This is a genomic window from Alteromonas abrolhosensis (assembly GCF_001953635.1).
Lineage (GTDB): Bacteria > Pseudomonadota > Gammaproteobacteria > Enterobacterales > Alteromonadaceae > Alteromonas > Alteromonas abrolhosensis.
In genome coordinates this window covers 1-57,671 of the sequence record NZ_MEJH01000017.1, presented here as the reverse complement: position 1 = coordinate 57,671, position 57,671 = coordinate 1, and the positions used below count along the sequence as shown (strand labels likewise).

Sequence of the window (57,671 nt, the reverse complement as noted above, 5' to 3'; positions counted from 1 at the left end):
AACATAGCTTCAATCTGAGGAAGCCAGTTTTGATTGCGCTTAGTAAACACATCGTCGAACGAAGCAGGAGATTCGCGTTTGAAAGTGGCTACGACTAGCTCATCAATCTTTTTAGTATCACCCTCTCTCCATGCCTTTATGGTACTTTTAAGCATGTCTTTTAATTCGGGTAGCGTCTCTAGCGTTTCTGAGATAAGGCGGTCTTCTTCACCAGCACCCATATTGGCTAGCATATTAATCTGAAAATCCAGTGACTCCAGGTATTCACTATTTTTTCCGTCGCGCGCAGCAAGCTGCATAAAATAGGCATCAACACCTTGCCCTGCCAACTGCGAACGCTGAGCTTCCATAGCAACAAGCATTGAAGCAACCATACCCGGCTTAAATTGAGCTAACTGATCAGCGGTTGCGCCAAAGTTACTCAGGTAAGCATTAAGCGCTTCGTAGGTTTCTTCTGATACATCGTCTTTAAGGGTTTTGCCTTCAGCGTAAGCTAGCCCAGCCATCATTTTTCGCTGACCTTCTATATCTGCTGGGTCTGGCATTTTTACTTCAAATACCAAGGTGTCACTTTTTTCATAGGTTTGTGTGAACTTAGCAGGCAACGGAAATTCAGAGATGGGTAAAATATGTATTGTACCGCCTACATAAACTGCATCATCGCCTTTAGATACTTTCCAAACCGAAGTTTGGTCGTGCTCAACATTTTCTGCGTACGCTGTAGTTGTAACAGCGAAACCAAGTGCCATTATCCATTTACGAACGGTAACTCTCTTCATCACGTATATCCTTGTTGATTACTTATATTATTAAGATGTCTGAAAATACTTCGATTAAACGCTTTTAAATCTTGCTCCGTTCGCTATAGAGGCGTAGTGAACATGATTAATTTTTCTCAATCATAGCAGAAGCATTTTGAATGGAGGACTGATCTTCAATACAGATTTTATTACTTTGTGTCACCTCATGACTTACACTAGATGTTAGAAAACGGGTCAAGCGACAAGAAAAGCACCGCCTTATTTTTCTAATTCGAACCCAAAAGGCTATACACTTTTCAAGGTTGATTCCGTACACACTAGAAAAATCGAAAACATAAAACTGCAAAGAATAATGCCAAACCCAAAACTCCCCAATCTACCCACGGTAAGTGACGCTTTTAAGCAAGCTAATGAGCGCTTTCCTACTGCTTCTGTCGAAGAGGTCAAGCAAACAGTACCTGTAGATGCTGCTAGTTGGCGGGAGCTTGTACAGCAACGAAATGCGCAGCAAAAGAAAAAAATAAAGAAGATGCGTAAACAGCTAGATGTCTCTGTAGAATTACTAGATATTGCAGGGGTTACGGTGCGTAAACTCACCCCGAAAGTTCTGTCGCCGCACTTTGCAAATCACGTTTATTTAGACGTGCACGGGGGCGCCTACGTATTTTTCGGAGGCTTATCGAGCATAGAAGAAGGTTTATTAATTGCTTCACGGCTGGGTATAGTTGTATTTAGTGTAGATTATTCTATGCCACCAAACGCACCTTCGCCCGCCGCATTAAACGATTTACAAGCTGTCTACCTTTCACTTTTAGCTGATCCGGAAGGTCGTCGTATTTTAATAGGCGGGACATCCGCCGGTGCCGGGCTGGTTCTTGCGCTAGTACAGTCACTCGTAAAAAAGAACATAAACCTTCCCAGTGCTATTTATACGGGTACACCATGGGTAGATTTAACTCAGGCAGGGGATAGTCGACAAGTAAACGAGGGAGCAGATCGCGTGCTTGTTACTTACGAGGGGTTATTGCAATCAGCAGCGTCACTTTATGCCGGTGATACGGAATTATCTCACCCAAGTGTTTCTCCCATATACGGCGAATTTTTTACATTTCCACCTGTTTTTATCGTATCAGGAACACGTGATTTGTTTTTAAGTGATGCGGTTCGTCTGCATAGAAAAATTCGCGACTTCAACGGCACGAGCAAACTCGAGATTGTTGAAGGCATGTCTCACGCAGAATACCTCATTGCCTACGAAACGCCAGAATCCTATATGACTTATAACGAACTTCGAACTTTCTTTTTGCAGCATCTCTAGCTGAACCTCACCAGCCCATACAAGAATAAATCAACCTTTTATTCATCGAATGAAAGCATTTGGTAGCTTTTGCCTGTTAACCAGACAAGCAAAAATCAGCCGCTCAATGGCACGTGAATGTCAGTATTGCGTAAATATGAAAAAGAATATGCAAATAATAATAATTTGCATTAAGTTTAAAGTCTCTGTATTTTACTCCGTGCCAAAATTCAACTCGGTACATTTAGGCATTTAATCACACACTTAAAAGCACTAAAGGGACTTCCTTTTCATGACGAAAATGAATACAAAGAAAAGCGCACTTGCGCTGACGATTACAGCAGCAATACCTTTTGGAACCGCACTTGCTCAGCAAGAGAATACAGCAATTCACGAATTAGAAACTACCAAGGTTCAAGCAACCGAAGAAGCGGGTTATAAAGTCGATGAAAGCTCTTCAGTAAAACTCACCCAACCGATTGCGAATACCCCTCGCTCGATCAATGTTATTTCAGAACGTCTTCTTGAAGATCAGGGGATTACCAATTTAAATGACGCGCTTCGAAATGTTGCCGGCGTATCAACCTTTGGTGGTGGTGAAGGTGGTGGTGGCGTCGTGTCTGCCAGTGACAAGGTTACCATTCGTGGTTTCGATGCACGCTCAAATATCTATGTAGACGGTATTCGCGATATTGCCGGTTACAGCCGCGATACTTTTAATTACGAAGCCGTAGAGGTCATTAAGGGCGGCAGCGGTTCTTTAGATGGTCGCTCTACTGGTGGTGGTAGCGTTAACCTGGCGACCAAGCGTGCGCGACTGGAAGATTTTGGTGCAGTATCAGGTCGCTATGACTCTTTTGAAAACGCGCGTGTAACATTAGATTACAACAAGGCGCTTTCTGAAAATGTTGCTGGCCGTTTAAATCTCTTATACAGCGACGGTGGCGACTTCTTTGACAACGGTGTTGAGGAGTATCAAACCACTGGTGTAGCGGGCTCTTTACTCTACAAAGTGAGTGAAGCAACCGATATTAATTTTGATGCATTTGTGATGGAACAGGATAACGTTCCAGTGCTGGGTCTTCCTTTCTTAACGTCTACAGCAGCAGAAGCTACAGGCCAGCCTGAAGGCCCGATTGATTCGGGGCTATGGGATGAGTATTACAGCGTACCAGGTCGTGACTTCGAAGAAGTGTCGACGCAAATGTACACCTTAGTTATCAACCACAAAGTCAATGATGTGGTAACACTTCGTAGCCAAACCCGTTTTGGTAGCAACGAAAAAGAGTCTGTAATTGGCCGTCCATGGTGGAATTCAGATGAAGAAGCTAATCTATTGAACGCTGAGCGCTTGCAAGCATTAGATGAAGAGACCGACTTATTTGTATCACAGCTAGACGCCATACTTTCGCTGGAATCAGGTGCCTTAAAACACCGTGTTGTGCTGGGTGCAGAAATAGCTGAAGAAGAGCGTACGAGCTTTGGTGTGACAGCAAATTACACCTATGTGGATGCGCAAGGTAATGTCCTGGAAGCACCAACCATTAACCCTTTCGACTTGCAAAATAACGTGTTTGTTACAGGCGGAACAACGCGCAGCGGTAGTGATACTTCAGGTGAAGCGAGCACGGTAGCCTTATATCTTCTAGATACCATTAAAGTAGGTGAGCACCTTCAAGTAGACATCAACGCGCGTTATGACGATTTTGATATTTCTGGTTCTGCGTGTAGCCGACGTAACGGATGCTTCGATGGCTTAGATGCGCAAGATAGTTACTTCAGCTACGGTGCAGCGGTTAGCTATATGCCAACTGAGAACGGCAGTATTTACCTTAGTCGTAGTAACTCCAAGCAGCCTCCTGGCGTAGCGTTAGCGCTATCAACAAACGCTGCACAGAATGGGGTAAGGCCTGAAAATGCGGTAACTACTGAACTTGGTGTTAAGTGGCAGTTCTTTAACAACCAACTGCTTGTGAGCGGTGCGGTATTTGAAACAACAAAAGACGTGGTCGATTCACAAAATATCGAAGACGGTATGACAGTGTATTCGTTAGCGGGTGAACAAGAGTCTAAGGGCTATGAAGTCAGCGTTACAGGTATGCTTACTGATTCACTGTCAATCTCGGCAAACTATGCGAGCTTAGATACTGAGGTTACGCAGGACACCACTGCTGAGTCTATCGGTAACGGTCTACAAGCGTCGCCAGATGATACGGCGAACATTTGGGTAAATTATGCTGCAATGGATAATAAACTGAATGTGGGTGGTGGTATCTATTACAATTCTGGTGAAACCTACTGGCGCAGAAACACGGCTTATTTCACAGTCGATTCTTACACGACGCTTTTCCTAATGGCGTCTTATCAAGTTACTGAAGACCTGAAACTTCAGTTAAACGTTGATAACTTAACAGATGAAGAATATGTGGTGGATTACAGCGCTAAAGGGCACTTCCGCCCGGGGAACCCACGAAGTGTAGCTGTTTTTGCTAACTATACTTTCTAATTAAGTATTCGCTATCATAAAACCAGCCTTAGGTAACAAGACCTCTGGCTGGTTTTTTATATTCACTCGCTTTGCCACAATGGGAACAACATGCTGGTTAGAATTGAGAACTTCCTCACCAAACAAGAAGTCGCTGATGCTGTGTCGCTTCTTGAGAAAGCCGATTGGATTGATGGCGCTGTAACAGCGGGGCATTTGGCGCTGCATGCAAAGAAAAACCTTCAGTTACCAGAAGATTCTCCCACGGCACGCCAGCTAGGGGATTTCATTTTGAGCTTAATGGGTCAGTCGCAGCACATATTAGCGGCAGGGCTACCTAATAAAATATACCCTCCCATGTTCAACTGCTATCAGAGCGAAGGAGAATTTGGCGATCATATCGATAATACCATTAGGCGGGTGGCAGGAACTGCTGTAAAGGTTCGTACGGATATCTCGATGACGGTTTTTCTCAGTGAGCCCGAAGAATACGAAGGGGGAGAGCTCGTGATCCAAGATACTTATGGAGAGCAGCGTGTGAAATTCGCGGCGGGCGATATGGTAATGTACCCATCAACCAGTTTACATAGAGTGACACCTGTTACAAAGGGCCGTCGACTCGCATCCTTTTTTTGGATGCAAAGTTTAGTGAGAAGTGCTGAACAACGCCGTATTCTGTACGACTTAGATATGAGTATTCAGGCACTTAGCGCCGAGACTCCAAATAACGCTGAAATTGTCAGGCTTTCGGGTGTGTATCACAATCTGTTAAGACAGTGGAGTGAAACCTAAGCTTGTAAATCTGCAAGTAATGCGCGAATCGCGCAGTGAAATTATCTAAGAAATTGACTAAGTTGCTGGCCATAAACAGTGCTTATTAATGTTTTCTATAGCGTCAACCCCGCAAAGTGCCATCGTCATTTCAAGTTCGTCTCGTAAAAGGCGAATAGTGTGAGCAACACCTAATGCGCCCGCCGTGGCTAATCCGTACATCAAAGGCCGGCCAATAAGCACGGCGTTGGCACCCAGTGCAATGAGCTTCACCACATCAGCGCCTCTGCGCACACCGCTGTCAGCCAGTACCATCATTTCATCACCAACCGTTTGGCGAATAACAGGAAGCATCTCTACCGGTGAGGGCACGCTGTCCAAAGCGCGACCGCCGTGATTCGACACAACGATACCCGCTACGCCAAGTTCCGCTGCTTTTTGAGCGTCCAACGGGTTAAGAATACCTTTCAATACAATGGGCAATGACGTGTTTTGCTGGATAAAAGCTATATCGTCCCAAGTAGGAGCCTGTGCCATAAGCCCCTGAAACACTACGCTCTTGCCTTCTCCAGGATGTACCAAGGGAGAGGGCGAATCTATATTGACGGCACGTACATTGGGTGGAAGCGAAAATTCCGCCCTTTGCTCACGATTGCGCAAGCCATTAATGGGTGCATCGATGGTAATTACCAATGCTGAAAACTGAAAGTGTTCTGCTTTTTGTATGAGTTCTAAAGTTTGTGGACGGGTAGGTTGAACATAGAGTTGAAACCAGCGAGGGCTCTGAACCTGACTTGATACCTCCTCAAAGGAGCGACTGGCTAACGTGCTCATTATCCACAAGCCACCTTGAGCTTGTGTTGCCAGCGCGGTCGCTATTTCGCCATCGGGGTGCGCCAGTGCCTGATATGCAACGGGGCCGGAAATAATTGGATGCTCAAACTGCTGCCCTAACAACGTAGTTTTTGTTCCACCCTTAGCGACGTCACACAAAGTGCGAGGAAGCAAACATAAGTCGTCTAGTTTTTCACGGTTTCTTTTCATCGACAGTTCGTCAGCAGAACCGCCGGAAATATAAGCCCAGGATTGGGTTGTAAGTCTCTCACGAGCCAAACTCTCGTAGTCAGACAACGCAGCAAGGGTCGGTGGGATGGCATTCAATGGTGTTTTAAGCATATTCGTCAGGTTTATGTAAAGAAAGTAAAAAGCCTTTCAATATTAATTAAATTGCAAATGATAATAATTGTTATTAAGATGCAGGGCGATTTGAGCATGATTAGCCGCTTCTTGCAAACAAGAAGAGAAATAAAGCAATAAATAAACCCTATGACAGATAAGGGCACGCATATTTCTACGGATAGTCTCATTTTTGGGCGTTCTTTCTTGGAATAACAATAATCACACCAGCAGCCCTAACTCAAATACATAGCGCTTTATTTCCATCTGGTTTAATCACCATTTGAAAAGACAAGCCGCGCATAACAAGACACAACATATTGAAAAGGTTAGCTATTAGCTGGCTAGCACTCAACTCATTAAGGATTATCAAATGCCTGTAACTGGTAAGCGCATTATTTTGTTAGGAACCCTGTTTCCCATGCTGTCAGCGGGTGTGCTGGCGCAAAGTGAAGAGATAGAAACACTCGATACCACTGTCGTGCAATCTGCATCAGAAGAGCTCAAACAAGCACAAGGCGTGTCTATCATCACCGAAGAAGATTTCAAACGTCGCCCTGTTACCAATGATATCGCTGAAATCGTAAGAACCATGCCAGGTATCAACCTTACTGGTAACTCAAGTTCTGGTCAGTACGGCAACAAGCGCCAAATCGACATTCGCGGAATGGGCCCAGAGAACACGCTTATTCTAATTGACGGCAAGCCAGTGTTGTCACGAAATTCTGTAAAAATGGGTCGTTCAGGCGAGCGAAACACACAAGGTGACAGCAACTGGGTTCCTGCAGAAGCTATTGAAAGTATTGAAGTCATCCGTGGCCCAGCAGCGGCTCGCTATGGTTCTGGCGCATCAGGTGGTGTTATCAATATCATCACTAAATCTCCTGATGAAGCTTCTACCTCTATAACCGCTCAGACCGAGCTTTCTTCAAATAAATACGAAGGCGACAACCGTCGTTTTAACCTAGTAACAAGTGCACCGTTATCTGAGCGTTTCTCACACCGCACTATTGTTAACTACAACGAACAAGACGCTGACGACCCACGCGTGAATCTAGATTCAACAGACGTAACAACGGGTCGCGGAGGTACATCCAAAAATGTAGGGGCAGGGCGTGAAGGTGTTGAAAACATCGACGTGCGTACCTTGGTTCGATTCGACCAAGACGATATTAATCGCTGGGATTTTGAAGCAGCCTATAGCCGCCAAGGTAACCGCTATGCTGGTGACAACGCATTTCAGGGCGTAAGCTACCCTGTTGACGAAAACGGCAACGTTATTATTCCTGAACCAGAAGACCTGGCAGAAACTGATGCTCAGAGCCTAATTGGTGAAGAAACGCTGGTGATGCACCGTCGTACGTTCGGCGTTACTCACAATGGTGAGTACGATTTCGGCGATTCATTTAGCTACGTTCAATACGAAAGCACGTCTAACAGCCGTTTAGGTGAAGGTGCTGCCGGTGGAACTGAAGGGCGTATTAATAGCCTTGAAATGACCACCATCAAATTAGAGAACATTACTGCAAAGACCGAGTGGAATGTGCCTTTAACGTTAGGCGGCTTCAATCAAACCGCAACGTTTGGTGCGGAATACCGTAAAGAGACCCTAGATGATTCTGTTAGCAACCAGCTTACGTTGAATGTAGTGGATGACGGCACTATTCCTGGTGTAGAAACTGACCCGGCAAATCGTCCATCTGAAACCGACGCCACGTTGGTAGGTGTGTATGTTGAAGACAACATCATGCTAACAGATTCAATCACGCTTACGCCCGGACTGCGCTTCGACGATCACAGTAAAGCAGGTACAAACCTTAGCCCGAGCTTGAACGCGTCATGGCAGGCATCGCCTAACATTGTGGTTCAAGGTGGTATTAGCCGTGCTTTTAAAGCACCAAATCTCTATCAATTAAACCCTAACTACGTGTACTACACACGAGGTAATGGTTGCCCAGTTGACTTCTCTAACCTAGGTGGCGGGTGTCACATTCTAGGAAACCCTGACCTAGAGCACGAAACCTCAGTAAACAAAGAAATTGGTGTTAACTACACCAACGAAGAGGGTTTGAACGCGGGTATTACTTACTTCCACAACGACTATAAAGACAAAATTGGCACCGGTAATGTACCGCCAGAGTATGTGTTACCTGGCGAAGAAGGTGGCGAGGCAAACGTTCAGGTATTCCAGTGGTTTAACGTTCCTGAAGCGGTTATTTCTGGCCTTGAAGGTAACTTGTTGTTCCCTGTAACCAGCACTATTGAGTGGTCGACCAACTTTACCGTGATGCTTGAGTCAGAGGATAAATCTACTGGCCAGCCATTATCTATCGTTCCTGACTACACAGTGAACTCGCTAATAAGCTGGCAAGCCACCGATGCACTTGAGCTTGTGCTTAGCGCTCAACACTATGGTGAAACAGATAGCCCTACGGCCAGCGTTAATTCGGGCGCCGTTATCGAAGCCGATGATCGCGAAGCCTATACCATCACCAACATTAACGCCATTTACGCGTTCGACGAAAACTTGAGCTTCAACGTGTCGGTTAAGAACTTGTTCAACGAAAGCGTTAAGCGTGAAGGTACGCAAGCGTCTAACGCAGGAGCTAATACCTTTAATGAACCAGAAAGAAGCTTCTTGTTGTCTGCTACTTACCAGTTCTAATACTTAGCAAGCAGTAACAAGACACTAAAAATGCCGGCCTCGATAGTGATATCGACGTGCCGGCAATCTCATTAATTCAGCTAAGAGATGTAAGGGATTTGAATGAAAGTTAAAAGAAGTGCAGTGCTCTCTTTTGTACTGGTATCACTTGCCGTGGCTTCATCAGGTATTGTGATGGCAGCGACAAAAGCCAGCGATATTGATGGGCTCACTGAAAAGTGGATTAGCATTGAGCGCCAGACGCAAAAGCTAGAAAACGAGTGGCGCGAATCAGAGCCTGCATTGCGTCAGCGCATTCAATTGCTTAAAGCTGAACGTACTCAGCTGCAGAGTATGATTGACGAAAGTAAAGCTGCAACCACCGACGTGGAAGCTCAGCGAGAAGCACTTCTTTCTGAGCAAAGTGAGCTTGAAGCACAACAGGGCGGGGTAGAGCGAGCCTTAGCAGGAGTCATCGGGCAAGTCGATAGCCTTTACTCGTCGTTGCCAGAGATTATTCGCCAGACGTGGGATAAAGAACAAGCCGAATTAGCGGCTGACGCCGACACGTCAAATAAGCTTCAGGTTACCCTTGCAAAACTTTCATCCCTTCAACAATTTAATAGCAAGCTTCTGGTTAACGAAACCGTAATGCGTGCTCCCGATGACAAAGATGTATTAGTTAAGCAGTTCTTTGTTGGCAGCAGCTATGCGTGGTTTACCAACGCCGATGGTCAATATCAGGGTGTCGGTCGCGTTCGAAACGGGGAATGGCAGTGGCAATTTAGTGACAACGTAGATAGCGAAGCGGTGGCCCTTGCCGTTGCTATTTTCGAGAAGAAGCATGAGCCCGATTTTGTTTCTTTACCACTTACGCTGGCTCAAGGAGAAGGCGAATGAAATGCTTATCTCACGTTCTCACAACATTTAACCCAATGTTGAAATCCTCTTTCATTGCAGCATGCGTTGCTTTGTGTGCAGCTGTGGTTTGTGTACCGGCAGTGGCAGCGCCTGAAGATAGCATGCTGGCCAATATTAAAGAGGCAAAAGCGCGCCTGGAACGCACCGAAAGCAAAATTAGTAAAGAGCGTGTAGCGCTGGCTAATGAATTGCGTGCGCTTGAACAGCAGGTAATGAAACTGCGCAATGAAACCACGGTCGCCCGCCGTAAAATGGACGAAAGAACCCTTAGTCTTTCCCAGTTAGAAAATCGCCTATCGAGCTGGAGCGAGCAACAAGAGTTCCAACAAAATTTGTTGAGCCGTTTCCTGCTTCAAACCGGTGTAGACAGTCTGTCGTTAAGCGAAATGAGCTTGTCTGACAAAGTCCAGAAAGTGGGTGAAAAAGCGAAAGAGTTTGCGAATCAACAAACCCCTAATTTCAGTGCAGGAAAGGTTGTACTGGCGAATGGCGAAGTGACCCAAGCAAAAGTGCTTACTCTTGGTTCGGTGACGTGGTATTTGGCGCAAGCACAAAACGTTGCGGGTACGGCAGAGCGTAAGCAAGACCTGTTTACCTCTACGTCCACTTTTTCAGATACGGATACCGAAAGCCTTGCAAGCTTGGCAAGCAGCGGCAATGGCAGCATTAAAATAGATCCTACCCTTGGCCGCGCAGCTACACGCGAGCAAGCGTCAGAAGGGGTAATTGAACATGTTGTGAAAGGCGGAGTGTGGGTGATCCCTATCGTGTTGTTTGCCCTTCTCGCTACGCTTATCGCACTGTTTAAAGTTATTCAGCTATGGCGCTTACCGAAGGTTAAGCAAGTAGCATCAGGCAAAGCTCTGGTGAACATGGTGGGCAGTTCAGGTGTGGGCTTCTTTGATGGCATGCAGCGCGAGCTGTATGACATAACTAAGCGTGCAAGCACGCCAACTGAACGCGACGATGAGCTGTTTTCTGCACTCCAGCAAGACAAAATCAAGCTAGAAAAATACAACGGCACCATTGCTGTAACTGCTGCCGTTGCACCCTTACTAGGTCTTCTAGGTACGGTAAGCGGCATGATTGAAACCTTTAGAATGATGACGGCATTTGGCTCAAGCGACCCCGAAGTTATTTCTGGCGGGATCGCTAAAGCCTTGGTTACGACAGAGTTAGGCTTAGTTGTGGCCATACCGGCATTAATTCTAAATGCCGTACTCTCTCGCAAAGCACGACACTACTACGAAGAGCTCGAAAGTTTCGCGCTTGTACTTAGCAATGACGAGCCAGACATTGCTAAGAAAACCGACCAAAAGAGTGATGGTCAACAGCAAGCGAGCGCAAGCTAATGATTGAACAGCTAGTGGGGAATGCATTGTGTTGGTTAATGCTGCTGGTGGCATGGTTTGCTTACCAGCAAATCTTTGTGTTGTTTACTACACGCAAAGAGATAGCCCAAGTGCGTGATGGAGAGAAAGAGCTAACAAAGCGAGAAATGGTTCCTGCCGTTCTGGTTAGTGCTCTTCCCTTGATGGGCCTGCTAGGCACAATTGCAGGCCTACAAGTGAGTTTCACCGGAATGATGTCGTTAGGTGTCGATAGTCAAGTCGTCACTGGTGGCATTGCCGATGCACTTTTTACCACTCAGCTTGGCTTAACCTTGGCTATTCCTGGCTGGCTTTTGTTGATGTTTGTTAATGGTGCGGTAAAGCGCGCCGTAGCAAGGGAGGCGTAAACATGGCAAGTCGATTACAGCGACGCCTTGAAAACCAGCAAGCGCAAGGCATTGATATGTCTCCGCTACTAGACGTGGTTTTTATACTTTTAATTTTCTTTATCGTTTCAACAGTGTTCGTAAAAGAAACTGGGGTTGAGGTAGATAAACCACAGGCGATATCAGCACAAAAGCTCGATCAAATGGCCATTATGCTGGCAATTACCCGAACCGGTGAAGTGGTGTATGACAGTGCCAATATCGGCGTGAGCGGTGTGCGCTCTACCGTTGAGCAATTGTTGATGAAAGAACAACGCCCAGTAGTCATTCAGGTAGATAAAGCCGTTCGCTCTGAATTGTTGGTAGAAGTCATAGATGAAGCCAAACTGGCGGGTGCCGACACGGTAAATATCGCCACTTTGAAGCCATAGCGAACGAGGCAAAATTCAATGAAATACAATCTTCAACCTTCTCTACTTAGCGGTGCGGTGCTCGTTGGTGCACTTGGCGTTATGTGGCTAGGGCACTTTTTGTCTAATCTGCAGCCCGACACTATGGTTGTGCGCAAGTTGGACATTGCGGTAACGCCTCCACCTCCGCCGCCCCCGAAAACGCAAAATGTAGTAGAAGAAACTGAACTTGTTATGCAGGTAGAGGGCAGTGGCGCAGCCATGACCATGGCGGATTTAAGTGTTGAGCCAGATATACAAGTGCCAAAGCCCGACATGCCAAACGTCAAAGTGACCCAAACCCAATGGGATATGCCTGATATTGAATTGGACGCCTTTGGGCTAAGCGAACTGGATTCAAAGCCTACCTTGCTGACTCCGGTCAAAATACGTTTCCCCAAGCGACTCAAAAAGCAAGGTATCAAGCGGGTGATTGTAAAGCTCGACGTCATTATTGACGAACACGGTAACGTAAAGCTGATGGATATTGTCGAGAACCCGCATCACGAGCTCAATAAAGAAATAATGCGTTTTGTTAAAGCCAGCAAATTTACATCGCCCTACAAAGAAGATGAAGCGGTGAAGGCGCGTTTTATTTGGCCCGTAGTTATAGAGGCCTAATAGAAGCTTAATAGAGGCTTGGTTTAGCGCAGTAAAGCGAAATAGAAGCTAAAGAATTTAGAGGTTGATTGAGACAATGTTAAAGAAAATTACAGCCGTAACTGTCCTCAGCTGTGTAGTGAGCGCGCTGGCTTTTGTTAAGCCGGTAAGTGCAAAAATAACGGTGGAATTGGAAGAACCCGATTGGCAGTTTGTCCTGCGTCAGCACCATAGAGATGATCATCGTGAACGTATATCCCGTGAAGAAGGTGAGTTTATCGGGCGCATTCAGGCCGACTTGCAAGCAGGCAATTATTCAAACGTTGCCAGCGCATTTGCAACCCAGGATATTTCTCAATTTAGTCCACGTTTGCGTGAGCTTTACGGACAAGTGCTATTGAATGAGAAAAACTACGCACTTGCCGAAAAAGTGCTGTTGGACGTTATAGACGCTATGCCAAATCTTCCATCGGCGCACAGAAGTTTGAGCATGGCGTATTTAATGACAGATAAATTGGCCAAAGCACGCACTCATTTAACTAAAAGCGTAGAACTAGGTATTCAAGATGCCCAACTATTCGGGCAGCTAGCCTATACCAATGTTCAGCTTGGAAAACCTGTCACCGCTATTGGTGCTTATCAAAATGCGTTGATGCTCGAACCTGAAAACAAGCAATGGTATCAAGGCTTATTGTTCGCGCTTATTGAAAGTAATGCACTTGCACAAGCTGAAAGCTTGCTAGGCGAAATGTTGGTAGATGATGAAAGTAATCAGCAGCTTTGGCTCCAACGGGGACAAATAGCGTTAAAGCAGGGTGACATGGTAAAGGCGCTGAGCAGCTTAGAGACTGCCCTTTCTTTGGGTGACCGCTCGCTGTCGAACTTGATTTCAGTGGCCAAATTGCACGTTTCTGACGGCAGTCCGCGGCGCGCAGCAGACATACTGGCTACCCATGCGAAGACTTTCATTACCGACAAAGATGGGGAAGGCTTCGACGCTTACTCTAAAATAGCGGCTTATTTAGCGGCCAATGAACAATGGTCTGATTTAAGTAAATTAACGCAAGCTGCCGACAATAACGTGAAAAATCTGACGGCCTCTCAAGCAGCTACGCTTAATGTACTTAAAGCTCAGTTGGCTATGGGCAAAGGGCAAAGCAAAACGGCAATTTCCCTGTTAACCAAAGCCATTGCTGACGCCCCTGACAATGGTGAGGCGCTGTTGTCTCTTGCTTCACTTTATCGTCAACAGAACAACGTCGAACGTGCCAAAATGACCTATCTACGAGCTGAGTCACTCGCCGACGTTAAACAGCGCGCCATGCTAGGACGTGCGCAAATTGCCATAGATCAGCGTCAGTACCAAGATGCACTTACGCTATTACGACAGGTATACAAATCGTACCCATCCCGTTCTGATTTACTTGGCAACATCCAGTCACTGGAAAACCTAGTGAAGAACACAATATGAAGAGCCAAATGGTAAACCGCGTCACTATAAGTCGCGAACGATTGGATGTCGCACTTAGAACGCTGATTGCTGTGGCACTGGGTTACGCTTTTTCAGCGTGGCTAAGCAGCGCCATTGCCAATTTTATAGGGGCTGAAGGACGAGAGCACGAAGCGCTGGTAAGAATGCTGTTCTTTTGTATTTACTGCACCTTCATTCTTTTTACGTTCATCTTCGATACGGCCAAAAAGGCGACCATCGTAATGACGACGCTCTCGGCGTTAGCTTTGTGTCTCTATTCAATCAGTACAGGGCTTTAGCATGAAAGGGTATGTCAGAAAGTCTATGACGTGGCTCCATACTTGGAGCTCGATACTTGTTGGTTGGTTACTCTTCGCGATTTTTTTTACCGGTACGCTGTCGTTTTTTAGAACCGAAATAACCTATTGGATGCAGCCAGAACAACACGCCGCAGTACCCAGCGAAAAGGCGCTAGAGCACGGTTTACGTTATCTTGCGATCTATGCGCCCAATGCAAGTGAATGGCAACTCTCACTACCAGATGCGCGCTCGAACACCCTCGACTTGTCGTGGCGCGACGCCAATGCAGGTAACGAGCGTCGTCGAGGTCCACGGGTTATGTTGAATCCGTCCACGGGTGAAGAGATAAAAGTAAGAGAAACGGCCGGTGGCAACTTCCTTTATCGCTTTCATTTCGAGTTATACGGCATAGACAGAACCGTTGGACGCTGGATAGTAGGCGCAGTCAGTATGATGATGTTTGTTGCTATTATCAGCGGCGTCATCATGCACAGAAAAATCTTTGCCGATTTCTTTATGTTCAGGCCAAAGAAGAAGCTGCTGAGCTGGATAGATGGGCACGCCATAAGTGCGGTATTAGCACTACCATTTCATATCATGATCACCTTTTCTGGTTTGATTCTATTAGGCGCCACGCTATTGCCTTTTAACAGCGAGGAGCGCGTGCGGCACCGTCCTCAAGGTACAGAAGTACGCCAGAATGCGCAGCAGCAAAATCTAGCTTCACCAGACATTAATGCCTTGTTGGCCTTACCCATCTCTTCGATGATTGCTCACGCTGAGAGCACATGGCAGGTGCCGGTTGAAAGCCTATCTATTACTCACCCGGGTAAAGCTAACGCTCAGTTTACGCTAAGTGGGAACAATCGAACGCAGTTAAGTGCGGGGCGTGGGGGAAGTAGTGCGCTGGTATTTAACGCACAAGGCGAAGTCATAAACGAGCGCCCAGCGTCAGTGGCCGCTAACGCCAGCCAGGCGACGTATAACTATTTGGATATGTTACATCAAGCGCGCTTCGCCGATACCCTCACTCGCTGGTTACTATTTTTTGCCGGTATTCTGGGCACCATTATGGTGGGAACGGGCTCTGTTTTGTGGGTAGTGAAACGGGCAAAGCAACAACTTGGAGAGTTTGGTTTTGAATTGGTCAGGGGCAGCAACATAGGCAGCATTGCAGGGTTAATGTGTGCGACCGGCGGCTACTTTTGGGTAAACAGGCTACTTCCTGCTGATCTAACGTCTCGAAGCTTATGGGAAATTAAGATGTTTTTCGCAATATGGCTGGTGTGTGTGGTTACAGGGTTTATTTGGCGAGACAAAAAAGGGTGGGTAATTCAACTTGGCTTTGCAGCAGTGTTGTTTGCGCTTGTGCCTTTGCTTGACCACCTCACCTCAGCAACAGACCTAGATTTTGCGGTTGCAAATGGTGATAGCTTGAGAGTGAGTTTTGACCTTATATGCATAACACTTGCGGCAGTACTCGGCTATGCTGCTTACCACGTCACAAAAGCCAAAGCCGTGAAAGCAAAACGGGTAAACAGCGCACCGTCACCAAAGCGAAAAGACAAAGCTCGCCAAGACAAACTACAAGGTAAAAACAGCGAGGCATTAATATGAGTATCGTTGTGGATGTGGTGTTCGCATTTTTGCTTACGTATTTGAGTTTCTTACTACTCTCGCTTGGCAATAAGAAGCATGCCGGTATCACCCGACTAACCAGCACACCTTCACCATTACTTTTAATTGTGCTTCATAGTTTGGCGTATTTGCTTATGGCAATAAGTCTCATGAACTGCATAGACGTGTGGAAAACCGAAATTGGCGTTGTGGTGTGGATTGGTTTTTTACAGCTTACAAGCGTGCTGGTTTCTGCAACGTTTACCTATTTACCTACCCTTTATAAAGCGCTGTGCAATTACCTGTTACTTGCGGCTTTTTGGGGGCCTCGTTTGCATAAAAAATAAAGCAATGCTTAAAGGTTGTTGTGCAAAAAATACAATAATGAGAATAAATCTCATTTACATTGAAAAGGTTGGAAATATCTGTATTATCTAGCCCGTTGAAATTAGTCAATATCACCGAGTAGTACAGAGAGTTAGCAACGAAATTATGAGTTTTTCTTTAGGCGGCATTCGCCAATGGCATTGGATTAGTGGCGCAGTATGTCTGATAGGAATGATGTTATTTGCTCTAACCGGGATTACGCTAAATCACGCTGCAGATATTCCTGCCAACAGAACTGTAACGTCAGCTGAATCAAGCTTACCACCGTTGGCTGTCGAACAATTGCTTTCTCTAGATACGGGGGACGTAGCTATACCAAGCGAACTCGTCGCATTTATGCAGTCGCAAGAGGGCATTTCACTACCTTCATCGGTGACGGGAGAGTGGGATGGTATTGAATTTTATGCTGCGTGGCCCGGGCCCGGTGCTGATAGTTGGATAGCAGTAGATGCTGAACTTGGCACAGTGACTTATGAAAACGTTGATAGAGGATGGATATCTTATTTCAATGATCTGCATAAAGGGCGGAACACGGGAAATGCCTGGCGCTGGTTTATCGATATCTTTGCTGTTGCCTGCATTATTTTTAGTGTAACTGGGCTGCAGTTATTAATGCGTCACTCGAAAACGCGCGCGTCTACCTGGCCCATTACTATGCTCGGCGTACTTATCCCGTTTGTCATTATTTTACTGTTTGTGCACTAGCGCGACGCTACTGGCACTTAGCTACACAATTTTAAGGAGTGTTTACATGAAAATGCGAAAAAGCGCAGTGATCGCATCAACGTTATTGAGTATGACATTTGCCTCTGGCGCTATTCACGCGGCAAGCCAAGCCAAACTGGACGTGGCCTTACCGCAACTTGATGTGGCTGAATATCACAAACCTTATCTTGCCGTGTGGATTGAAGACAGTAAACGCAAGGCTACTCAAGTCGCCGTATGGTACGACGTTGAAATGCGTGAAGACAAAGGGAAAGAGTGGCTTAAAGACTTGCGCCAATGGTGGCGTCGTGGTGGGCGAAGCCTTGATTTGCCGTATGACGGACTTACCAGTGCAACAAAAGGCCCAGGCGATTACAGCCTTGATTCGCAGCTAAATAAAGCGTTAGCAGAACTGCCAGAGGGCGATTACACGCTTCGCGTTGAGGCATCACGAGAAGTAGGCGGAAGAGAAGTACTGTCTCTGCCATTTTCTTTACCGCTATCTGCTGCGTCACTACCGGTAGAGGTGAAAGGAAATTCAGAACTTGGGCGTGTAGTACTGCGTCTGGAAGACTAATCTGCGGAGGCGCTAATTCAACGCTCACTCTGTAAAGATCCAATAAGAGGACATTATGAAAAAACTATCAGTAAAAGCTTCTGCCATTGCGCTAGCAGCAACACTTGCCGTGTCATTTTCAGCCAGTGCGCATCGCGCGTGGTTACTACCAAGCTCTACCGTATTATCAGGTGAAGAAGCGTACGTAACGTTTGATGCCGCTATTTCTAATACTATTTTTCACCCTGACCATTTCGCAATGAACGCCAGTAACTTAGTGGTTCAATCGCCAGACGGCGAAGCTGTTGAAGTGGAAAATATGGCGCGCGGAAAGTATCGGACCACGTTTGATTTGAAACTAGATAAAGAAGGTACATACAAACTTGCCTCTGCCAGCAGCGGTATTCGCGCTTTTTGGCGAGATGAAGAAGGCAAGCGTAAGATGTGGCCGGGCCGTGGTGAAGAATATAAGCCTGAAGAGTTTGCTACCGCCGTACCAAAAGAAGCAAAAGACCTTCGCGTAGTGCAAAGCTCTCGACGTGTAGAGACCTATGTCACTCTTGGCGCGCCATCGAGTAAAGTATTTACGCCTGAAAATGTGGGCTTAGAACTAGTGCCAGTGACTCACCCTAATGATTTATTCGCAACCGAAACGGCAACGTTCAAGTTACTTATTGACGGTGAGCCTGCGGTTGGCGCCGAGGTGGAAGTTGTGCGCGGTGGTATGCGCTACAGAAATGATCAGGAAACGATTAAAGTCACGTCTGACAAAAATGGTCAGATTGAAATTACATGGCCGCAAGCCGGAATGTATTTTGTAGAAATTGGTTATGAAGACGATAAAGCGCAAAAGCCAGCAACGTCTCGTAACGGTAGCTACTCAGGCACATTTGAAGTACTTCCACTGTAATAGCCTTGAGCAGCTAGGGGCTGTAATCGTTCTTTAAAGATTAGGGAATAACAGCCTCTTAAGCCTTCAGCTATTCCAATAGAGCAGTATAAAAGATAAGCACATGACAGAAACACACCGTCTACTCATAGCACTATTAAGCATTGGCCTGTATTTGCTGTGGGTAGCGGTGTTATTTTTTAAGCATAAAAAGCAAAACAACTATGCGGTATCAGGCGAGGAGACCCTTGTCGTATACGCAAGTCAAACTGGTACGGCTGAAAAAATTGCCCGCGCGAAGGCCGCTGCGCTATCACAGCAAGAGCAAACGTCGGTAGTGTCCATGGCATCTTTGAAACTCAACACGTTAAGTAGTGTGTCGAAAGTCATTTTTGTTGTGAGTACCTACGGTGAAGGCGAGCCCCCTGATGCGGGCAGAACCTTTAGTAAAGCGCTAAAAAAGGCGTCGTCGAATCAATCTGATTACCTGTCCCATCTATCTTTTGAAGTGGTGGGATTAGGCGATAAGCAATACGCCGCGTTTTGCCAATTCGCAGTCACGTTGTTCGATAATATCAGTGCACTAGGCGCACGTGCGCTTTCTCCGCTAACGACACTGGATTCAGGGAAAGGTGAGCATTTGTCTTTGCTTGGTGCCTTGCCACAGGATGAGCAGCACCCCACCCATGCTTTCACACTGAAAAATCGGGTTCAATTAAATGAAGTAAAGTCGGCCTCAGGCGAGGTTTCAAACCAACCCTCCAACCACTCCGAGAGCAAAGCCTCAACCTCGCCTGGCTTATTCGGCTTGTCGTTGAACGTTGACCATTCTAATCAGACACAAGAATTACATGAACAATGGGAAGCGGGTGACGTGTTGGAAGTACTTATTCCTCAGCAAGCAGGGGAACCAATAGTTAGCCGAAGTTACACCATTGCGTCGGTACCACAAGAGCACGACGTAAAGCTTGTAGTTCGACAGCTGGCTAAAGACAACGGCCAACTCGGGATAGGTTCAGGCTTACTTACCCGTTCCTTGCCTCTGTCTCAATCAGTACAGGCCTACATTCGTAAAAATACCAGCGCGATTATTGCAGACACAATGTGCCCATTGCTTTTGATTGCGGCGGGTAGCGGCATTGCGGGGGTACGAGCACAGCTTGCAAAACGCGCACTGCTCGAGAACGCAGGGCCAGTATGGATATTTTTTGGCGAGCGTAATCCTGCGCAAGATGACGTGCTAGATAAAACGCTATCGCCTTTTCAGAATAGTGACTGTATTTTTAAAAAGTCAGTTATTTTCTCCCGTCAAGAAAACGGAGGCTATGTTCAACAGCGCCTCGTAGAGCAACGAGATGAGGTCAAATCCTTCTTAGGCGACACCGGACAAGTATACGTATGTGGGCATTTTGAGGGAATGGGCCAAGGCGTTGATAAAGCGTTGCGGTCTATACTTGAGGAACAAGCATACAATGCGCTAGCTGATGAAGGGCGTTATCATCGCGACCTTTATTAAGACAATTTAATAAAAGCGATATTTGTTTAGTTAAGCGACGTAACGATAAAGAGAGAAGTAGCTATACAGAGAGTGAAAAGACCCCCCTTGCACTCGATTGGAATAGCGCATAGCTTCTCGCTCAACGACATAACAGCATCGCACAATAGAAAACTGGTTATACATTGAACGTTATGGCTTTTCGAGCGTGCGTTTCCAATAAAATCTCCATTCAGTGAAGCTAATTCTTATTCTTTACGTTAGACTTTAGTCTAATGCGCAAGGCCCTTGCCTCGGCGCATGTTTAAATACGCGCAACAGTACGTTGGGCATACCTCAAACAGGTAATCTCTTACTCAGGTATGACCTTTCTTCACCGCTAATTGGTGTAGTGTTTGAACTGAAAAAAAGATAATCCACGGGCTAGGAGCTGCTGACCTTTGTTGTACGTTTAAGCCAAAATTCGTACACCAAAGATTAACAGGCCCTAGAAACCTATTGGTAAAACAAATTAGGACGACAGTATGCAGTCTATTGCCATTGTAATACTGGGCATCATCGGAATGTTGCTCGGTTGGTTCGTGTATTCTAAATTTATCGCGAGCCGAATTTTTAAGTTGGATGATAGTTTTGTAACACCAGCTCACACGATGAAAGATGGGGTGGATTATGTTCCCACCAATAAAGTCGTGTTGTGGGGGCACCATTTCACTTCCGTAGCGGGTGCTGCGCCAATTGTAGGCCCAGCCATCGCCGTTTATTGGGGTTGGGTTCCAGCAGTGCTTTGGGTTGTATTTGGTACCATTTTATTCGCTGGTGTACATGATATGGGTGCCCTATGGGCGAGTGCGCGTCACAAAGGTAAGTCTATGGGCGCGTTGTCAGAAACCGTTATCGGAAAACGCTCTCGTTCACTGTTTATGATAGTGATCTTCCTAGTGCTCCTAATGGTTAACGCGGTATTCGGCGTGGTTATCGCTAACTCGTTTGTATCCCAACCAAATGCCGTATTCCCTGCCTGGATGGCAATTGCAGTAGCGCTGGTAATAGGTCAATTACTAAAACGTAATTTCAGCCTTATACCTCTGTGCATAGTAGGTATTATTGTTTTATATGCATCTGTATATGCAGGTAGCTATATCCCACTTAGCCTACCGGAAACCATGTTTGGCTTAGCTGATAAAGCCAACTGGATCATTATCCTATTCGTTTACGCCGCTATAGCATCATTGCTTCCGGTATGGATGTTATTGCAGCCACGTGATTTTATTAACGGTATGCAGCTACTTGTTGGCTTGTTCCTACTTTACGGTGCGGTATTCTTTGCTATGCCAGATATCACGGCTCCAGCATTCAACGCCCAAACAGCCGTCGACTCGCCAAGCCTTATTCCTTTATTATTCGTGACTATTGCCTGCGGTGCAGTTTCTGGCTTCCACGGAATTGTATCTTCAGGTACCAGCTCTAAGCAGCTTGATAAAGAGACAGACGCACGCTTCGTAGGCTACCTAGGTGCAATAGGTGAAGGCTCACTAGCGCTTATCACAATCGTTGCTGTGAGTGGCGTGGCGTTTGCCGCATCGCCAGAAGAGTGGCACGAAGTATATAGCCACTTAGGCGCGGGCAGCGTAGGTGCATTTATCACAGGCGGAGCAAACTTGATTCAGCAAGGTTGGGGACTGCCAGTAGATTTCTCTTCAACAATTCTAGCGGTAATGGTTGTACTATTTGCCGGTACCACCATGGACTCAGGTGTGCGTCTACAGCGCTATATTATTCAGGAGTGGGGCGATATTTACTCTATCGGTGCACTTAAGAACGGTGTGGTTGCAACACTTGTTGCTGTTGGATGCTGCTTACTATTGGCCTTCGGTGCCGGTGGCGCGTCGGGAAGCGGCGGCATGATCATCTGGCCTCTATTCGGCTCAACTAACCAAATCCTAGCCAGTTTAACACTGTTAGTTATCTCAGTTATGTTGATCAAGTTAGGTCGACCAGCTAAGTACACGCTAATCCCTATGGTATTTGTACTGGTGATGGCATTCTTTGCAGGTCTTATTAAGCTTAAAGAGTACTATGTTGAAGGTAACTACCTGCTAGTGTTCTTAGATGCGGTAGTACTCATTGTATCCGTGCTCGTAATGCTTGAAGCTTTCTCAGTAGTGTCGAAGCTTAAAAGAGAATCGGCGCATAAAGAGCAGCTTGAAAAGTAAGTAATACGCTTAGCGTTTTTTCATGGTTGACCTCGTGGTTTAAAATCACACTTACGAGACAGTCAACATTTGGCCAGTGCATTTGTACTGGCCATTTTTCTTTCCGCTCAAGTAACTTCCCCTCCTGCTTGTCCTCTTAATCAATATTGTTGATTTTCTGTCATACCGCATATCTGTTATTATAATTAGCGTTTTAAAACATCGTTATTCTTGTTGTTGAAGGTACTGCTTAGAAAAGTCTTCTAGAACAAAATAACCTGCGAGGCGTTGTGTCAGATATCATTTTACTTGGACAAAATTTCCTAGCGCTTTTTATTGAATCGGCGCCCTGGCTACTTCTAGGTTTGCTGGTGGCAGGTATCATGCATGAATTGGTACCCGTTTCGTTTTTAGAAAAGCACATGGGCAGCTCATCGTTCGGTTCAATTAGCAAAGCTGCCATAATTGGTGCGCCCTTACCTCTGTGTTCTTGTGGCGTTATCCCTGCGGCTTTAGGACTTAGGCGCAGCGGCGCGTCGAAGTCATCGACCATCTCATTTTTGGTTTCTACCCCTGAAACTGGCGTGGACAGCGTCTCAGTATCTTATGCATTGCTCGGCCCCCTCTATGCTATTGTCAGACCCGTTGCGGCTATTTTAAGCGCCATTTATGCGGGCTTAATGGTACGCTTTTTCACAGAATCAGATGAGAAAAAAGAAGCGCAGCTAGGTCAAGCCGAAGCGATGCAGTCGTCATCTTGTTGTGGGTCCAAGCCTGAACCTAAGCCAGAGCCTAAAGCTCAGGTCGCGTCTTCTTGTTGTGGTGGTGAAAAGAAAGCGGTCCATAACCATGTCAGCGAGGAAGCATTACCAGCCAAGTCTCAACCTTCGAAAATCGCAAACGTGCTTGCTTACGCTAGTGGAAAGTTACTTGAAGATATTGTGGTTTGGTTATTAGTGGGTTTAGCACTAGCAGCTGCCATTAAGACTTGGGTGCCCACAGACTTTCTTACCCAATGGGGAGATGGTGTTATTGCCATGCTTGTTATGGCGATCATCGGTATTCCCATGTACATATGCGCTACCGCTTCCACGCCGTTGGCTGTAGGTTTTCTTGCGGCAGGGTTATCACCTGGTGCTATTCTGGTGTTTCTGATGGCAGGTCCAGCCACTAACGTCTCAACCATGGGTATGATAAAGCAAGAAATGGGTACACGAACATTAGTGCTCTATCTGTTCAGTGTGATATCTGCAAGCATAGGTTTCGGCTACTTACTTAACTACTTAGTGGCATCATTTTCTCTATCGTCAATGATTAAAACCCAAAGTCACGTTCATGAACATGGTGCAGATGTTCAAGTAATTTACGCGCTTTGTGCGATTGTCTTGGCGGGGTTAATGTTAAGGCTAGGTGTGAAGAAGCTGCAGCAAAACCGTCATAACCACGAACAACACTCGGCGTGTTGCGGGTAATCGTTACGTTTACGTTTCCCTCTCATTAACTAAGCGCTCAAATGATATACACTGAGCGCTTGTATATCCCGCTCTATTATCCATAATAGTCGCTTAACTAATTAAAAATAAAATGCGTTTAAACCTACAAGGACGCTTGGAATAATTACATGCTTTTACTTATTGTGTACGTCTTCATCGCACTGGGCTTTTCTTTTTTGTGCTCCATTGCAGAGGCTGTAATTCTAAGTGTTTCATCTGCTTACATCTCTGTATTAGAGAAAGAGGGCAAAGCTAGTGGTGCACTGTTGCGTGAACAAACGGATAACATTAACACACCGTTATCGGCAATTTTGACCCTTAATACGATAGCCCACACAATGGGCGCAGCAGGTGCTGGGGCTCAAGCCGCGGCAGTATTTGGCGACGCTTATTTAGGTATCATTTCAGCGATACTTACCCTGCTCATTCTGATTTTCTCTGAGATTATTCCTAAAACCCTTGGCGCAACCTATTGGCGAGCACTAGCGCCGGTAACGGCATATTTTCTTAAATATCTTTCAATCGTACTTATGCCGTTTGTGAAAATGTCTGAATTAATGACAAAGGGTTTTAAAGAAGACAGCCCCCTTCGCGGATTAAGTCGAAGCGAACTGCATGCTATGGCAGAGTTGTCAGGGCAAGAGGGGCAGCTAGCCAATCATGAGGCCGCCTTCTTACAGAGCCTGTTGAGCCTGCATGAACTTAAAGTGAAAGATGCTATCACTCATCGCACGGCGCTATTTAAGGTGTCGGAATCGATGACGGTAGAAGGTTTTTTTCACAAACACGCTAACATTGAGTTTTCCCGTATTCCTGTCTTTGAAGACAGTGATTCTGAAAACATAACAGGTTTTGTTATGCGTTCAGATCTATTGGTGGCACAAGCTCGGGGTAATACCGATAAGCCATTATCTGAATATGCCAAAGACATGGTTACCGTGTTGAATACTATGCCTTTATCCGTCACATTCGAGCACTTTATTAATAAGCATGTACATATGCTGTTGGTGGTTGATGAGTACGGTGGCCTAGAAGGCGTTCTCACCTTGGAAGACTTGTTGGAACGCTTACTAGGTGTAGATATCGTCGATGAGAAAGATACAACGGTGAGTATGCGACGACTGGCTAAGATGATGATGAAACGAAAAGAGCAGATGATGATTAAAAACGTACCAGATGCTTCACTTGAGAATTCCTCGAAAAAATCCTAGCCTTACATTTTGAGGTCAGCTTGATATTCAAGCAAACCACTACTAAAAACGTAAATGTTAAGATAATTATTTAGCTTTAATTACGGATGATAAATATGAAAAGAACTCAATGGAACAAAGCAAATATAGATAGCAATGTATTGCAGCCAACCCGTCTCCCCTTAAGCAAATTAGCGTTTGTTTTCGCCACTTTGTGTACTTCAGTAATTAGCGGAAATGCGTTAGCGCAGGAGTTGAGTATTCCCTGCGACGAAGTCGAGAAAAAGGCACTGGAAGAGGCAAAAGAGAACGAAGTAACGCGCATCACCGCTTTTCAACCTGCCATGCCCATTGAGAGAGCTAACCCTCGATATCCTGCACAAGCCGCCAGAAAAGGCCAAGAGGGCTGGGTGAGAATGAGTTATGTTGTCGACGAAGAAGGGAGAGTTAAAGACCCTGTAGTGGATGACTTCTTCGGCAATAGTGCGTTCAAGAAAAGTGCATTAAGCGCGGTTAAAAAATGGAAGTTCGAACCTGCAGTCAAAGACGGCGAGCCTACTCAGCAATGCCATCAAAGTGTGCAAATGGATTTTGTTTTAGGTGGGCGTACTGGCGCATCGCGAAAATTTGTCAGCGCTTACAAAGACGCGGATGCACTTTTTCAAGCTGGTGATATAGACGCTGCGGAAGCGGCATTAAGCGAGCTCAAAGACTGGGATACTTTAAATCGCTACGAAAATACCTGGCTGCTCAACTTGGATTCGCAGATTGCAAATAAGTTGGGTGATGTTGAAAGAGAAGTGCAAAGTATCGGACGTATACTTTCCAGCAATGGCAGCAAGCGCGATAAAAATATGGTGTTCGATGAAAACTATGTTGCCTATTCATTGCAGCGAAAAATAATCTTGGATAGCCAACGAGGGCTCTTTGCCGACGCGCTATCATCATTCAGCAAACTTAAAGAAATGGATGATCAGCAAACACGTATTGAGGAGATAACACCAATTATCGAACAAATCGAAACGGCTATTGCATCGAATCAAAACTTAGAAGTGCCCGTTACTATTGGTGAAAATGGCAACTGGTTCCATACATTAGTGCGAAGCCAATTTGCATTTAATGATATTAACGGCGACTTAGACACGGTGGAAGTGCGTTGCGAATCACACCGTGAGAAATTTACGGTTGCAGAGGGGCATGTCTGGAAAATACCTGAAAGTTGGGGGCAATGTCGTGTACTGGTTAAAGGCGATGATGCAACCAAGTTTAATTTGATTGAAGTTGCACAAAGTTAAACGCTAACGCAGCATTTCAGCATCGTATACCCCTTAGCGAAAGCTGGCGTTCTACCTTTTGGCCTTTATTTTTGCCATTATTGATAATAAAGGCTAAGCAAGGTAGAACGCTGTTAGAATGCCTATCTAGGTGTAAGAGCCTCTAAGTATTCAGCCAAGTTCATCACACGTTAACTCTAGGTTTAGCGAATAGGTTGTTTCACCCAACTACATTAACGGAAAGCGTGCACTAACAACTACGCCCGTTCCATCTTTTCTATCAGCTAACGATAACTGGCCTTTGTGGAAGGTCATTATGATATTGGCAATGTAAAGCCCTAGCCCCAAGTGCGGTGAAGAGGCATTTTGCACATCGTTTTCTTTTCTCACCGAGACCATAGACTGGAGTAGCTGAGACTTCATTCCTTCAGGAAGGAGCGGCCCGGTATTGCTGATAGTTAACTCAGTTTGCTTGTCTTTAACCGTGATACTGACCTGAATCTCACTTTCTTTTTCACTGAAATCTACGGCGTTAGCGATAATTTTATCGAACATTTGCGCAGTAAGTTCGGGTGAGCCAAGTATACGTGCGCTATCAGCATTGTGGGTAAAACTAAAGCGTCGATGGCTGTAGGCATGCTCGTAACCAGCAATACACCCAGATATCACCTTAACTAAGTCGAATGGCTCTAAATCTTCTTGCTGAATGGCCTGCTCTAATCGGGTGGCTTCACTCATACTATTTAAGATGGTGCTTAGGCGGTTCACTCCTGATTGGGCCCTCTCAACAAAAACGGCTTGTTGGTCGGCATCATTAACCTGAGTCAGCATATCCAATGACGACTTCACCACGGCAATGGGCGTTCTAAGTTCGTGAGACAAGCGGGACGCCATGTTTTCTAAATAGGAGTTGTACTGCTGTAACCGCGAAAGCACATCCGCAAATGAACGGGATAAATCACCAATTTCATCACGTTGATTGGATACCGGCAGGGTTCCAATGATTTTGCCATTATCATCAATCACAGCTTCGGTGTTATCGCGAAGGGAGCGAATGCGGTTTGAAATTCGCGTCGCGAACAGCAGTAATCCTAATGTACCTATGGTCATCACTGCCAAAATAACGTGAAAGAGCTGTTCTAACGCCCGGTTCCGTAACGTACGAATACCGTTAGTGGTTTGCTCTACAACAACCGCACCCATTACGTTGCCTTCAATAAAAATAGGGTAGGCAGCGGAAAGCACTATGGCTTTGTTATCGGGTGACAAGCGCCATAGTGAATCGGGTTGGCCATTCAGCGCCGTGCCTAAATCCTGCCCTACCAATGCATAAGCATCGTCTAGCTCGTCAATAAAGTCGGCAGGTGGCCGCGTAAGAATCTGATAATAAAGTGGAAGTAACCACTCACTTTCTATCCAATGCCAAATTGCATTTGAAGAGGTTTCTTTTTCATCTACTTCAATGCCCGTTGCTGATTGAATATCACCAGCGCGTGCGAGTACCCGTTTGTGTTTATCTACGACCCACACCCGGGAATCGGCATATTTTAAACCTGCCAGAATGCGCTCAATTTCAGGGGATGGAGTGATAACAGTACCTAATTCAGCGAGCTCTTTGGTATTCGCCGTACCTAACGCGTACTGCTTCAATCGACTTGCCTTGTCGTCTACATCGACAATTGAAAATGCCAAGCCGCCTGTGGTCAAAGATAGCGGAAAGCGCAGTTCAATGTTGTAGCCTGTGGCTGTCTCTTGCCATCGGCCCTGAATAGAGAGCGCGTTCTCTATTGCCCGTGTGGTCGTTGTGTTGTCTGCGAGTTTGTACGCATTTACCCAGCCACTTTCATAAGGAGCAACAACATATCTTGCTAATTCACCCTGTGGGGTTTCCATGCCCACAAGCAGGTGGTCGCCTGTTTCTACGCTTAAACTATTGGGTTGCCGCCACAGCAGCACGTCATCACTGACTTCAAACATGGCATACAGAAATTGACCGTAGCGCCCCACCATATGCTTAAACGACAAGCTGGTGGGTTCACCCGCATAGCCATTGTAATACTCAATAACTTCGCTACTGCCATACTCACTCATTAACTCACTGACTTGCTGCCAGTCATTGAGTTCACCATCCAGTCGAATGGGGGATGGGATAGGAGGCGCGTAAAGATCTGTGCCAGGACGTACGTCTTGAAGATACGCAGACTGGCTATCAAATAAAGCGGGACGCTCATGAAGCGCAGTGGCAACGGCTCGCGCCGTGCCAATCATGGTTTGTTCCTGACCGTTTCGCAGATACTGCTCAAGCTCCCACACGTAGTTATAACCTAAGTAGGGGATGGTGAATAAGAACAGCGACAGCACCATAAGCTGAAGGCGTATTGAAAAGCGAAATCCCATGTTTTTAGTCGGTTGCCCTTATCTTTTGATCAGATGAAACGCGGACTTAGTCGAAAGCCAGCTACAGTTGCCAGCGATATCCCATGCCGTACACGGTGTCGATATGATCGAAGTTTGGGTCAAGCTGCACAAACTTTTTACGCATGCGTTTGATATGCGAGGTAATGGTGGTGTCGTCTACTACCATTCTGGACTCATCCATTAGCTGTTGGCGGCTTTTCACATGACCTGGGCGCTTAATGAGCGCATGCAGCATCCAAAACTCTGTCACCGTTAATAGAACGGGCTGGTTCTGCCAGCTTACCGTCATTCTGGACACGTCTACTTTTAAGTCGCCAACTTTTAGTTCATCTTTTTGCTCTGTTGGGGCGGCAAGTAAATCTGTACGTCTGAACAAGGCGGCAATTCGCGCAAGCAAGTGGGCCATGCTGATATCTTTGGTCAGGTAATCGTCCGCGCCCATTCTAAGGCCGCTGATAGTATCTACATCGTTATCTCGTGCAGTAAAAAAGATGATAGGCAGGGTTTGGGACAGGCCTCGTAGTTGCTGGCACAGCATAAAGCCCCCTTCTATTTCATCTTTCAGACCAATATCGATAATGGCTAAGTCGGGTAAGGTGTGGTTAAACGCTTCAGCAGCTGACGGTCTGTCCTCATAGGCATTTACGCTATAACCTTGCGCTTTCAGCGCCATAATGTAATTTTCGCGAATGGCCGCGTCATCTTCCACTAATGCAATTGTCTTTGGCATACATTAACCCGCAAATATAATTCTGATAGAGCGCACACTATACCTATGAATGGCAGCTGTTGCCTAAGTTCGGCATAAAATCCTCAAGCCTGCCTCATTTACGCCATATTTGAGAGTGGCCATCGTGAAATTTTAGCTGGTATAACATTGAGAAACGCGACTTTGAATAAGGCTCTGCGCGTTCCTCTACATGCTGATTGTACAGGCATTTTAAATCACCACCACATTTCCACAATTGCGCGCTTTTTTTGCCATGTATACCGCGTTTAATAGAAGTTGTCTGTCGAGTTCAGTGTAAAGCTTTTAAGTGCACCAAACGAGCATGGCAGGTTGTACTGTTTCTCCATCTTTTTTTGAAAGTTAAGCGTGAAACAGTGCCGTGGAAGCGGTAAGGCTGAACTTCTACGTAAAAGTCTCAATTGGCTTATAGCTACCCTTTGCGCTGCGTGCTACCCCAACGGTACGCAGCGCTTTTTTATTAGGGTTGAAAAAAGGTGTTTCCGCTCTCACTTAGTAAATCAGTTATGCGAAAGCTTAAACTGTTTTAAGCAACCACTAAACGCGAGTGTATTCATTTAATAGCATGAACTGGGTTACACTTCGTTTGCTATACATTGTTAGCTCAAGATAGCTACATCTCACTCAAGTTGGTTAGGGCGTGCTGACCTTTGGTGTGCATCAAAGGTCAATACGTCTTAGTGGTCACACTCTCACTACGGGCAAATCATGAAAGCGTTGGACATTAAAGGGTTAACCAAAACCTACAAAGGTGGCGTACAGGCATTAAAAGGCGTCGACCTCACAGTAGAAGAAGGGGACTTCTTCGCATTACTCGGCCCAAATGGCGCGGGTAAATCTACCACTATTGGTATTATCAGCTCACTCGTTAACCAAACCAACGGCAGCGTTTCAGTGTTTGGTTATGACCTCACAACGCAAAAAGAGCAAGCAAAAGCCTGCATTGGACTGGTGCCACAAGAGTTCAACTTCAACCAGTTTGAAACCGTACTGCAAATTGTATTGAATCAGGCGGGTTACTACGGTGTGCCGCGCAGTATTGCAAAAGAGCGCGCTAAAAAATACCTAGCCCAGTTAGATCTGTGGGAAAAACGGGACGCCCGCGCGCGTGAGCTATCTGGCGGTATGAAGCGCAGGTTGATGATAGCTCGAGCACTCATGCATGAGCCGAAATTGCTTATTCTAGATGAGCCAACCGCGGGTGTAGATATTGAAATTCGTCGCTCAATGTGGGGCTTCTTGGAAGAGATTAACCGTCAGGGGATTACCATCATACTCACTACCCACTACCTAGAAGAAGCCGAAATGCTGTGTCGCAATATCGCCATTATTAACAAGGGCACCATTGTCGAGAACACCAGCATGAAAGCTTTGCTTTCTAAGTTAAGTCTGGAAACCTTTGTATTGGATATCAAAATTCCAGATGGGGTGTCGACGACAGATAATCTGCTAACGGGCTTTGAACACCGTTTGATTGACGACCATACACTTGAAGTTGACGTTGAGAAAACGGAAGGGTTGAACCCTGTTTTCACGCAGCTAAGTGAAAAGGGTATTCAAGTGATGAGCATGCGCAATAAATCAAATCGCCTTGAAGAGCTATTTGTGCGTTTAGTTGAATCAGCGAAGCAAGCTGGCTAAACCCACAATAGGTAAAGGTGACAATATGAAAACTGAAAGTACACAAATGAACACAGAACAAAACGTGGGTTGGTTTAAGCAAAACTATGTGGCGCTTACCACCATTTGGATAAAAGAATGCACGCGCTTTTTGCGCATATGGGTACAAACCCTTGTGCCGCCAGCTATTACAATGAGCTTGTACTTCGTTATATTCGGTAGCCTTATTGGTAATCGTATTGGCGAAATGGGCGGTTTTACTTACATGGAGTTTATTGTGCCCGGTCTTATTATGATGTCGGTGATCACAAACTCCTACGCCAACGTGTCGTCTTCATTTTTTAGTGCTAAATTTCAGCGCAATATTGAAGAGCTGTTGGTGTCACCAGTACCCACCTCGGTCATCATTCTTGGGTATGTTGGCGGCGGCGTAGCCCGGGCTATCCTGATAGGCATTATCGTTACCTTGGTGTCGCTGTTTTTCGTTGATGTGCAAATCCATCACCTCGGCATTATTGCGCTCACTTTGCTGCTTACCTCTACCTTGTTCGCAACAGCAGGCTTAATTAATGCGGTGTTTGCGAAAACTTTTGATGATATTAGCGTAGTGCCCACGTTCGTACTAACGCCTTTAACCTACTTGGGTGGCGTATTCTATTCGTTGTCGCTTTTGCCTGAATTCTGGCAGTGGGTGAGCAAAGCGAATCCGGTTGTGTATATGGTTAACGGATTTCGTTATGGGTTCTTAGGGGTCTCTGACGTAAACGTGACCTTATCGCTCACATTGCTGGTAGGCTTCAATGCGCTGTTATTCAGCGTAGCGTACTACCTACTTAAAACAGGTAAAGGTATTCGTAGCTGATGGCAAGTGGTAACTCAAGAGAAATCACCACCTCGCAGGTAGGTATTCACGACAAGTTAGACGACTTAGTGAAGAAGTATCAAGCAAGTGAAAATAAGCGACCGATTAGCGATCATACACAAACAGCTTTTGACGAAGTGAGTGCGTGGCTTGATAACGGTAATGGTTTTAACGGTGAGGTTATTCTAGATTCTTGCTGTGGTGTTGGCGAAAGTACGGCGAATATTGCAAGAGCAAACCCCGATGCGCGTGTTATCGGTATTGATAAGTCGGCGCTGCGAGTGGATAAACACGAGCATTACAGCGCACAGCAAGACAACTATCGGGTTATTCGTGCAGATGTGAACGACTTTTGGCGCTTAGTAAAGCAGTCTAATTGGAACGTGACTCAGCACTTTCTGCTGTATCCCAACCCCTATCCTAAAAAAACGCAGGTTCAAAAGCGCTGGCACGGTAGTGCGGCCATGGTGGACCTGATGGCGATCACTCCAAATATTGAAGTGCGTAGCAACTGGCTTATTTATCTAATGGAATTTGCGCAAGCGGCTAAACATTACGGCATGGTATCTGATTTATCTGAAGTCACTGGCGATAACCATATGACGCCGTTTGAGCGAAAGTACAGAGGTAGCGGTCAATCGTGCTGGCAGCTAAACTGTCGTAGTGAAGAAAGCTGATTCAACTTTATCAGCTAGAACCACTGATAACTAATGATAGCGGGGCGAGATGAACATCTCGCCCCGTTTGCTTTAGTTCTGGGGTAGATACCCGTTAATGGCGCGCAGTGGCACTTCGTACATTCGCCATGGGCGGACTAAACACATATCCCTGTGCATAACGAATGGGCAGTCGCTTCACTCTTTCTAAATGCGCCTCATCCTCAACGTGCTCGGCAATAGTGCTAACGCCATGTCTTTCACATAGCGACAGTAGATAGTCTACATATTCCCTCACCGCTTCTTGTTCGTCGTAGTGTTTGATTAGCCCGCCTGCAAGCTTAATCCCTCGAACCGGCAAGTTCATTAGCGCACGTATATTGCCTGGGCATGACCCAACGTTGTCGATGAAAACGCCCAGTCCCACATGCATACTTTTTTCGATAAATGCGGTAAGGCTTTTCGGATTGGATAGGGCAGTAGAAGCACTCACTTCTATACTTACACGCTCCGGCGTGGGATAGCTTGCTAAATGGGTGATGAGGGTATTAGTAAGCTCTACATTGTGAAGGTCATTGGCAGTTATATTGATGTTCCAAGGGATATTAACGTCGTGAAAATAGCTGGCACATTGCACAAACATGCTCGCTGCAAGTGTATTTACGTGTTGTTCGCGCTCTATAAGGTAGAGAAACTCGCTAGGTAAAAAAGTCTTATCACCTCGGGTTATCAAGCGTGCCAGGCACTCGTAGCGCCATACTCCTTGGCTTTGTAAGTCAACGATGGGTTGAAAATAAGGCACGATATCATCGATAGAGAAATCCTCGGAAATTTCACGAATGGGCATAGAAAGACCCCCTTGCTTTGAAGCAGTACTTTATCGTAGCGATGAATGCTTGAATGTGAGTTCAATGGCTACTTAGGCTCGCAATTAGAAGATGGACAACCAATACGAGAGACTCGTGTTGGTACTATTCATAAATTAAATATAGTAGAGACTGATAAAATTTGCGGTACAAAATTCGCGGGAATTTGCTTAATTACGTGTACAGAATTGGTTGTCTCACGGGATTGGGGCATGTAATAAAACGTTAATAGTAGCTTAAATGCCGTGCGCTAACCCTTGGCGAGCATTGCAATCTGATGTAAAGTGCGACACCCTGAAAGTATTGTGATAAGTTTTCAGGTTTGGCAACGAATGGACCGCGTCAACGCGCATTAGCCCAGCCGATGTACCGTTAAGGGATATGTTGGATAAATAGCTGCACCAGTCACAAAGTAATTGTGTCGAATGCTAGTTGGCTAAAAGGAAAAGTAAGTGTCAGGCCGGTGTCCTACAAAACCGCCTGTTGATTTCGCCCAATAAATGTAAGCGAAATGTGTGATTGTTTTAAGTATGAGGTGTGTTGAGTGGGTGAAGCGCAAGTTAGTTTAGAGCACCTGTTTAGGGTCTTTACCAAGCCTGAACACAAAGACTCAAAGCTGGCTCAAATAGAGCAGCATTTATCTGACAATATCTTAGATTTTTTGTCGCAGCACGTAGTGACAAAGAAGACGTCGTTAGAAGAAATTGAAAAAGACTTTTCAGACTCAAAGGTGCCTGAATCACCTGAGTTCGTGTCTACTCACGCTGAAAGCTTGTTAGATAAGCTCGTTGCGCATTCTGTTAATACTTATTCTCCTACCTTTATCGGTCACATGACCTCTGCGTTGCCTTATTTTCATCTGCCGCTTTCTAAGTTAATGGTAGGGCTTAATCAGAACCTGGTTAAGATAGAAACCTCTAAAGCCTTTACGCCGCTTGAACGTCAAGTGCTGGGTATGATGCACAACCTTGTGTACGACCAGCCTCAGGACTTTTATGATGAGCACCTACACAGTGCCGCGCATTCTTTAGGCGCTTTCTGCTCGGGCGGAACCATTGCCAATATCACTGCCTTATGGGTGGCGCGTAACAAACTGCTTGGCCCACAAAAAGGGTTTTCAGGCGTGGCTAAAGCGGGTCTTGCCGCAGCCTATCGCCACTACAATATTAATAATTTAGGCGTGATGTGCAGCAAGCGCGGCCATTACTCGCTCTCAAAGGCTGTGGACGTATTGGGGTTAGGTCGTGAGCAGTTATTAACTGTGCCTGCGCCGAAACAAACCCTCGACCCAGCGAAAGCCCTTCGCATTGGTAAACGTTATCAAGAGGAAGGTAATAAGCTTCTGGCAATTGTTGGGGTAGGCGGAACTACTGAAACGGGGCACGTAGACCCGCTGGATGAGCTTGCTGACGTAGCCAAAGAATTAGGCTGCTGGTTCCATGTAGACGCAGCCTGGGGCGGCGCTACGCTATTCTCAGCGCGCTATCGCGACAGACTAAAAGGTATTGAGCGCGCAGACTCAGTGACTATTGATGCACACAAGCAAATGTACGTGCCTATGGGCGCGGGAATGGCGCTTTTCAAAGACCCACAAAATGCCAATGCGGTAAGGCATCATGCCCAGTATATACTGCGTGCAGGCTCTAAAGATTTAGGTGCTACCACGCTTGAAGGCTCCCGCAACGGTATGGCCATGATGGTGTACTCGGCGCTACATATATTCGGTCGTAAAGGTTACGAGCTACTTATCGATCGCAGTATCGATAAAGCCAAAGACTTTGCGCAGATGATTGATAAGGCCCAAGACTTCGAGTTGACCACAACACCTATTCTCTCTTTGTTGACCTATCGCGTATGCCCCGCTGAGGTGCAGGAAAAGCTGAAGCATGTGAATGCTAAAACCCGCAACGCCATTAACGAGAAAATTGATGCCCTAGTTGTTGCGGTACAAAAGCAGCAGCGTGAGGCTGGTAAGTCATTTGTATCTCGTACTCGCTTGGAAGCGCCGGATTACCCTTCCCAGTGCATTACTGTATTTCGCGTGGTGTTAGCGAATCCGCTTACCAGCCATAACGATTTGGCCGCGATTTTAGCTGAACAGCACTTAATTGCGAAAGAGACTCAGGCATGGAAAGAGCTAATGGATTTTGTTCGCGAAACAGAAACCGTTGCTTCTTAACAGCGGACTTTAACAGCTACATATAAAAAAACGCCCGATACAGGCTCTGTTTAAGAGCATTGCATCGGGCGTTTTCTATTGTAGTTCGAGACTATCCGCGAGGATTGGTATTACGCTTAATCTCGCGTAATCTGCATATTATCAATTAAGCGCGTCTTGCCCATAAACATAGCAACCAGCAGAACTAATTCTTTGTCGCTATCGTTAGCTGGTTCAAACGTGGCGGCGTTAACTACCTGACAGTAGTCCTTCTTAAAGCCTTTCGCTTCAAGGTTACTGACCATGGTATTTTCAAGCTCAACAAAGTCGGTGTTACCGCTTTCTATACCCGCTTTTAAGCGCTGCATTTCTGCAAAAATAGCACTCGCGGTCGCTTTTTCAGTGTCTGTGAGATAGCCATTTCTAGAGCTCATTGCCAGACCTGACGTCTCGCGCTCAGTAGGCACGCCGTGGACTTTCACTGCCATTGATAAATCGCGAGCTAAAGCGCGAATAACTTGTAGCTGCTGGAAGTCTTTTTCACCAAAAAACGCATCGTCTGGCTGTACCATGTTGAAAAGCTTGGTCACCACGGTAGCTACGCCGCGAAAGTGGCCTGGGCGACTCGCGCCACAATGAGAGCCTGAAATGCCGGGTACTTCAACGAAAGTCTGCGCGTCCAGTCCCGCCGGATACATTTCCGCAACGCTTGGTAAAAACACCGCGTCTGCACCCACTGAAGTCAGCTTAGCTTTATCTTCTTCGATAGTGCGTGGATAGGCGTCTAAATCTTCGTTCGCGCCAAACTGCATAGGGTTAACAAAAATGCTAACTACCACTTTGTCGTTATGCGCTTTCGCCTTTTTAACTAGTTTGAGATGACCATCGTGCAGGTTGCCCATAGTGGGTACAAAACCTACGGTTTCACCATTGCGTTTCCATGCATTCACCGTGCTGCGCAATACTGAAATGCTATCAACCACCTTCATAATTTACCTCGTTACTCGAAGCTGTGTTCAGCCGATGGGAACGCACCGCTTTGCACATCTTCAATATATTTTGATACGGCTTTGCGCATATCGCCGGTTTCTAGAAGGTAGTTCTTTGAAAACTTCGGCATGTAGTTCGCGCTGATGCCAAACATGTCGTGCATCACCAGAATTTGACCGTCGGTATCTTTGCCTGCGCCTATACCGATTACCGGTATGGTTAGGGCTTCGCTAACCGCTCTGCCTAGCGATGAAGGCACGCACTCAAGCACCAATAACTGAATACCGGCTTCTTCCAGCGCTTTTGCTTCGCTAAGCAGTTTTTCAGCCTGGCTCGCTTCGCGGCCTTGTACTTTAAAACCACCGAAAACGTGCACTGACTGAGGCGTTAAGCCTAAATGGCCACACACAGGTACGCCACGCAGGTTTAAGCCTTTGATGGTGTCGCACAACCAGCTTCCACCTTCCATCTTAACCATACTTGCACCTGCAGCCATAAGCTTTGCTGCATTGGCGTAGGTTTGCTCAGGAGTGGCGTAAGACATAAACGGCATATCGGCTAATACGAAGGCGCGTTCAGTGCCGCGACGCACACTTTTCGTGTGGTAGGCAATGTCATCAATGGTTACCGGTAGGGTGTCGTCTTCACCTTGAAGAACCATGCCTAAAGAGTCGCCGATAAGAAGGGCGTCTACGCCTTGTTCGTCGAACATTTTGGCGAAGCTGGCGTCGTAAGCGGTTAAAGAGGTGATCTTTTCCCCGGCCTGCTTTTTCTTTAGCAAGCCCGATACAGTTACTTTCTTCATGACATGTCTCAGATTGATATTGTTGATATCGTGTGGCGAACTATACGGATTTTGCCGCTAATTGGAAGAGCGCAGGCGACGAAGTCCGTCTAGGGAACAGTTGGCGACCCACGCTGAAATGGGTTTGCCGTCGTGCATCACCATATTGGGCGCAATTTCAAACAGCGGTACCATAACGAACTCGCGTTCAGCCATGCCGTAATGGGGAATGATTAAGTCTGCGGTATCGATAGTTTCGCTGCCGTATAACAAAATATCCAAATCCAAGGTGCGCGGCCCCCAGCGCTCACCTTTGCGCTCACGGCCTTCTTCTAGCTCTATGCGCTGCAGCTGCTTCAATAATCCGTGTGGCTTTAACGACGTTTCTATTAAACATACCGCATTAATATAGTCAGGTTGGTCTTGCGGCCCCATCGGTTTACTGGAATAAAGTGAAGAGGTTTTAAGTACGCGAGTGTCTTCTATTTGACCTATAGCATCAAATGCGCGCTGTGCCTTTCCTTGGCTATCGCCAAGGTTGCTACCTACACCAATGTACACGTGCTCTTTATGCATCAGGACCTCGTTTCGCTGGTTTACGCTTGCGCTTACGCGGGGCACCTTTTGCGCCGCCTTCGCTTTTGCGAAGGGCGTTAAGCATGCCTTTCTGCTTACCGTTGTCAGCGTGCTGGAAGTGCGTCCACCACTGCGCTAATTCAAGAAGATCGCCACCTTCGATTTGGCCGCGGGCAAGTAAAAAGTCATAGCCAGCTCTAAATTTAGGGTGCGTGAGCAATTGGAAAGCGCGACGACCAAAGCGCTTAGGTAGACGTTGCTGTAAAATCCAGATGTCCCGTACCACGGTAGAAAAGCGTTTAGGGATCATAATGCGTTGCGTCTGACGGGCGATAACCTCGCCTGACGCAATGTTAAATGCATCGTGAGCGTTTAAGCCAGACTCGCTTTGTAAGCGTTGCGATTCTTCTTCAACCGGATACCAGAGTAGTGCGGCATAAAGGAACGCTGGCGTAACACGCTGGTCGCTATTAATGCGCTCGTCGGTATTAGCAAGTACGCGACGTACAAACTGCATTTCACGGCTGTTTTCATCTTTCAGAAACGGCGTTAGCTGAGGGAATAAAGGCTCTATTAAGCCATATTCGTGCAGCATTAAGAAGGTTTCTTCTCCCTTACCCGATAAAAACAGTTTAAGGGTTTCTTCAAACAAGCGCGCAGGTGGAATGTTCTGTAAAAGGTTGGCCAGAGATTTAATCGGTGCAGCGGTTTTCGCTTCTATGCGCATGCCAAGCTTAACGGCAAAGCGCACCGCACGTAGCATGCGTACCGGATCTTCACGGTAGCGTGTTTCCGGGTCGCCAATAAGCTCAACTTCTCGTTTTTCTATGGCGGCTAAGCCATTAGCAAAGTCTTTTACCGTAAAGTCTGCCACGCTGTAATACATGGCGTTAAAGGTAAAGTCACGGCGTTCAGCATCTTCTTCAATGGTGCCAAATACGTTATCGCGTACTAGCTGTCCGTGAGCGTCACGTTTTGCGACAGCTTTGCCCTTGGGAAGGTTTTCGTCTTCGTCTGACTCTTGGTGGTGACCACGGAATGTGGCTACTTCAATGATTTCGCGGCCAAATACAATGTGGGCCAGGCGAAAGCGCCTGCCGATAAGACGGCAATTTCTGAACAAGCCTTTAATTTGTTCAGGTGTGGCGTTCGTCACCACGTCGAAATCTTTTGGTTCGTGACCCATCAAAATGTCGCGTACACAGCCTCCTACCAAATAGGATTCGAAGCCAGCTCCATTAAGGCGATACATTACTTTCAATGCATTTGCGCTTACGTCTTCGCGAGATATACCGTGTTCTCCACGGGTCATAGTCCTTGGCTTTAAAGCGTTAGGAGACGAACTCTCTTTTGAAAAAGCGCGCTTAACAGATTTAAAAACACGATGAATGATGATGGTATCTCCGCAGACTATAAAGGTTCGCTATAATAAGTGGATTCATGCTGTGGAACAATAATTTCGGGTGTTTTCACTACTTTTTTCCTATCCCACATTGAAATAGCCGCCTTAAGCGCTGAATCAATATCACCAAATTCTGACGCATTTGGAAAGGAAAAGCCCAAAAAGTGCATCACACGCACGAGATTATCTAAGGCTGTTTTGTTTTTAACCGGCGCTGCGCGGTTTTGTTTACTTAGTTTTCTGCCTGGTGCCACGGCAGCTACCGGCACGTGACCGTATTCGGGAGCAGAATAGCCCAGCGTGTGGTACACGGCGCGCTGTAAAGGCGTGACATCAATTAAATCACACCCTCTAATGACATGGTTAACTTGTTGAAATACGTCATCTAAAATCACGACAAGGTTATACGAAAATAAGCCATCTCGTCGTTTCAGCACTACGTCTTCCGCTATTAAATCAGTGCTTGAATTAGAGGGCATAACTTTGCCCATAAGCACATCATCAAAGGCTTCAAGTTGAGTATCTACTTTTAAACGAACTGCACAATCCTGTTTGGTGGAGTGCACTGGCTCAGTTCGACAGTGACCGTTATAAACACCGCCCATGGCTTTAATTTGCTTACGTGTGCAGGTACAAAAATAGGCTTTTTCTTGTGAAAGCAAGTCATCGAGAACCGCTTGATAACGGGCATGTTGTTGGCTTTGATAGATGACGTCGCCATCCCAATACAGGCCGTGTGCTTCTAGGGTAGTGAGTATGTCTTTATCTACACCTTTAATACAGCGAGGCTCGTCTATATCTTCCATGCGTAACAGCCACTTTCCGTTATGGCTTTTAGCATCTAGGTAGCTGGCAACAGCGGTAACTAACGAACCGAAGTGAAGTTGGCCGGATGGAGAGGGAGCAAAGCGCCCTACATAGTGGTTATGCATAATAAAGGCTTAACAAAAAGCCCCATCTTTTTGGGATGAGGCTTTCTATATCAACGTAATCGAGGTTAGTAACTTAACCTTGAAGTTGTTTTTCTTTGATTTCAGCCATGGTCTTACAGTCGATACATAAATCTGCTGTAGGACGAGCTTCTAAGCGACGAATACCAATTTCGATACCGCATTGGTCACAGAAGCCGAAATCGTCTTCTTCAATTCGCTTAAGCGTTTTTTCAATTTTCTTTATTAGCTTACGCTCACGGTCACGTGTACGTAACTCAAGGCTGAACTCTTCTTCTTGAGCTGCACGGTCTACAGGATCAGGGAAGTTTGCTGCTTCATCCTTCATGTGCGTTACTGTACGGTCAACTTCTTCACGAAGTTGGTTGCGCCATGCTTTAAGCAGTAGACGGAAGTGCTCCATTTGGGGCTCGCCCATGTACTCTTCGTCAGCTTTTGGCTCGTACGGCTGTAAACCTGCCAGCGCTAATAGTCCTAGGGATTTTGTTTCTTTTCCTGTTGGCATCTGCCACATCTCCTACACTACGACATCCATCTTGTCCTGATTGGACCGATATCTATATCAGACTCGACAACTTCAGGCAATCAATCGTGTCTATGTAATTATTATGCTGGTGTATTGCTTTCATAAATTAGCCAGGTGTTTTTCATTTAACCAGCTGGCTACCAGCAAACGCATTAGTGCGTTCTCCCACTAAAACAAGGCGCAAATATGAAGCCGAAATGAAAAAAATCAACCTATTTTTTATAAAATCAAAGGGAGTGTTTGATTTAATAGGATTTTTTGTTCGTCTATTATACAGCTTGCCGCTAAAACCGTTACACCAGCGTCAGCGGCAATCTTTACGCTTTCTGCATAAGTTGGATCAATATGCTCAGCCACTTGAACGCTTTCTATAGCAGTGTGTTGTACACAGAATAGTAGACTGGTTTTTATACCATTGTCAGATAAACGAGCAAGTTCTAAACAGTGTTTTGCGCCGCGCTGAGTAACTGCATCGGGAAAGAATCCTTTATTTTGCTCTGCTAGGGTGACAGACTTTACTTCCATATACTCTGTAACACTTTGATGTTCTGTATTTTTTCGGATTAGTGCAAAGTCGAACCGGCTATTGGCGGTTGGAGGTGTTACTTCTGCTTTCCAATTTGTGATGTCTGAAAATTCGCTTAGCACCTTGTTATCTAGCGCTTCCGCCACCAGTTTATTAGCATTGTGCGTATTAATGCCGATGAAGTGACCATCAAACGTTTGGGCAAGTTCCCATGTATACTTTAGCTTGCGATTAGGGTTAGTTGATTCACTTAAAAAGACGGTATAGCCCGGTACAGCGCATCCAGTCATGGCGCCGGTATTAGGGCAGTGTGCGGTTACCATGGTACCGTCATCTAACTCAACGTCGGCAAGAAACCGTTTGTACCTTTTAATAAGAGTGCCGCGTAATAAGGAAGGTGAAAACTTCATGTGTCGCCTTTTTTAAGATTATCAGGTAAAACCATTTTGGCGAGTGTCGCCAATTTATATATATGCTTTTTGAACGAGCGCGCAGAAGCATGATGCGGTTAGTAAAAAATAAACGCGCAGTAAATAAGGCGCCAAAGAGTAACAAACATTTGTGCTAGCGCAACAAGCGCTTTGCAATAATATAACGATGTAATAAGGAATAAAACGCGATGGCAGAATTTACCGTTAGCCTTTCACTAAGCAGTGCTGAAGCTGTGTGGGGCGAGAGTGCTAAGCTTTCTTTCACTGAATCAGGTGCAGTTATTCACCTGCCTGACGACAAGCTTAACGAACGTTTAATTCAGCAAGCGGCAAGAAAGTTAGATGGCTTAAACCTGCCAGCAGTCACGCTAAGCGGTGATTGGCACAAAGAGCAGCAGTGGGCGTTTGCACTTAGCTTCACGCGCGCGCGAAAGCCTGCATCAATTAAATGGGCCGACACAGCTGATAAAGAAGCGTTAGAGCAAGAATATGCGGCGTTACTGTTTACCCGTCAGTTGGTAAACGAAACACCGGAAGATCTAAGTCCTGAAACTCTGGCAACCCGTGCTGCTCAGTGGCTTAAGTCATTAGGTGGTGACAAGGTCACTTACTCAATGACGGTAGGTGAAGACCTTAAAGCGCAGGGCTGGATTGGCATTTACAATGTAGGCCGAGGAAGTGAACGTCCGCCTGCAATGCTGGTACTTGATTACAACCCAACAGGTAATGCAGATGCGCCGGTTGATGCCGTGTTAGTTGGAAAAGGCATCACCTTCGACAGCGGTGGCTACAGCATTAAATCAAGCGAAGGCATGTTAGATATGAAATGTGACATGGGCGGCGCAGCAACGGTAACTGGCGCATTAGGGTTATCTATTTCTCAAGGCAGTGAAAAGCGTATTCAGCTTATTTTGTGCTGTGCAGAAAACCTCATTAGCGGTCACGCTTATAAGTTGGGTGATGTGCTTACCTACAAAAATGGGGTAACCGTTGAAGTTGTTAATACCGATGCAGAAGGGCGTTTAGTATTGGCTGACGGCCTAATGGCGGCAACTGAGACGGGCGCACCGCTAATTATCGATGCGGCAACGTTAACCGGTGCAGCAGTGGTTGCACTGGGTTCTGACTATCATGGCGTATTCTCGTTAGATGATAATGCACGCGAACAAATGCTAAAAGCAGCAAAGGCAGAAAACGAACGTTTTTGGCCACTACCTCTTGAAGATTTTCACGCAGAGCGCTGTCCGTCTGCGTTTGCCGATACAGCAAATAGTCGCCCGATGAAAGGTGGCGGCGGTGGCGGTGCGTCAAACGCTGCGGGCTTCTTATCTCGCTTTGTTAAGCCAGAAGGCTGGGTACATTTAGATTTAGCTGCGGCCTACCATGGCGGGGCAACATCAGAAATGCCGGTAGGGGCTACAGCGAAAGGTATTCGCTCCATTGCTAGAATGCTGAAAGATTTTAGTGCGTAACGAAACTAACGATCAGCGGTGCTAAGGCCTGCTGATCGTCACCGCATTTAAAGCAGTGAAGGGTGTTCAATCCTCGTGGGTAGGCGCCTTATGCACTACGTTAGGCCAAGCTAAGTCGCTGAATGCAGAGAATAAAAAAGGGCACGACTTTAAATAAAGTCGCGCCCTTTTTTCAGCGAATTAGATTTGCGAATTAGATGCCGCCTAAACGCTCGGCCAGTGTCTTATATCGCTCAACATCGCCACTGTCAAAAAGCGGGTTCCCGTCTGTATCTTTGTCTTTTGATACCAATAGGCTTTCACGTTCGAGGCGCTCAACACGTACTTCTTGTACGCCAAGAAAAGCAGCCACTTCTTTTACTGTCATCAAACTCATTGCAATATTTCCTATTTTTGGTTGTTCTTGTGAAGGATTAACAGGTCCTAATGTTGAACAAAACGTCGAGTAAATTGTTGTTACTCGCTATTACATCAAAAGCCCTGAAGATAAGACATTATCCAAAAGGTGTATAAAAAGCCAATTAGCTGCCCATTTTCTAATCGTTACTCGTCAAAAACACCGCCCTGGATATAAAAACACTTCACCCTAAGATTTAGTAAAGCGCACTTTTACTATTTTTCGAGTATTTTTTACGCTAAGAGGCAGTGGCACTTTTTGATAAAGCGATGAGGTTTAAAGAACATTAGTGCCTTTAAAGGTGTTTTTTACTTACCCAGCTTGGTTTACCATTGCGCGCCTAAAACACCCATCAGCACTAACTTTGAGTTATACTCGTTGGTTTACGCTATTACGGGCCTAAGCTCACAACCGGAGACAGTAAAGAAATGGATACTTGGTCTGCTGCCATCATGCTCTTTTTGATCATGGATCCCCTTGGAAACCTCCCTGTTTTCATGTCGGTACTCAAATCGATTGAGCCCAAAAGACGTCAAATTATCCTAATTCGAGAATTATTATTTGCTCTTGGTATCCTGTTTATATTTTTATTTAGTGGCCAATCGGTCCTCAATTTTTTGAATGTAGAACAAGAAACGGTAAGTATTGCGGGGGGAATAATTCTGTTTCTAATTGCGCTTAAAATGATATTTCCATCGTCGGGCAATCCCAGTGGGTTAGCTGTAGGCGAAGAACCTTTCTTGGTACCTCTTGCTATTCCAATGATAGCGGGCCCTTCGACACTGGCAGCGCTGATTTTACTCGCCAATCAAGCGCCGGATAGAATGACGGATTGGTCGATTGCGCTGGCGGCTTCTTGGTCAATAAGCGCAGTGATCTTACTATTTTCAAATGTATTTCATAAAATTCTAGGAGAACGTGGTCTAGTTGCGATGGAGCGATTAATGGGTATGATCCTTGTAATGATTGCTATCCAGATGCTTCTCGATGGCGTTACCAAATATTTCATGCAAGCCACTGGAGCGCTGTAAATGGCAAAGCAAAAACTTAATACCTTTGGACGTGTTCGCGCCCTGGAAGGCTGGAAAGCCGTTGCATTCGGCGCTGCTCTACTTGAACGTATGTTGCCCAACTACACGCTATTTTGCGAACTCACTGAAACCGGTGATGCGAACGCACTGCGTAATTGCCTGAATTTGGTGTGGGAAACGCTAAAGTCACCGAAAAGCAAATTCAACATTGCGGTTCAGCTTGAGAAAGTAGAAGTGGCTACACCAGATACCAGTGAACATGACAACTATGGTGTGTATCCAGCAATTGATGCAGCGATTGGATTAGCGGGTTTGCTTAATTTGATGGCAGGTGATGATCCGCAAGGTGCAGTGGTAATTAGCAAGTTATCGCAAGGCAGTGTTGAGGCGTATTTGCTTGAAAGCGGAGAAGCCGATGACGAAACTGTAAAAGGGCACCCGTTAATGGAATTTGAAGTTGAGGTACAAAACGAACTGCTTGATTATGTGGAGCAAGCTAAGTACCCAGCGAAAGCGGCAGATGAAATGAGAGCGCTTGCCCTAGAAGCAGGTATTTCCAATATAGGTCTTGAGCTTTAGCTCAGTTAAGCGTTATACCAGTCCGCATAGATAATTAACCACTCAGCGAGAGTTAAAATTATTTATGCGGATTGGTATTAATCATTTCGTATTTGATATTTAGGTTGGGTGACCAAAGATGGAAGGTGTGATCGGTACTTTGAAACCACCTTCTCATGGGTCGTGTTCTGTTAGTAAACTTGCGGCTCAACCTAACGTTAATAGCAGACTTTAATTAGTCTATTGCTATTAACATATAGCGCAGTGCACTTGTTTGTTTTTCTTTGATAATTTGCCAATGAGCGGGCAAAGCGGGAGTGGTAAGCGTACTTTCGTGCTCTAAGTACACCACGCTACCACTATGGACAAGTTTGTTATCTTCTAGCGCAGTCAGCGTAGGTGCTACCAATGATTTCGCAAAAGGCGGATCGACAAAAACAATGTCATAAGGCGCTTGGCTGATACCATTTAAAATACCTAGCGCGTCCCCTTGATGAACGATTGCCGACGCCAGTTCATTTGCTTTTAATAGGGTAAGGTTACTTTTAAGTTGGTCTGCCGCTTGTTTATCCAACTCTATAAAATCACAGTGTGCTGCGTAGCGAGACAGTGCTTCTAAACCTAACCCACCAGAACCCGCAAATACATCTAAGCAGCGTGCATCACTTATGTAAGGCATTAACCAGTTAAACAAGGTTTCTTTGTTTCTGTCTGTGGTTGGCCTTAACCCTTCTGCATTCAGTACGGGTAACTTTCTACCACGCCATTGGCCACCGATAATACGTATTTGCCCAGTACTATTTGTGCTTTGAGCTTTCCCTGATTTTTTCCTATTTTGGGATGAATAAGGTTTTTTTGCAGAAGATGGTGCCCGAGTAGGGCGAGAAACTCGCTTCATAGTGGCTGTCAATGGTATCATGCGTTCATACATTAAGCGGCAAGTGTAGCCGAAATTGCTAAGAATTTATAAGGATTTGTCCTAACGATGTCGAAACTTTTTGGCTGGTTCAGTAAGAACAAAAAAGCAGAGAAACAAAAAGCTCAAGCGGAAGAAGAAGCTCGCTTAAAGGCAGAGGCTGAAGCACAGGCGAAGGCTAAAGCGGAAGAAGAGGCTCGCGCAAAGGCAGAAGCTGAAGCCCAAGCGGAAGCTAAAGCGGAAGAAGAAGCTCGCGCTAAGGCAGAGGCTGAAGCACAGGCGAAAGCTCAAGCGGAAGAAGAAGCTCGCTTAAAGGCAGAAGCTGAAGCACAGGCGAAGGCTAAAGCGGAAGAAGAAGCCCACGCTAAGGCAGAAGCTGAAGCRCAGGCGAAAGCCCAAGCGGAAGAAGARGCTCGCGCAAAGGCAGAAGCTGAAGCGCAGGCGAAGGCGCAAGCKGAAGAAGARGCKCGCGCRAAGGCAGAGGCTGAAGCACAGGCGAAAGCCCAAGCKGAAGAAGAGGCTCGCGCAAAGGCAGAAGCTGAAGCACAGGCGAAGGCCAAAGCGGAAGAAAAGCCGAAAGAGAAAAAGTCGTTATTCGCGCGTTTGAAAGAAAGCTTATCTCGTACGAAAGAAAACCTAGGCAGTGGTATTGTTAGCCTGTTTAAAGGCAAAACCATCGATGACGAGCTGTACGAAGACCTTGAAACACAACTGTTAGTTGCTGATGTGGGTATGGATACCACGCAAAAAATCATCGATCACCTAACCGATAGTGCTTCTCGAAAAGATTTGAAAGATGCAGAAGCCTTGCTGGAGATCATGAAGCAGCAAATGTCGGGAATGTTGTCTCAAGTTAATCAGCCTCTTTCTGAAGTCATGAAAGCACATGATTCCAGTGAAGGTCCGTTCGTTATCTTAATGGTTGGCGTAAATGGCGTAGGTAAAACCACGACTATTGGTAAGCTAGCTAAGCAGTTCCAGCAAGAAGGTAAGAAAGTTATGCTTGCTGCGGGTGATACGTTTAGAGCGGCGGCGGTTGAACAGCTTCAAGTATGGGGCGAGCGCAACGATATTCCGGTTATCGCACAGCACACTGGTGCTGACAGTGCATCGGTACTTTACGATGCACTAGAAGCAGCAAAATCGCGCGGCACAGATATCCTTATTGCCGACACGGCAGGGCGCCTGCAGAATAAGAACAACTTGATGGAAGAGCTTAAAAAAGTCGTTCGCGTAATGAAGAAAATCAATCCAAATGCGCCTCACGAAGTTATGCTTACATTGGATGCAGGTACTGGGCAAAACGCTATTAGCCAAGCCAAGTTGTTTAACGAAGCCGTTGGTCTAACAGGCATCACGCTAACCAAGTTAGACGGTACAGCGAAAGGCGGCGTTATATTCTCTATTGCCGATAAGTTTAAAATTCCTATAAGGTATATTGGTGTTGGCGAAAGTATTGATGATTTACGCCAGTTTGATGGACAAGAATTTATTGATGCGTTGTTTAGCGAAATGGACACACCTGAAAGCTAAAACCAGCAAAGCGGTAGGGAAAAATAATGATAAAGTTTGAGCAGGTAAGCAAAACCTATCCGGGCGGACAACGCGCGCTAAGCAAGGTGAATTTCCATATTGCGCCGGGGGAAATGGCTTTTTTAACAGGGCATTCTGGTGCAGGGAAAAGTACGCTACTCAAACTTATCAGCCTTATGGAGCGCCCAACAGTAGGGCGCGTTCTTATTAACGGTCATGATCTCAACGCTATTACCCGTCGAGATATAGCCTATATTCGCCGCGACATCGGCATGATCTTCCAAAGTCACCAGCTGCTGATGGACAAATCGGTTTTTGACAACGTGGCTTTACCGCTAGTCATTGAGGGTTACACCCATAAAGAAATTCGCAAGCGCGTAGAAGCTGCACTTGAAATGGTAGGCCTAAGAGACAAAGCGCGTTGCCTTCCCATTACGTTATCAGGGGGGGAGCAGCAGCGAGTAGGTATTGCTCGAGCTGTCGTAAACAAGCCACCGTTATTACTGGCAGATGAGCCAACCGGAAACCTCGACCCCAAGCTTTCTATGGAAATTATTCGTCTTTTCGAAGATTTCAACCAAGCAGGTGTATCAGTGCTTATCGCCACCCACGATTTAGGCTTAATTGCTCGTATGCGTTATCGAACGTTGACCCTAAAGAATGGGCAAATGATCACAGATGGCCTCACTGACGATCTTGATAGTACAAGTTTAGGTGGTGGTGAAGGAGACTGGTCATGAGTATTTTGTTTCAAGGACGTGCAAAAGGGGCGTCTTCTGCCAAAGTGGGCTTTATTCAATCTATTCTTATGTTTTTTGTCAGCCATGTGCGCCAAGCGCTCGCTAGTCTTGGCGAGTTGTGGCGTCAGCCGCTGGCGTCTTTAATGACCATTGGAGTGTTGGGGCTAAGTATTACGCTGCCTAGTACACTTTATATCATGGTGAAAAACACTGAGAAGATTACAGCAGGCTGGGATCAGGCATCGGAAATATCTCTGTTTTTAAAACCGGATATTAACGCAGCGAGTTCGCAGCAACTGGTGGCACGCTTGAATAGCTGGTCTGAAATAGACCGTGTTGTTTATATTCCGGCAGATGATGCACTGAAAGAGTTTCAGCATTTGTCTGGACTTGGTGATGCCATCGCCTACCTAGAGAAAAACCCCCTGCCTGATGTAGTGCTAGTGACGCCAAACGAAAAACACGCGTCACCCACTGCAGCCAAAGCATTGTTAGATAAGCTGAGACAGCAGCGGGAAGTTGATATTGGCAAACTGGATATCGAATGGTTAGAGCGACTATATGCCGTTATCGATATAGCCAGAGACTTGGTTACGCTAATAGGGTTACTGTTATTTATCGCGGTTGTGCTTATTATTGGTAACACCATTCGTTTGAATATTTTGAACAAGTACGACGAAATCGTAGTGATGAAGCTGGTTGGCGCAACAGATGCGTTTATTCATCGTCCGTTCTTATATACAGGCTTTTGGTATGGACTACTGGGCGGACTAATGGCGTGGTTTGCCGTTATTATTATCTTATGGTGGATGGATAGCAGCATTACGACGTTTGCCGCTATGTATCAAAAGGATTTCAACATTACCGGGTTAACTGGTTCTGCATTGCTAACTATGCTGGGCTTGTCCGTGCTGCTTGGTTTACTAGGCTCACTTATCTCAGTGCAGCGCCATGTAAGGGAAATAGAGCCCAAGTAATAGCCATAGTAACTAGCTTGCTCGTATCCAGTGCAGCGTTTTAAGGTGCACTGGATAAGATTAAGGGTGTCAGGGTTGGTTAGCTAGCTTATAAAGTTAAGCGATAGCACGGGGGTAATGAGAAGAAATTGTGCTGCGTACACCATTACCCCAAATAATAGCTTGGTTATACAGCATGTGTAGTTGCTTTTGGTCAATATTGAGGACTTTCGCCTGCTTAATAACATTCATCCATAGCGCACTTTCAAAGGCGCGAACCAAGGTCATGTAACTGTTCATTTCCAAATTCTTGCCAAGCAGCGCATCGTTAACCTCATCAGAAAGCGGCAACTGCTTCACGATGTCTGTCATAGACTGGTCAAGTAAACCTTCTAGAAGCGAGAATAAGCCGACCAGGAAGGATATTGGCGGATTGTTTTTCAGCCCTCTTCGCTCAGCCAGTAAATCGAAAAATTTGGCGCGAACGAGTGACATATGAATGATTTCAAGGGGCTTTTCATCGCCTAAATTTGTTAAGCAAAGCAGCGCGATAAATTTCTTTATCTCAACTTCACCCATGTAATTAAGCGCGTGCTTTAACGATGTAATTTTGTATCGCTTATTGATAGTGGGATTATTGATAAACTTCAACAATAAAAAGCTTAATGTGGCGTCTCGTTCAATAATTTGGCTTATGCGGTCTATGTCAAAATCGCTGCTGGAGCTTTCGCCCATTAAATCTACAACGTTCATTTTCGATGCAGGAAGCTGTCTCATAATACGCGCTTCAGGCTGCGAGAAAAAATAACCTTGGAAGAAGTCGAAACCCAAATCTACACACGTTGAGAAATTGTCTTGTGTATCAACCTGTTCTGCTACCAGCTGCACGTTTGCATCGTGATAGCGTGGTATATGTTTTTCGATAGTTTCAAAACGGGTTTTGGTGACATCAACTTTTACGATATCGATCAAAGGGAAAATATCGTGTTTGGAGCCCACCATCATTGGGTCATCGATAGCCAGCTTAAAGCCAAGTTGCTTTATGTGCTGGCAGGCTTCAAATAGACCGTTAGTATTATCGGTCGGATCGGCCAGTTCAACCACTACCGACTCAGGGTTAAGCGATGTGGGAAAACGCGAAATAAGCGTCTCTGAGGAAAATGTAATAAACGACGTTTTTTCGCCGCTGATATCATCGAGCCCTAATGGATGAAAATGCTCAGAAATATACTTAGCTTTCTCTTCATTATGTTCCGGATAAGCGCCAGACTTGCCATCTCTGAACAGAAGTTCATAGGCGAAAACGCTTTTGCTTTTATCTAAAATAGGCTGGCGAGCTATAAACGCGAACATAATCTATTCCTGATACAACACGGTTAAGGTTTTTCTTATTATTATATTTTGGGGCTTAGCTAACGCTAAGACATACTTTTGGGCCTGTTGTTCTTTGATGTGCTGCAAAAAAGAACAGACCCATAGTCTATGATATGTAAGCGCAATCTAACAACTATTCAATTAATAATTTCATATCACTTTGCAAAGTGGATGCGTTAGTTTTCTTTTTGGGCGGCTTTGTGAATATGCTTGGCCCACTTTATCGCTTCGTTGTAATAGCTGTGTAGAAGACTTTGTTTAACTCCGTACTTGGTTGAAAACTGCTGAATGCCTGACCATTTAGCGCGCTCAAAGAATTGTGCAAGCGTTAAGCAGTTTCTTAGCATACCGGGGCTTCCGCATAAGGCATCTTTAACGTCATCACTAATTGGTACTTTACTGACTAAATCGTCAATTCGCTGTTCCATCATAGCATCAAGCAAAGAAAGTAGGCCGGTAAGGAAACCTTTTAGAGGATCATCGCTCCCTTTTAGCTGGGTATACACCAATTCACAAAATTTTGCACGAACAAGCGCCATTTGCATCAGTTCTGTAGGCTGTCCATCACTCAGATTTGCAAGGGCAAGCAGCGAAATAAACTTCTTAACCTCTACTTCACCCATAAAGGTTAACGCATGTTTAAGCGACGTTATCTTATGCCGCTTGTTAACCATTGGGTTGTTGATAAAGCGCAAGAGTAAGTAGGTGAGAGAGGGGTCCCGTTCTATGATTTTGTTTACTTCATCGAAGTTGAGCTTCGCTTGGCTACTTAGCGTAAGCAACTCCATCATAGTTAGGCTGCTAGGCCCTAGTTTTCTGTGTCTGACTATTTCCGGTTTAGCTAAAAAGTAACCTTGGAAGTAGTCAAAACCCATATTTTTGAATTTGTTGAACTCTTCGTAGGTTTCGATTTTTTCTGCTACCAGTTTGATTTTGTTCGATTTGAAACGGTCGACGAGAGCGGGGATTTTGTCGTGAGGAATCTCTGTGATATCTATTTTGACTACGCTTGTAAATGGGATGAATGCTTCCCACTTTCCTTTCATATCGTAGTCATCAAGGGCAATGGGGTAGCCTAGACCTCGAATATGTTTGCAGGCGGCGACGAGTGCATCATCTACATCCACAGTTTCTACAATTTCTATAACCACCTTGCTCGCATCTAGAGAAGTTGGAAAGCGAAACATTAGTGTGTCGCGGTGAAAGTTGATGAAAGCTTTTTTATCTCCGGTTATCTCTTCAACCCCTAAGCTTAGATGGGTCGAAGTAAGTATCTTAGACGTAGCTTCGTCGGGAGGAATATCGGGAAAGCAGTTGTCTTCCCCAACGCGAAAAAGTAGTTCGTAAGCGTAAACGTCTCTGTTTACATCAAATATGGGCTGTCTAGCGACGTAAGCAAACATCAAGTTCCTCTTTGCTTCACTTGCCTTACTCCTTTCCTTAAGTATTTCCCTTCCAGTTTGTTATCGTTTTAGTCTGGAAAATGCTGTACAGCGGTTGTAGTGCAAAATCGATTAATTCAATCTATTATTTTCAGTTTCCAACGAGAAAAGCAAGGTATAAGATAAGTTATATAAGGTTTATGTTTTACTTGTTGGTTCGCAGTCTCACGCAGGTGCGCATTAACCTCGCAATTGAACCTAGCGTAGTGTTTCTAGTGAACAATAAATAAGCGTTGGAATTCATACCGGTGAGATTAGTTCTCACAATTGAGCATGTAATCTACGTATAATAATTATGTGGTTGAATGACTGACCCACAGCCGTGACGCTAATAGCAATTGAGTGGCGGTGGATGTGAAGTTGAACTTTTTTTCTTTTTCTAGGTCTTGATATTGTAGAATTAGTCACTATACCTACATATCGGTTAGACTTCATATCTTAATTAGGTCTCGCGCAGCTTCGGTTACTTTGCTAATATGAAGCGGCAATAAATGAGGTGAACAATGAGCAACAATTTGCAATCTATGGCCCTGTCAGTGCCACACAGCGGTAGCATTGAAGGCTACATCCAAGCTGTAAGCAGCATTGATATGCTTAGCGCTGAGGAAGAGCGCGAGTTGGCAGTGCGCCTTCGCGAAGACGAAGACTTACAAGCCGCTCGTAAGCTGGTAATGTCACACCTTCGTTTTGTAGTGCACATTGCAAAATCTTACTCAGGTTATGGCTTACCACAAGCCGACTTAATTCAAGAAGGTAACATTGGTCTGATGAAAGCGGTTAAGCGTTTCGACCCAACAGTGGGCGTGCGTTTGGTTTCTTTCGCGGTACATTGGATCAAAGCAGAAATTCATGAGTTTGTACTTAAAAACTGGAGAATAGTAAAAGTTGCGACAACCAAAGCGCAGCGCAAATTATTCTTTAACCTACGTAAGGCGAAAAAGCGCCTTGGTTGGTTCACGCACGATGAAGTACAAACGGTAGCGAACGAACTGGGTGTGAGTACAAAAGAAGTGCTTCAAATGGAAGCGCGTATGAGTTCTCAAGACCAAGCGTTCGACCTAACTGCGGACGAAGATGAAACAGGCAATTTTGCGCCAGTTCAATATTTAGAAGATAAATCTTCAGATGTTGAAACCGACGTGATTAACAACGACTGGGATACTGCAGCGAGCAAGCGCTTGTACTCAGCCATTAAAACGCTAGATGAGCGTAGCCAAGACATCATTGAAACCCGTTGGTTAGCAGACAACAAAATTACTCTGCAAGACTTAGCTGACAAATATCAGGTATCTGCAGAGCGTGTTCGTCAAATTGAAAAGAACGCGATGAAAAAACTTCAAGCGGCTATGGTCGCTTAGTACCTAGCTCAGTAACGAAAAAAGCGCCTTAACGGCGCTTTTTTTATGGGTAGAGCCCCATTCTGACTGTTGCCCCGTTTTTAAATAGACGTGAGCTTTTCTTTGCTCACAGTATTTACGGGCATGGCCCTAGCTAAGTACCAATAGGCAAATGCCAGGGTCGAAGCATTAATCTTTAACGCTACTCTTCTTCGTTTTTAGACGGGGGAAGCACGTAGAATACGCCTTCAAATTCCGCTACTGGTGTATCGCCATCTAAAATGGCAACACTTAGTTCAAACCTAGCTTTGTTGTCGTTCTCTAGCGGCTTGAATTTTCCAGACAAGGTTTCGATGTTGCAAATTGCTCTAGGTTTCATCGTGATGGGTTTGTGGTAATGAATATCACCATCGCCCAATACAATGTCACCGTCTAATCCACGCTCTTTAAGCTGCAGGTAAATCATGCCCCAGCCAGTTAGCGTAGCTAGAGAAAAAATACTGCCAGCAAACATAGTGCCGTGAATATTGATGTTTTTGTTTAATGATGCCCGGGTTTCAAGTGTGCGGCCTGTGTACTGGTAAAGCTTAATTCCCATGTGCTCGGTAATGGGAATGGTCTCAGACCATGTCTCTTGCAACGATTTGCACCATTTAGGGTGAAGTACAAGCGTATTGTTCTCAGTAAACTTCTTAACCATTTGCTGGCGTTTCAGCATGCCTAGCTCGTTAGGCGCTTCACGCTCAACTTCAAAGCCACAGGCGCTAAAGAAGTCGATAGATATTTCGCGACTGTTTGTGACGGCGCGTTCCGCGCCCAGATCCTTTGCAACGTTCTCAAGTGCGGCCATGATCATTTGGCCTAAGCCCTTGCGTTGATGGTCTGGATGAACCGCAATATGGCGAATTTGTGCCTCTTCAGCTGTGTTCAAATGCACGCGGCCGCAAGCCACGATGTCGCCATTTCGATTAGTGATCACGCGGTGTTCTGCGACTTGCTCATATTCGTCTTTTTCAGAGCCTGGAGGGAAATTCCATGGCTGGCGCAAGTGTTCCCACCGAAAATGAAAATAGGCTTCAAACTCGGCATCGCTTTTTGGTGTGACTACCTTGTACACAATAAACCGGCCTTCTTAAATGAATGAACAAGTATTTAAACGTAAGAACCCATAAGGCACAAGCTTAATTATGTAAGCAAGTTTGGGATGCCGAAGAAGCGAACAATATGACCCGCTAAACATTGAATTGGAAGGTAACAGGGCCGTCGTTAATAAGGCCTACCTGCATATCTGCACCAAATTCGCCTGTGGCTACTCTCATGCCTTTGCTTTTGAGCGACTGCACGAACTTTTCGTAAATGGCTTGTCCGTGCTCAGGTGATGCACCTCGTGAGAAACCGGGGCGATTACCTTTCTGCGTATCGGCAACAAGTGTGAATTGAGAGACAACCAGAATTTCACCTCCTACTTGCTCAATATTTAGGTTCATTTTGCCTTCACTGTCGCTAAACATACGATATCGGCACAACTTGTTTGCGAGCTTTTCTATCTCTGCATCACCGTCTTCTCTTTCAACGCCTAATAGCACCAGCATGCCTTTACCAATCTCACCAATAACATCTCCGGCAACGGTAACGTTAGCTTGTGATACTCGTTGAATTAATCCAATCACTTAGATGACTCCTGAATAAAGCGTGACATATCGCGGGTAGCGCGGCAAAGGGCGTAGCCTATACTAGGTTCTGAAGTACTGTGCCCCGCATCAGGAACAATTTGCAGCTGACTTTGTGGCCACGCCTTGTGAAGGGCTTCTGCGGCTTCAGTTTTGCAAATCATATCATAACGGCCATGAATGATTGTTCCGGGAATGTGGCTTATTTTACTTATGTTTTTAAGTATGTAATTTTCTTCTAAAAAGCAATCGTTGGAAAGGAAATGGCACTCTAAGGTGGCTAGACAGGTGACCAACTGCATAGGGTAATTAGTGGTAGAGTCTCCTACACCTGGTGGCAAAGTAATGCGCGATAACCGTTCTTCCCACTGATACCACCGTTTAAGCGCTGCATGACGCAAAACGTCGTTACTAGAGCGCACCGTTGCACTGTAAAAGTCACACACAGCACTTGACGTAACGGGCGTGGGCACATCTTTAGTAAACTTGCGGTAATACTCGGGAAACAACTGAGCTGCGCACCCTTTGGGCGATAAAAACCAATCTCTGTCTTCTTGTCGAGCTAAAAATACGCCGCGAAGAATTAAGCCAGTCACCCTCGATGTGTACTTTAACGCGTAAAGTAGAGCGAGCGTCGAGCCCCACGAGCCGCCAAATAATAGAAACTCAGGTATGGAAAGATGTGTTCGAAGCGCTTCGATATCCTCAACGTTTGACCACGTGTCATTATTGAGGGTTTCTGCAATAGGTGTTGAACGGCCACAACCACGTTGTTCGTAACCGATTATGCGGTACTTATTGCTGTCAAAAAAGCATTTATAATTAGGCGGTAAGCCCGCACCTGGCCCGCCGTGGATAAAGAGTACGGGGATGCCGTTTGGATTACCACTTTGCTCGAAGTAAAGCGAATGCCCACTTCCCACTTCGATAAATCCATTTTCATAGTAGGTAACATCGGGGTAAAGTCGTTTCATTTTGTTTCTGCGCGTTGTGTGAGTGCCTGTTTTAGTTTAGTTTATTGTTATACAAACGGTTGCGTGCTGACTGCTTCAACGCTGTTTATGCTTTTAAAATAAGCGATAAACGCTAAGTGTATACTTTAGAATAAGTGTCATTACGTGCTAGCTAATCATATTATAGTCATAAATGCGAGGATGTTTATATGGCAGGTCAAGGATCGGGCGGTAACGTAATCGCCGCAATTTGTAATTTCTTTATCCCTGGTTTAGGTCATTTAGTTCAAGGCCGAATTCTAGGCGCGCTGTTCTACTTTATTACTGTGGGCGTGTGCTACGCTCTGGCGGCTACCGTTGTCCTTGCTATTGTGTTCTGGCCATTAGGCGTCATATTGCATCTAATCAGTATTATAAGCGCAGCGCGCTTTAGAGGTGGAGTAACCGCATGAAGCTAATTGCATCAGCATTTGTTGCTATGCTTGCCCTTAGTGGGTGTCAGTCTGCATATTACGCAGCATGGGAAAAAGTAGGCGTCGAAAAGCGCGATATCTTAGTCGACCGCGTTGAAAATGCGAAAGAGTCACAAGAAGACGCTCAAGAGCAGTTTAACTCGGCGTTAGAAGCTTTCAGTGCAGCGGTTGCATTCGATGGTGGCGAGCTTGAAGACGTTTACAACCGTTTAAACGGTCAGTATGAAGATAGCGTTGCCGCTGCTGAAGAAGTGAGTTCACGTATTGATAAGGTGGAGAGCGTAGCTGAGGCCTTGTTTGATGAGTGGGCAGAAGAGCTAGAGAAGTACGAGAATGCATCGCTGAAGCGAGATAGTGCAGCAAAGCTTCGCGAAACTAAGCGTCGTTATTCTTCATTAATGACAGCTATGCGCAAAGCTGAAAGCAAAATGCCTCCAGTGTTAAGCGCACTTCAGGATAATGTGCTTTATTTGAAGCATAACTTAAATGCCAGCGCGATTGGTGCGCTGCAAGGCGAGCTTTCAACTATCGAGAACAACGTCGCACAGCTTATCAGGCAAATGAATTCAGCTATTGCCGAGTCTGATGCGTTTATTTCTTCAATGAAAAACTAGTTATTAAGCAGTAATAAATAAAAAAGGGAGCCAGCAGCTCCCTTTTTTATTTTAATGACCCATCCTAAATAGCGTTGACACTTTTCAAACTTAATTTGGAGAGTGTAATGAAATCAAATAGCAAAAGAACTCAACGCGATTATTCCCTCGCTTTTAAATTGGCTGTTGTAGACCAAGTTGAAAAAGGCGAATTCACATATAAACAAGCACAAGACCACTACGGAATTCAGGGGTGTTCAACGGTTTTAGTTTGGCTTCGTAAGCATGGTCGTCTAAATTGGACGGATGGAACACCTAAGTTT

General features: G+C 45.7%; 53 protein-coding genes and 1 pseudogene (1 of these 54 running past the window's edge). 35 read left to right on the top strand and 19 right to left on the bottom strand.

Going from position 1 to position 57,671, the window contains the following annotated elements:
- A protein-coding gene (locus BGK61_RS18360; RefSeq protein WP_076012856.1) for a TraB/GumN family protein crosses the window boundary here: on the bottom strand, nt 1–779 show its 5' portion. The gene continues 109 nt to the left of window position 1, outside the view; the window shows 779 of its 888 coding nt (coding positions 1–779); it begins with the start codon at nt 777–779; the stop codon falls past the left edge of the window.
- Between the two features lie 334 nt (nt 780–1,113).
- On the opposite strand from BGK61_RS18360, the gene BGK61_RS18355 reads away from it, so the two are divergent.
- From BGK61_RS18355 to BGK61_RS18345, 3 genes are all read left to right on the top strand, one after another.
- Complete coding sequence (locus BGK61_RS18355) at nt 1,114–2,079, top strand: alpha/beta hydrolase fold domain-containing protein (protein ID WP_076012857.1); 966 nt, start codon at nt 1,114–1,116, stop codon at nt 2,077–2,079.
- 271 nt (nt 2,080–2,350) lie between these two features.
- Nucleotides 2,351–4,564, top strand: a complete 2,214-nt coding sequence (locus BGK61_RS18350) for a TonB-dependent receptor (RefSeq protein WP_076012858.1) — start codon at nt 2,351–2,353, stop codon at nt 4,562–4,564.
- Nucleotides 4,565–4,654: 90 nt separating this feature from the next.
- Nucleotides 4,655–5,335 (top strand): Fe2+-dependent dioxygenase, encoded by a 681-nt coding sequence (locus BGK61_RS18345; RefSeq protein ID WP_076012859.1) that lies wholly within the window; start codon nt 4,655–4,657, stop codon nt 5,333–5,335.
- Between the two features lie 57 nt (nt 5,336–5,392).
- On the opposite strand, the gene BGK61_RS18340 is transcribed toward BGK61_RS18345, so the two are convergent.
- Nucleotides 5,393–6,490, bottom strand: coding sequence for an alpha-hydroxy acid oxidase (locus BGK61_RS18340; RefSeq protein ID WP_076026129.1), 1,098 nt, complete (start codon nt 6,488–6,490; stop codon nt 5,393–5,395).
- 373 nt (nt 6,491–6,863) lie between these two features.
- Here BGK61_RS18340 and BGK61_RS18335 point away from each other — a divergent pair, with 373 nt between their 5' ends.
- The 18 genes from BGK61_RS18335 (at nt 6,864) to BGK61_RS18250 (ending at nt 26,411) form a co-directional block, all read left to right on the top strand.
- Nucleotides 6,864–9,155 carry a FepA family TonB-dependent siderophore receptor gene (locus tag BGK61_RS18335; RefSeq protein ID WP_076012766.1) on the top strand — a complete coding sequence of 764 codons (2,292 nt, stop codon included), beginning with the start codon at nt 6,864–6,866 and terminating at the stop codon, nt 9,153–9,155.
- Between the two features lie 102 nt (nt 9,156–9,257).
- Nucleotides 9,258–10,034 carry a DUF3450 family protein gene (locus tag BGK61_RS18330; protein ID WP_076012767.1) on the top strand — a complete coding sequence of 259 codons (777 nt, stop codon included), beginning with the start codon at nt 9,258–9,260 and terminating at the stop codon, nt 10,032–10,034.
- Nucleotides 10,031–11,407, top strand: coding sequence for a MotA/TolQ/ExbB proton channel family protein (locus BGK61_RS18325; protein ID WP_076012768.1), 1,377 nt, complete (start codon nt 10,031–10,033; stop codon nt 11,405–11,407). The genes BGK61_RS18330 and BGK61_RS18325 overlap by 4 nt, the downstream gene beginning before the upstream one ends.
- Nucleotides 11,407–11,793 carry a MotA/TolQ/ExbB proton channel family protein gene (locus BGK61_RS18320; RefSeq protein WP_076012769.1) on the top strand — a complete coding sequence of 129 codons (387 nt, stop codon included), beginning with the start codon at nt 11,407–11,409 and terminating at the stop codon, nt 11,791–11,793. The genes BGK61_RS18325 and BGK61_RS18320 overlap by 1 nt, the downstream gene beginning before the upstream one ends.
- Nucleotides 11,794–11,795: 2 nt before the next feature.
- On the top strand, nt 11,796–12,203 hold the full coding sequence (locus BGK61_RS18315) for an ExbD/TolR family protein (protein WP_014951024.1): 408 nt from the start codon (nt 11,796–11,798) through the stop codon (nt 12,201–12,203).
- Between the two features lie 18 nt (nt 12,204–12,221).
- The gene (locus tag BGK61_RS18310; protein WP_076012770.1) at nt 12,222–12,842 is read left to right on the top strand and encodes an energy transducer TonB; all 621 of its coding nucleotides are present in this window, start codon (nt 12,222–12,224) and stop codon (nt 12,840–12,842) included.
- Nucleotides 12,843–12,918: 76 nt separating this feature from the next.
- Nucleotides 12,919–14,292, top strand: coding sequence for a tetratricopeptide repeat protein (locus BGK61_RS18305; protein ID WP_076012771.1), 1,374 nt, complete (start codon nt 12,919–12,921; stop codon nt 14,290–14,292).
- Entirely contained in the window at nt 14,289–14,591 is a 303-nt protein-coding gene (locus BGK61_RS18300; RefSeq protein WP_076012772.1) for a hypothetical protein, read from the top strand. The genes BGK61_RS18305 and BGK61_RS18300 overlap by 4 nt, the downstream gene beginning before the upstream one ends.
- Before the next feature lies 1 nt (nt 14,592).
- Nucleotides 14,593–16,209: a PepSY-associated TM helix domain-containing protein gene (locus BGK61_RS18295; RefSeq protein WP_240498952.1), complete on the top strand. Its 1,617-nt coding sequence runs from the start codon at nt 14,593–14,595 to the stop codon at nt 16,207–16,209.
- Nucleotides 16,206–16,556 carry a DUF3325 domain-containing protein gene (locus BGK61_RS18290; protein ID WP_076012446.1) on the top strand — a complete coding sequence of 117 codons (351 nt, stop codon included), beginning with the start codon at nt 16,206–16,208 and terminating at the stop codon, nt 16,554–16,556. The genes BGK61_RS18295 and BGK61_RS18290 overlap by 4 nt, the downstream gene beginning before the upstream one ends.
- A 145-nt stretch (nt 16,557–16,701) precedes the next feature.
- A complete protein-coding gene (locus BGK61_RS18285) occupies nt 16,702–17,301 on the top strand; it encodes a PepSY-associated TM helix domain-containing protein (protein ID WP_076012445.1) in 600 nt (199 codons plus the stop codon).
- A 46-nt stretch (nt 17,302–17,347) separates the two neighbouring features.
- Nucleotides 17,348–17,878 carry a DUF2271 domain-containing protein gene (locus BGK61_RS18280; RefSeq protein ID WP_076012444.1) on the top strand — a complete coding sequence of 177 codons (531 nt, stop codon included), beginning with the start codon at nt 17,348–17,350 and terminating at the stop codon, nt 17,876–17,878.
- A gap of 55 nt (nt 17,879–17,933) precedes the next feature.
- Nucleotides 17,934–18,767, top strand: coding sequence for a DUF4198 domain-containing protein (locus BGK61_RS18275; protein ID WP_076012443.1), 834 nt, complete (start codon nt 17,934–17,936; stop codon nt 18,765–18,767).
- 103 nt (nt 18,768–18,870) lie between these two features.
- Nucleotides 18,871–20,262, top strand: coding sequence for a flavodoxin domain-containing protein (locus tag BGK61_RS18270; RefSeq protein ID WP_076012442.1), 1,392 nt, complete (start codon nt 18,871–18,873; stop codon nt 20,260–20,262).
- 503 nt (nt 20,263–20,765) lie between these two features.
- Nucleotides 20,766–22,454: a carbon starvation CstA family protein gene (locus BGK61_RS18265; RefSeq protein WP_014999790.1), complete on the top strand. Its 1,689-nt coding sequence runs from the start codon at nt 20,766–20,768 to the stop codon at nt 22,452–22,454.
- A 269-nt stretch (nt 22,455–22,723) separates the two neighbouring features.
- The gene (locus BGK61_RS18260; RefSeq protein WP_076012441.1) at nt 22,724–23,905 is read left to right on the top strand and encodes an SO_0444 family Cu/Zn efflux transporter; all 1,182 of its coding nucleotides are present in this window, start codon (nt 22,724–22,726) and stop codon (nt 23,903–23,905) included.
- 149 nt (nt 23,906–24,054) lie between these two features.
- Nucleotides 24,055–25,137, top strand: a complete 1,083-nt coding sequence (locus BGK61_RS18255) for a CNNM domain-containing protein (RefSeq protein ID WP_076012440.1) — start codon at nt 24,055–24,057, stop codon at nt 25,135–25,137.
- Between the two features lie 95 nt (nt 25,138–25,232).
- The gene (locus tag BGK61_RS18250; RefSeq protein ID WP_076012439.1) at nt 25,233–26,411 is read left to right on the top strand and encodes an energy transducer TonB; all 1,179 of its coding nucleotides are present in this window, start codon (nt 25,233–25,235) and stop codon (nt 26,409–26,411) included.
- Between the two features lie 207 nt (nt 26,412–26,618).
- On the opposite strand, the gene pdsS is transcribed toward BGK61_RS18250, so the two are convergent.
- Both pdsS and pdsR read right to left on the bottom strand, forming a co-directional pair.
- Nucleotides 26,619–28,787, bottom strand: coding sequence for a proteobacterial dedicated sortase system histidine kinase (gene pdsS, locus BGK61_RS18245; protein WP_076012438.1), 2,169 nt, complete (start codon nt 28,785–28,787; stop codon nt 26,619–26,621).
- A gap of 61 nt (nt 28,788–28,848) precedes the next feature.
- A complete protein-coding gene (gene pdsR / locus BGK61_RS18240; RefSeq protein ID WP_014951008.1) occupies nt 28,849–29,538 on the bottom strand; it encodes a proteobacterial dedicated sortase system response regulator in 690 nt (229 codons plus the stop codon).
- A gap of 726 nt (nt 29,539–30,264) precedes the next feature.
- Here pdsR and BGK61_RS18235 point away from each other — a divergent pair.
- Genes BGK61_RS18235 through trmB form a run of 3 tightly spaced genes read left to right on the top strand, consistent with a single transcriptional unit; the run spans nt 30,265 to nt 32,715 of the window.
- Entirely contained in the window at nt 30,265–31,197 is a 933-nt protein-coding gene (locus tag BGK61_RS18235) for an ABC transporter ATP-binding protein (RefSeq protein ID WP_014999785.1), read from the top strand.
- Between the two features lie 25 nt (nt 31,198–31,222).
- The gene (locus BGK61_RS18230) at nt 31,223–32,038 is read left to right on the top strand and encodes an ABC transporter permease (protein ID WP_014999784.1); all 816 of its coding nucleotides are present in this window, start codon (nt 31,223–31,225) and stop codon (nt 32,036–32,038) included.
- Complete coding sequence (gene trmB / locus BGK61_RS18225) at nt 32,038–32,715, top strand: tRNA (guanine(46)-N(7))-methyltransferase TrmB (protein ID WP_014999783.1); 678 nt, start codon at nt 32,038–32,040, stop codon at nt 32,713–32,715. Before BGK61_RS18230 ends, trmB begins: the two co-directional genes overlap by 1 nt.
- Nucleotides 32,716–32,809: 94 nt before the next feature.
- On the opposite strand, the gene BGK61_RS18220 is transcribed toward trmB, so the two are convergent.
- Nucleotides 32,810–33,541: an EAL domain-containing protein gene (locus BGK61_RS18220; protein WP_014951004.1), complete on the bottom strand. Its 732-nt coding sequence runs from the start codon at nt 33,539–33,541 to the stop codon at nt 32,810–32,812.
- Nucleotides 33,542–34,104: 563 nt separating this feature from the next.
- On the opposite strand from BGK61_RS18220, the gene panP reads away from it, so the two are divergent.
- Nucleotides 34,105–35,739 carry a pyridoxal-dependent aspartate 1-decarboxylase PanP gene (panP, locus tag BGK61_RS18215; protein ID WP_014999782.1) on the top strand — a complete coding sequence of 545 codons (1,635 nt, stop codon included), beginning with the start codon at nt 34,105–34,107 and terminating at the stop codon, nt 35,737–35,739.
- Between the two features lie 116 nt (nt 35,740–35,855).
- Here the strand turns inward: panP and panC are convergent, their stop codons facing one another.
- From panC to sfsA, 7 genes are all read right to left on the bottom strand, one after another.
- Nucleotides 35,856–36,707 carry a pantoate--beta-alanine ligase gene (gene panC / locus BGK61_RS18210; RefSeq protein WP_076026128.1) on the bottom strand — a complete coding sequence of 284 codons (852 nt, stop codon included), beginning with the start codon at nt 36,705–36,707 and terminating at the stop codon, nt 35,856–35,858.
- Nucleotides 36,708–36,718: 11 nt separating this feature from the next.
- Nucleotides 36,719–37,513: a 3-methyl-2-oxobutanoate hydroxymethyltransferase gene (gene panB, locus BGK61_RS18205; RefSeq protein WP_076026127.1), complete on the bottom strand. Its 795-nt coding sequence runs from the start codon at nt 37,511–37,513 to the stop codon at nt 36,719–36,721.
- Between the two features lie 57 nt (nt 37,514–37,570).
- Nucleotides 37,571–38,068, bottom strand: coding sequence for a 2-amino-4-hydroxy-6-hydroxymethyldihydropteridine diphosphokinase (folK, locus tag BGK61_RS18200; RefSeq protein WP_014951000.1), 498 nt, complete (start codon nt 38,066–38,068; stop codon nt 37,571–37,573).
- Nucleotides 38,061–39,380: a polynucleotide adenylyltransferase PcnB gene (gene pcnB / locus BGK61_RS18195; RefSeq protein WP_014977591.1), complete on the bottom strand. Its 1,320-nt coding sequence runs from the start codon at nt 39,378–39,380 to the stop codon at nt 38,061–38,063. The genes folK and pcnB overlap by 8 nt, the downstream gene beginning before the upstream one ends.
- Before the next feature lie 98 nt (nt 39,381–39,478).
- The gene (gene gluQRS / locus BGK61_RS18190) at nt 39,479–40,402 is read right to left on the bottom strand and encodes a tRNA glutamyl-Q(34) synthetase GluQRS (protein ID WP_076012902.1); all 924 of its coding nucleotides are present in this window, start codon (nt 40,400–40,402) and stop codon (nt 39,479–39,481) included.
- Between the two features lie 73 nt (nt 40,403–40,475).
- Nucleotides 40,476–40,925 carry an RNA polymerase-binding protein DksA gene (gene dksA, locus BGK61_RS18185; protein WP_014950997.1) on the bottom strand — a complete coding sequence of 150 codons (450 nt, stop codon included), beginning with the start codon at nt 40,923–40,925 and terminating at the stop codon, nt 40,476–40,478.
- A 240-nt stretch (nt 40,926–41,165) separates the two neighbouring features.
- A complete protein-coding gene (gene sfsA / locus BGK61_RS18180; RefSeq protein WP_014999776.1) occupies nt 41,166–41,882 on the bottom strand; it encodes a DNA/RNA nuclease SfsA in 717 nt (238 codons plus the stop codon).
- 209 nt (nt 41,883–42,091) lie between these two features.
- Between sfsA and pepB the strand changes: the two genes are divergently transcribed.
- The gene (gene pepB / locus BGK61_RS18175) at nt 42,092–43,375 is read left to right on the top strand and encodes an aminopeptidase PepB (protein ID WP_014999775.1); all 1,284 of its coding nucleotides are present in this window, start codon (nt 42,092–42,094) and stop codon (nt 43,373–43,375) included.
- A gap of 193 nt (nt 43,376–43,568) precedes the next feature.
- On the opposite strand, the gene BGK61_RS18170 is transcribed toward pepB, so the two are convergent.
- Nucleotides 43,569–43,751: a hypothetical protein gene (locus BGK61_RS18170; protein WP_014950994.1), complete on the bottom strand. Its 183-nt coding sequence runs from the start codon at nt 43,749–43,751 to the stop codon at nt 43,569–43,571.
- 449 nt (nt 43,752–44,200) lie between these two features.
- On the opposite strand from BGK61_RS18170, the gene BGK61_RS18165 reads away from it, so the two are divergent.
- Together BGK61_RS18165 and BGK61_RS18160 are read left to right on the top strand one after the other, a co-directional pair.
- Nucleotides 44,201–44,803: a YhgN family NAAT transporter gene (locus tag BGK61_RS18165; RefSeq protein ID WP_014999774.1), complete on the top strand. Its 603-nt coding sequence runs from the start codon at nt 44,201–44,203 to the stop codon at nt 44,801–44,803.
- Nucleotides 44,804–45,382 carry a YjaG family protein gene (locus tag BGK61_RS18160; RefSeq protein WP_014999773.1) on the top strand — a complete coding sequence of 193 codons (579 nt, stop codon included), beginning with the start codon at nt 44,804–44,806 and terminating at the stop codon, nt 45,380–45,382.
- A 214-nt stretch (nt 45,383–45,596) separates the two neighbouring features.
- Here BGK61_RS18160 and rsmD read toward each other — a convergent pair whose 3' ends face one another.
- The gene (gene rsmD, locus BGK61_RS18155) at nt 45,597–46,280 is read right to left on the bottom strand and encodes a 16S rRNA (guanine(966)-N(2))-methyltransferase RsmD (protein WP_014999772.1); all 684 of its coding nucleotides are present in this window, start codon (nt 46,278–46,280) and stop codon (nt 45,597–45,599) included.
- Nucleotides 46,281–46,346: 66 nt separating this feature from the next.
- Here rsmD and ftsY point away from each other — a divergent pair, with 66 nt between their 5' ends.
- The 3 genes from ftsY to ftsX are packed head-to-tail and all read left to right on the top strand — an operon-like array spanning nt 46,347 to nt 49,527.
- On the top strand, nt 46,347–47,810 hold the full coding sequence (ftsY, locus tag BGK61_RS18150; RefSeq protein WP_076026126.1) for a signal recognition particle-docking protein FtsY: 1,464 nt from the start codon (nt 46,347–46,349) through the stop codon (nt 47,808–47,810).
- Nucleotides 47,811–47,836: 26 nt separating this feature from the next.
- Entirely contained in the window at nt 47,837–48,550 is a 714-nt protein-coding gene (gene ftsE / locus BGK61_RS18145) for a cell division ATP-binding protein FtsE (protein ID WP_014999770.1), read from the top strand.
- Nucleotides 48,547–49,527, top strand: coding sequence for a permease-like cell division protein FtsX (gene ftsX, locus BGK61_RS18140; protein ID WP_076012736.1), 981 nt, complete (start codon nt 48,547–48,549; stop codon nt 49,525–49,527). Before ftsE ends, ftsX begins: the two co-directional genes overlap by 4 nt.
- A 96-nt stretch (nt 49,528–49,623) precedes the next feature.
- On the opposite strand, the gene BGK61_RS18135 is transcribed toward ftsX, so the two are convergent.
- Both BGK61_RS18135 and BGK61_RS18130 read right to left on the bottom strand, forming a co-directional pair.
- Nucleotides 49,624–50,859, bottom strand: a complete 1,236-nt coding sequence (locus BGK61_RS18135; RefSeq protein WP_014999768.1) for an EAL and HDOD domain-containing protein — start codon at nt 50,857–50,859, stop codon at nt 49,624–49,626.
- Between the two features lie 197 nt (nt 50,860–51,056).
- Nucleotides 51,057–52,283, bottom strand: coding sequence for an EAL and HDOD domain-containing protein (locus BGK61_RS18130; RefSeq protein WP_014999767.1), 1,227 nt, complete (start codon nt 52,281–52,283; stop codon nt 51,057–51,059).
- Between the two features lie 542 nt (nt 52,284–52,825).
- On the opposite strand from BGK61_RS18130, the gene rpoH reads away from it, so the two are divergent.
- Nucleotides 52,826–53,680, top strand: coding sequence for an RNA polymerase sigma factor RpoH (rpoH, locus tag BGK61_RS18125; protein WP_014950987.1), 855 nt, complete (start codon nt 52,826–52,828; stop codon nt 53,678–53,680).
- 181 nt (nt 53,681–53,861) lie between these two features.
- On the opposite strand, the gene BGK61_RS18120 is transcribed toward rpoH, so the two are convergent.
- The 3 genes from BGK61_RS18120 to pip form a co-directional block, all read right to left on the bottom strand.
- The gene (locus BGK61_RS18120; protein WP_014999766.1) at nt 53,862–54,776 is read right to left on the bottom strand and encodes a bifunctional GNAT family N-acetyltransferase/hotdog fold thioesterase; all 915 of its coding nucleotides are present in this window, start codon (nt 54,774–54,776) and stop codon (nt 53,862–53,864) included.
- 115 nt (nt 54,777–54,891) lie between these two features.
- Nucleotides 54,892–55,329, bottom strand: coding sequence for a D-aminoacyl-tRNA deacylase (dtd, locus tag BGK61_RS18115; protein WP_014999765.1), 438 nt, complete (start codon nt 55,327–55,329; stop codon nt 54,892–54,894).
- Nucleotides 55,326–56,303 carry a prolyl aminopeptidase gene (gene pip / locus BGK61_RS18110; RefSeq protein ID WP_014999764.1) on the bottom strand — a complete coding sequence of 326 codons (978 nt, stop codon included), beginning with the start codon at nt 56,301–56,303 and terminating at the stop codon, nt 55,326–55,328. The genes dtd and pip overlap by 4 nt, the downstream gene beginning before the upstream one ends.
- 188 nt (nt 56,304–56,491) lie before the next feature.
- On the opposite strand from pip, the gene BGK61_RS18105 reads away from it, so the two are divergent.
- The 3 genes and pseudogenes from BGK61_RS18105 to BGK61_RS18095 form a co-directional block, all read left to right on the top strand.
- Nucleotides 56,492–56,734, top strand: a complete 243-nt coding sequence (locus BGK61_RS18105) for a hypothetical protein (protein ID WP_014999763.1) — start codon at nt 56,492–56,494, stop codon at nt 56,732–56,734.
- Entirely contained in the window at nt 56,731–57,369 is a 639-nt protein-coding gene (locus BGK61_RS18100; RefSeq protein ID WP_014999762.1) for a DUF2959 domain-containing protein, read from the top strand. Before BGK61_RS18105 ends, BGK61_RS18100 begins: the two co-directional genes overlap by 4 nt.
- A gap of 107 nt (nt 57,370–57,476) precedes the next feature.
- Nucleotides 57,477–57,671: pseudogene (locus BGK61_RS18095) on the top strand (IS3 family transposase); the annotation flags it as partial.

Excerpts from the sequence above, each read along its gene's own strand:
- BGK61_RS18355 (WP_076012857.1), top strand. The coding sequence starts at position 1,114 with ATGCCAAACCCAAAACTCCCCAATCTACCCACGGTAAGTGACGCTTTT.
- BGK61_RS18350 (WP_076012858.1), top strand. The coding sequence starts at position 2,351 with ATGACGAAAATGAATACAAAGAAAAGCGCACTTGCGCTGACGATTACA.
- BGK61_RS18345 (WP_076012859.1), top strand. The coding sequence starts at position 4,655 with ATGCTGGTTAGAATTGAGAACTTCCTCACCAAACAAGAAGTCGCTGAT.
- BGK61_RS18340 (WP_076026129.1), bottom strand. The coding sequence starts at position 6,490 with ATGCTTAAAACACCATTGAATGCCATCCCACCGACCCTTGCTGCGTTG.
- BGK61_RS18335 (WP_076012766.1), top strand. The coding sequence starts at position 6,864 with ATGCCTGTAACTGGTAAGCGCATTATTTTGTTAGGAACCCTGTTTCCC.
- BGK61_RS18330 (WP_076012767.1), top strand. The coding sequence starts at position 9,258 with ATGAAAGTTAAAAGAAGTGCAGTGCTCTCTTTTGTACTGGTATCACTT.
- BGK61_RS18325 (WP_076012768.1), top strand. The coding sequence starts at position 10,031 with ATGAAATGCTTATCTCACGTTCTCACAACATTTAACCCAATGTTGAAA.
- BGK61_RS18320 (WP_076012769.1), top strand. The coding sequence starts at position 11,407 with ATGATTGAACAGCTAGTGGGGAATGCATTGTGTTGGTTAATGCTGCTG.
- BGK61_RS18315 (WP_014951024.1), top strand. The coding sequence starts at position 11,796 with ATGGCAAGTCGATTACAGCGACGCCTTGAAAACCAGCAAGCGCAAGGC.
- BGK61_RS18310 (WP_076012770.1), top strand. The coding sequence starts at position 12,222 with ATGAAATACAATCTTCAACCTTCTCTACTTAGCGGTGCGGTGCTCGTT.
- BGK61_RS18305 (WP_076012771.1), top strand. The coding sequence starts at position 12,919 with ATGTTAAAGAAAATTACAGCCGTAACTGTCCTCAGCTGTGTAGTGAGC.
- BGK61_RS18300 (WP_076012772.1), top strand. The coding sequence starts at position 14,289 with ATGAAGAGCCAAATGGTAAACCGCGTCACTATAAGTCGCGAACGATTG.
- BGK61_RS18295 (WP_240498952.1), top strand. The coding sequence starts at position 14,593 with ATGAAAGGGTATGTCAGAAAGTCTATGACGTGGCTCCATACTTGGAGC.
- BGK61_RS18290 (WP_076012446.1), top strand. The coding sequence starts at position 16,206 with ATGAGTATCGTTGTGGATGTGGTGTTCGCATTTTTGCTTACGTATTTG.
- BGK61_RS18285 (WP_076012445.1), top strand. The coding sequence starts at position 16,702 with ATGAGTTTTTCTTTAGGCGGCATTCGCCAATGGCATTGGATTAGTGGC.
- BGK61_RS18280 (WP_076012444.1), top strand. The coding sequence starts at position 17,348 with ATGAAAATGCGAAAAAGCGCAGTGATCGCATCAACGTTATTGAGTATG.
- BGK61_RS18275 (WP_076012443.1), top strand. The coding sequence starts at position 17,934 with ATGAAAAAACTATCAGTAAAAGCTTCTGCCATTGCGCTAGCAGCAACA.
- BGK61_RS18270 (WP_076012442.1), top strand. The coding sequence starts at position 18,871 with ATGACAGAAACACACCGTCTACTCATAGCACTATTAAGCATTGGCCTG.
- BGK61_RS18265 (WP_014999790.1), top strand. The coding sequence starts at position 20,766 with ATGCAGTCTATTGCCATTGTAATACTGGGCATCATCGGAATGTTGCTC.
- BGK61_RS18255 (WP_076012440.1), top strand. The coding sequence starts at position 24,055 with ATGCTTTTACTTATTGTGTACGTCTTCATCGCACTGGGCTTTTCTTTT.
- BGK61_RS18250 (WP_076012439.1), top strand. The coding sequence starts at position 25,233 with ATGAAAAGAACTCAATGGAACAAAGCAAATATAGATAGCAATGTATTG.
- pdsS (WP_076012438.1), bottom strand. The coding sequence starts at position 28,787 with ATGGGATTTCGCTTTTCAATACGCCTTCAGCTTATGGTGCTGTCGCTG.
- pdsR (WP_014951008.1), bottom strand. The coding sequence starts at position 29,538 with ATGCCAAAGACAATTGCATTAGTGGAAGATGACGCGGCCATTCGCGAA.
- BGK61_RS18235 (WP_014999785.1), top strand. The coding sequence starts at position 30,265 with ATGAAAGCGTTGGACATTAAAGGGTTAACCAAAACCTACAAAGGTGGC.
- BGK61_RS18230 (WP_014999784.1), top strand. The coding sequence starts at position 31,223 with ATGAAAACTGAAAGTACACAAATGAACACAGAACAAAACGTGGGTTGG.
- trmB (WP_014999783.1), top strand. The coding sequence starts at position 32,038 with ATGGCAAGTGGTAACTCAAGAGAAATCACCACCTCGCAGGTAGGTATT.
- BGK61_RS18220 (WP_014951004.1), bottom strand. The coding sequence starts at position 33,541 with ATGCCCATTCGTGAAATTTCCGAGGATTTCTCTATCGATGATATCGTG.
- panC (WP_076026128.1), bottom strand. The coding sequence starts at position 36,707 with ATGAAGGTGGTTGATAGCATTTCAGTATTGCGCAGCACGGTGAATGCA.
- panB (WP_076026127.1), bottom strand. The coding sequence starts at position 37,513 with ATGAAGAAAGTAACTGTATCGGGCTTGCTAAAGAAAAAGCAGGCCGGG.
- folK (WP_014951000.1), bottom strand. The coding sequence starts at position 38,068 with ATGCATAAAGAGCACGTGTACATTGGTGTAGGTAGCAACCTTGGCGAT.
- pcnB (WP_014977591.1), bottom strand. The coding sequence starts at position 39,380 with ATGACCCGTGGAGAACACGGTATATCTCGCGAAGACGTAAGCGCAAAT.
- gluQRS (WP_076012902.1), bottom strand. The coding sequence starts at position 40,402 with ATGCATAACCACTATGTAGGGCGCTTTGCTCCCTCTCCATCCGGCCAA.
- dksA (WP_014950997.1), bottom strand. The coding sequence starts at position 40,925 with ATGCCAACAGGAAAAGAAACAAAATCCCTAGGACTATTAGCGCTGGCA.
- sfsA (WP_014999776.1), bottom strand. The coding sequence starts at position 41,882 with ATGAAGTTTTCACCTTCCTTATTACGCGGCACTCTTATTAAAAGGTAC.
- pepB (WP_014999775.1), top strand. The coding sequence starts at position 42,092 with ATGGCAGAATTTACCGTTAGCCTTTCACTAAGCAGTGCTGAAGCTGTG.
- BGK61_RS18170 (WP_014950994.1), bottom strand. The coding sequence starts at position 43,751 with ATGAGTTTGATGACAGTAAAAGAAGTGGCTGCTTTTCTTGGCGTACAA.
- BGK61_RS18165 (WP_014999774.1), top strand. The coding sequence starts at position 44,201 with ATGGATACTTGGTCTGCTGCCATCATGCTCTTTTTGATCATGGATCCC.
- BGK61_RS18160 (WP_014999773.1), top strand. The coding sequence starts at position 44,804 with ATGGCAAAGCAAAAACTTAATACCTTTGGACGTGTTCGCGCCCTGGAA.
- rsmD (WP_014999772.1), bottom strand. The coding sequence starts at position 46,280 with ATGATACCATTGACAGCCACTATGAAGCGAGTTTCTCGCCCTACTCGG.
- ftsE (WP_014999770.1), top strand. The coding sequence starts at position 47,837 with ATGATAAAGTTTGAGCAGGTAAGCAAAACCTATCCGGGCGGACAACGC.
- ftsX (WP_076012736.1), top strand. The coding sequence starts at position 48,547 with ATGAGTATTTTGTTTCAAGGACGTGCAAAAGGGGCGTCTTCTGCCAAA.
- BGK61_RS18135 (WP_014999768.1), bottom strand. The coding sequence starts at position 50,859 with ATGTTCGCGTTTATAGCTCGCCAGCCTATTTTAGATAAAAGCAAAAGC.
- BGK61_RS18130 (WP_014999767.1), bottom strand. The coding sequence starts at position 52,283 with ATGTTTGCTTACGTCGCTAGACAGCCCATATTTGATGTAAACAGAGAC.
- rpoH (WP_014950987.1), top strand. The coding sequence starts at position 52,826 with ATGAGCAACAATTTGCAATCTATGGCCCTGTCAGTGCCACACAGCGGT.
- pip (WP_014999764.1), bottom strand. The coding sequence starts at position 56,303 with ATGAAACGACTTTACCCCGATGTTACCTACTATGAAAATGGATTTATC.
- BGK61_RS18105 (WP_014999763.1), top strand. The coding sequence starts at position 56,492 with ATGGCAGGTCAAGGATCGGGCGGTAACGTAATCGCCGCAATTTGTAAT.
- BGK61_RS18100 (WP_014999762.1), top strand. The coding sequence starts at position 56,731 with ATGAAGCTAATTGCATCAGCATTTGTTGCTATGCTTGCCCTTAGTGGG.